Here is a 55,516-nt window from a genome sequence, read left to right on the forward strand (position 1 = left end):
CTTTGGGGGGGGAGTGTTTTTTTTGTTTTCCCCTGGAGGGGTTTGCAGCTCTTCTTCCCCCCCCCCCCCCCCCCCCCCCCCAACGCACGACTCGATCAGTTGTAGGAGCTCACCGAGGCGGCGATGATCACGAAGAAGATCACGTAGATCAGGATGATCAGGACCCACCACGCGGCGCCGGCGATGATGCCGATCTTGCCCCACTTCTTGGCGTCGTCCGCCGCGGCCTGGGCCTGCTGGTACTGGCCCTGGGCCCACAGGTTCTGCACCGAGGTGGCCTTGATCAGCGACGGGATCGCGAACGGCCAGCACAGGAAGATCGAACCGATGCCCCAGCCGATGTTGTTGTTCGGCGGGGCGCCACCGGGCTGCTGCCCGTAGGGGTTCGGCTGGCCGTACGGGTTCTGCTGCCCGTAGGGGTCGGGCTGGCCGTACGGCTGCTGGGGCATCGGCCCCGACGGCGGACCGTATCCGCCCGGCTGCTGACCGTACGGCTGCTGCGGGTTGGGCCCCGAAGGCGGGCCGCCATAGGGATTAGTCACGATTGATCCTTTAATCGTCGAACAAAAAAAGCCAGGTGTCCTTGCCCGTACGCAAAGAGTCCGGCCAGCAACGTACCTGAGACGCACTCAGGTCATGGTGGGTTCCACGGATTCCGCGCCGAAGTTGTGATCAGAACCCCAGCTTGCGCAGCTGCTTGGGGTCGCGCTGCCAGTCCTTGGCGACCTTGACGTGCAGATCCAGGTAGATCTTGGTGCCCAGCAGCGCCTGGATGTGCTTGCGAGCCTGGGTGCCGACGGCGCGCAAGCGCTCCCCGCCGCGGCCGATGACGATCGACTTCTGGCTGGAGCGCTCGACGTAGAGCACCGCGTGCACGTCGATCAGGTCCTTGCGGCCCTCGCGGGGGATCATCTCCTCGATGGTGACGGCCAGCGAGTGCGGCAGTTCGTCGCGCACGCCCTCCAGCGCCGCCTCCCGGATCAGCTCCGCGATGAGCGTCGTCTCCGGTTCGTCGGTGAGCTCGCCGTCCGGGTACAGCTGCGGGCCCTCCGGCATCTGCGCGACCAGCAGATCGGCCAGCACGTCGACCTGGAAGGAATCCACTGCGGACACCGGCACCAGGTCGGCGAAGTCCATCACCTGCTGCAGGTCCAGCAGCTGCTGCGCGACCTGCTCCTTGCTGACCAGGTCGGTCTTGGTGACGATGCCCAGCACCGGGGTGCGACGGGCCACCTTCTTCAGCTGCTCGGCGATGAACCGGTCGCCCGGGCCGACCTTCTGGTCGGCGGGCACGCAGAAGCCGACCACGTCCACTTCGGACCACGTCTCGTAGACCAGGTCGTTGAGCCGCCGCCCGAGCAGGGTGCGCGGCCGGTGCAGGCCGGGGGTGTCGACGATGATCAGCTGCGCGTCGGGGCGGTGCACGATGCCGCGGATGGCGTGCCGGGTGGTCTGCGGCTTGCTGGAGGTGATCGCCACCTTCGAGCCGACCAGACTGTTCGTCAGCGTCGACTTCCCGGCGTTGGGCCGGCCGACGAAGCAGGCGAATCCGGAGCGGTGCACATCTGCGGAGCTGGTCACCGCACCATTGTGACCGGCCCGCCCTGGCCGCAGCACAGAGGGCATCCACCGCCGAGTGCCCCGAGGCCTGGCAGGCACCCCGGGACGCAATTTCAATGGAAATCGAAGGTCCGATTTCCATTGAAATTGCGGAAGTTGTCCACAGTCTCCGGCGTGTCGAGGCACGACACGCCGATGATCCGCAGTTTCAATTGAAACTGCGTCCCGGGGCCGGAGCTCCGACGCCCTGGACCGGTGTCCGAGTGCCTCAGGGTGGCGAGGTTCCAGGGGGCGAAGCCGGGTTACGCCTGGAGAACGCCTGCGACGGCGCCGGTGGCGTCCGCGCGGAGGATCTGCGCAGTGCGAGTGAGGTCGTGGACCGCCGCGACCGAGTCGGCGTCGACGGCGTCGGCGTCGGTGACGACCGCGGCCGCTTCGAGGCCCTCCGCGCCGCTGGCGACGGCTGCCGCCACCGCCGCCTGCAGGGCGGTCAGCCGCAGGGACGGGAGGGCGACCGTGCACGCCGCGTAGGTGCGGCCGTCGGTGTCGCGCACCGCCGCGCCCTCGGCCGCTCCGGTGCGGGCTCGGGACGACCGCGCGAGCGTGACGATCTTGGCGTCCTCCGGGTCGATCTCCTGCGGGGCCACCGCTTCGACGTGCTCAGCCACGGGCGTTGCTTCCCTCCTGGTCGGCACCGCGCAGCGGTGCTTGATCTGCGTTCACCGGGCGGACGAGCAGCGCATTGATGCGAATCCGCCCGCGGTGGTCCTTGCCGCCCTCGGCGCGCAGCCGCAGGCCGGCGATCTCGGTCTCCGCGCCGGGCAGCGGCACGCGACCGAGCCGCTGCGCCAGCAGCCCGCCGACGGTCTCCACGTCGGAGTCGTCGAGCTCCACGCCGAACAGCTCGCCGAGGTCCTCGACCGGCAGCCGCGAGCTGACCCGGACGGTGCCGTCGTCGAGCCGTTCGATCGGGCGGTGCTCCTCCAGGTCCGACTCGTCGGTGATCTCGCCGACGATCTCCTCGATGATGTCCTCGATGGTCAGCAGGCCCGCGGTGCCGCCGTACTCGTCGACGGCGATGGCCAGGTGGCTGCGGGAGAGCTGCATCTCGCCGAGCAGCTCGTCGAGCCGCTTGGTGTCCGGCACGAAGCTGGCCGGGCGCATCAGCTCCGCCACCGTCGGCCCGGTCGGGTCGCGGCCGGCCAGCACGGCGCTGGTCAGGTCCTTGAGGGTCACCACGCCGACGATGTCGTCGATGCTCTCACCGATCACCGGGACGCGGGAGAAGCCGGAGCGCAGGCACAGCGCCACCGCCTGCCGGGCGGACTTGGTCTGCTCGATCCAGATGATCTCGGTGCGCGGCACCATCACCTCGCGGGCGAGGGTGTCGCCGAGCTCGAAGACCGAGTGGATCATCTCCCGCTCGCCCGCGGCCACCACGCCGCGTTCGCCGGCGAGGTCGACCAGCTCGCGCAGCTCCACCTCGGTGGAGAACGGGCCCTCGCGGAAGCCCTTGCCGGGGGTGATCATGTTGCCGATCAGGATCAGCAGCCTGGTCAGCGGGTTGAGCAACCTGGCCAGCACCCGCACCGGCGCGGCCACCTTGAGCCCGATGCCGTACGGGTGCTGCCTGCCGAGGGTGCGCGGGCCGACGCCGACCAGCACGTAGGACGCCACCAGCATGATCAGCCCGGCGATCACGACCGCCCACGCCTCGGAGTCGGCCAGCCGCAGGGCCACCACGGTGACCAGCACCGTCGCGCCCATCTCGCACGCCAGCCGCAGCAACAGCAGCAGGTTGACGTGCCGGGGCCGGTCGGCGAGCAGCTGCGCGAGCTGCTTGCCGCCGCCGCGGCCCTCGCGGACCAGTTCGTCGACGCGGGCCCGGGAGGCCACGGCGATGGCGGATTCGGAGGCCGCGAAGACCCCGGCCGCCAGCACCAGCAGCACCGCGATGATCAAGAACGCAGTGGAACCGGTCAAGTCCACCGCCGGCTCCCCTAGTTGGCGTTGGCCGGGCCGCCCTGCGGCGACTCCGGCTCGTCCAGCCCGACGGCGCCCAGCACCCGGGCGTCCGCGCTGCGCTGCGCCTCAGCCCGCTCGGCCTCGTCGCGGGCCTCGCGGTACTCGGCGAGGATGCGGTTCTGCAGGCCGAACATCTCCCGCTCCTCCTCCGGCTCGGCGTGGTCGTAGCCGAGCAGGTGCAGCACCCCGTGCACGGTGAGCAGGTGCAGCTCGTCCAGCAGGCTGTGCCCGGCCTTGCGGGCCTGGTCCTTGGCGAACGCCGGGCAGAGCACGATGTCGCCCAGCAGCGCCGGGCCGGAGCCCGCGGAGTCGGGGCGGCGGGCCGAGTCGTACTCGTCCATCGGGAACGACATCACGTCGGTGGGACCGGGCAGGTCCATCCACCGCTCGTGCAGGTCTGCCATCACGTCGAGCTCCACCAGCACGATGGACAGCTCGGCGAGCTGGCTGACGCTCATCTTGTCGAGGGCGAACCGGGCGACCGAGACGATGGTCGCCTCGGGCACTGCGACGCCGGATTCGTTGGCGATCTCGATGCTCATGCTCGTCCTCGTCGTTGCCCGTTGCGCCGGCCCGACCGGGCGTGGTCGTCGGCGTCTTCCAGGGCGTGCCAGCGGTCGTACGCGTTGACGATGTCGGTGACCAGCCGGTGCCGCACCACGTCGTGGCTGTCCAGCAGCGCGAAGTGCACGTCGTCGACGTCGCCCAGGATGTTCTGCACGATCTTCAGCCCGCTGCGCTGGCCGCCGGGCAGGTCGATCTGCGTGACGTCCCCGGTGACCACGATCTTGGAGCCGAAGCCCAGCCGGGTCAGGAACATCTTCATCTGCTCGGGCGTGGTGTTCTGCGCCTCGTCCAAGATGATGAACGCGTCGTTGAGGGTGCGGCCGCGCATGTAGGCCAGCGGCGCGATCTCGATCGTGCCTGCCTGCGTCAGCCGCGGCACCGACTCCGGGTCGACCATGTCGTGCAGCGCGTCGTACAACGGCCGCAGGTACGGGTCGATCTTCTCGTAGAGGGTGCCCGGCAGGAACCCGAGCCGCTCGCCGGCCTCGACGGCGGGGCGGGTGAGGATGATCCGGTTGACCTGCTTCGCCTGCAGCGCCTGCACGGCCTTGGCCATCGCCAGGTACGTCTTGCCGGTACCGGCGGGGCCGATGCCGAACACCACGGTGTGGTGGTCGATGGCGTCGACGTAGCGCTTCTGGTTGAGCGTCTTGGGGCGGATCGTCCGGCCGCGCCGGGACACGATGTCCAGGCTGAGCACGTCGGCGGGCGACTCGCCGTGGTCGGCCGAGAGCATCGCGACGCTGCGGCGGACGATGTCCGGCGTGAGTTGGCTGCCCTTGGCGATCAGCGCGATCAGCTCGGCGAACACCCGTTCGGCGAACGCGACCTCCGCGGGATCTCCGGACAGCGTCACCTCGTTGCCCCGGACATGGACATCGGCGGTGAGCAGGTCCTCCACGACCCGAAGGTTCTCGTCCCTGGATCCGACCAGCGTCAGCACGACGTTGTCGGGAACGGTCACCTTCGACTGCGCTGTCGCCTCTTGGGCTGCGGTCTGGGGGTGCTCTCCGGACTGGGCGGCGGCTCCACCCGCTGCAATACCGGCCACGTGTTTTCGGGCCCGCTTTCTGCGCGTTCGCGCGGGTCGTTCGGTCAGTTCTCCCTGGCGTCGATGGTAGTCCACCCGGCAATCAGTTTGCCGCCGTCACCGCAACCTCGACGCGGCGTGGATCAGCCCCTGAGCGGCCCGCCGGTGAGCCCGCCGAGCGGTTCGCCGCCGAGGAGGTGCAGGTGCACGTGGAAGATCGTCTGGCCCGCGTCGGCGTTGGTGTTGAACAGCAGCCGGTAGCCGGATTCCGCGATGCCCTCCTGCTCGGCGATGTCGCGGGCGAAGGTGATCAGCTCGGCCAGCAGCTCCGGGTCGGCGGCGGCGAGCTCGGCGACGTTGCGGTAGCGCTTCTTCGGCACGACGAGCACGTGCGTGGCGGCCTGCGGGTTGATGTCGCGGATCGCGATGACGCGGTCGTTCTCGCGCACGACGTCCGCCGGGATTTCGCGCGCGATGATCCGCAGGAAAAGGGAGTCCATGTCGCTCATGCCCGGAAGATTAGCCGAGCGGTCCAGTGCGGTTCGATCATCGCGGGGCCGGTTCCGGTCGCATCCCGGCACGCTGCGCCGCAACCGGGTCTGGGGGTTGTCCCGTTTGCGGCGCAGCTCTCGCCGGACCGAGGGGGGAGGTGTCCGGCGAGTGCTGGGGTCCGATGCCCCGTGCGGCACCGGTCGCGGCAAAACCTCACCGCGATCTTTCGCACACGAAGCGTATCTCTGCGTCAGCCGTTCGCGCTACGGATAGCCCAAAGTTTTTGATCTTCTTAGCGGTACGTGACCGCCGATCGCGTGGGATGACAATTTTGCGGAAAATTGACCTTCACCCGAGTGAGTGAGAATTTCCTGCTAATTGCGCCCTTCGCAATCAGGACCAGCGGTCGGTGCGAGCGCCGAGGGCGCCGAGGGCGACTGCCGCGGCCGTGGAGGCGCGCAGGACCGTCGGGCCGAGACGGACGACGTGCGCGCCGGCGTCGGCCAGCGCCGCGAGCTCGTCGCCGGTCACGCCGCCTTCCGGGCCGACGATCAGGACGAGTTCGCCGGCCTCGGGCAGCTCGACGGACGCCAGCGGCGCGGTCGCCGACTCGTGCAGCACCAGCGCCGCATCGGCCCCGCGCACCAGCTCCGCGAGCTGCTTGGTGCTCACCGGCTCGTCGACCGGTGGCGTCCACGCCCGCCGCGCCTGCTTCGCCGCCTGCGCGGCCGTGCTGCGCCACCGCGCCAGCGCCTTCGCGCCGCGCGGGCCGTCGTCCCACTTCGCCACGCACCGGGCGGCGCGCCACGGCACCACCGCGTCCACGCCCGCCTCGGTGGCCAGCTCCACCGCGAGCTCCCCGCGATCGCCCTTGACCAGTGCCTGTGCCAGCCGGACCCGCAGACCCGGCTGCGGAACCTGCCAGGTCTCGGACACCGCGAGCTGCAGCGAGTCCTTCGCCGCGGCCAGCACTTCGCAGCGCGCCATGCCGCCCTGCCCGTCGGAGAGCAGCAGCTGCTCACCGGCCCGCAGACGGCGCACGGTGGCCGCGTGCTTGCCCTCCGGGCCGTCCAGCGTGGTCGCGCCGACGGCAGGCAGCCGGTCGACGGAGAACACCGGCAGCGAGGATTCCGACACTTCCGGCCTCAGCTCTCGTCTTCGCGGCGAACCGTGTGCGAAACCACTCGGTCAGCGGTGGCCGAACGAGCGGAAGCGGGAGAACAGCCCGTGCCGGCTGCCGTTGCCGTTGGCGGTCACCGTCGGCTCCGGCTGCTCCTCGCCGCGCAGCGTGGCGAGCTGGCGCAGCAGGTCGGACTGCGCGTCGTCGAGCCGCGTCGGCACCACGACGTCGAGGTGCACGTGCAGGTCGCCGTGCCCGCTGACCTTGCCGTTGGACCGCAGCTTGGGCAGGCCACGGCCGGCGAGCACGTGCTCGGTGCCGGGCTGCGTGCCCGGCTCGACCGTGAGCTCCTCCTGGCCGCCGTCGAGCGTCTCCAGAGTGAGCACGGTGCCCAGCGCGGCCGCCGTCATCGGCAGCTCGACGGTGCAGTGCAGGTCCGCGCCGTCGCGGGTGAACCGCTCGTGCGGCAGTTCCTCGACCTCGACGAACAGGTCACCGGCCGGCCCGCCACCGGGCCCGACCTCGCCCTCGCCGGCCAGCCGCACCCGCATCCCGTCGCCGACCCCGGCCGGGATCTTGACGGTGATGGTGCGCCGCGCGCGGACCCGGCCGTCGCCGCCGCACTGCTGGCACGGGTCGGTGATGACCTCGCCGAATCCGCGGCACACCGGGCACGGCCGGGACGTCATGACCTGTCCCAGGAACGACCGCTGCACGGACTGCACCTCGCCGCGGCCACCGCAGGTGTCGCAGGTCGACGGGGCGCTGCCGACGCGCGAGCCGCCGCCGTCGCAGGAGTCGCAGAGCACCGCCGTGTCCACGGTGATGTCGCGGTTCACGCCGCTGGCGCACTCCTCCAGCGTCAGCTCCAGCCGCAGCAGCGCGTCCGAGCCGGGCTGGACCCTGCTGCGCGGTCCGCGGCCGCCGCCACCGGCGCCGCCGCCGAAGAAGGCATCCATGATGTCGCCCAGCCCGCCGAACCCGGCGAAGGGGTCTCCCATGCCGCCGCCGGCACCGCCGCCGTTGCCCAGCGGATCCCCGCCGAGGTCGACCACCTGCCGCTTCTTGGGGTCGGAAAGCACCTCGTAGGCGGTCGTCACCTCCCGGAACCGCTCCTGCGCGGCCTCGTCGGGGTTGACGTCCGGGTGCAGTTCCCGCGCGAGCTTGCGATACGCCCGCTTGATCTGCTCGGGTGTCGCGTCCCTGGCCACCCCGAGGGTCGCGTAGTAGTCCCTGGCCACCTTCTCAGTACTTCCTCTGCTCGATCAACGAGTTGTCGCCGGTCAGGCGTCGGTGAACAGTCACCGACCGACCAGGATCTCACCCACGTAAGCGGCGACGGCCCGCACGGCCGCCATGGTCCCCGGGTAGTCCATCCGCGTCGGACCGACCACCCCCAGGCCTCCCAGCACCATGCCATCCGAACCGTATCCGGTCGAAATCACCGAGGTCGTCTGCATCTCCTTGGCCTCGTTCTCCATCCCGATGCTGACCCGCACGGTGCCCGAATCGCGGGCCGCGGCGAGCAGCTTGAGCACCACGACCTGCTCTTCGAGCGCCTCCAGGACCTGGCGCAGCGAGTTGGGGAAGTCGGCGACGTTGCGGGTCAGGTTGGGCGTGCCGCCGAGCAGCATCCGCTCCTCGGGGTGCTCGACCAGCGATTCGATGAGCACGCTGCACACCCGGATCAGCGCGTCGCGCAGCTCCGACGGCGCCTGGTCGGGCAACTCGGCCACCGCGGCGGAGGCATCGGCGAGCCGCTTCTCGGCCATCGAGGCGTTGAGCACGTTGCGCAGCCGGGCCACGTCTTCGTCGGTGATCACGTCGCCGAGGTCGACCATCCGCTGGTCGACGCGCCCGGTGTTGGTGATCAGCACGAGCATCAGCCGCGCCGGGGTGATGGTGACGACCTCGACGTGCCGGACGGTCGACCGGGTCAGCGTGGGGTACTGCACCACGGCGACCTGCTGGGTGAGCTGGGCCAGCAGCCGCACGCTGCGGCGCATCACGTCGTCCAGGTCCAGCGCGCCTTCGAGGAACTTGTGGATGGCCCGGCGCTCGGCCTCCGTCAGCGGCTTGACCTCGTGCAGCCGGTCCACGAACAGCCGGTAGCCCTTGTCGGTGGGCACCCGGCCGGCGCTGGTGTGCGGCTGGACGATGAAGCCGTCCTCCTCAAGCGCCGCCATGTCGTTGCGGACCGTGGCGCTGGACACACCAAGGTTGTGGCGGTCGACGAGGGCCTTCGAACCGACCGGTTCCTTGGTCGACACGTAGTCGGCCACGATCGCCCTCAGCACCTCGAACCGGCGTTCATCCGCGTTCACACGCCACCTCCTCCGCACCTCGGCAGCGGCCCGAAGACCGCAGTGCTCATGCTCATGCTCAGCGCCCGGGCGACGCCCGGGTACCACCATCGAGTTTACGGTGTTCGTGCACCGGAGCCGAGACCCGCGGGCGCGCGGCGGTAGCCTGCGGCCACGACGACGGGCGCCGGTTCGATCCGCCGAACGGGCGGTGCACTCCCGCCGCGGCGGCGGTACCCGCAGGTGGACCAATCTCGGTGGGCGCCGGATTCGGCCGTTCGCCAGGAGGTGCCGTGATCTTCAAGGACGTCCGGGAGGGGCAGCCGTACCCCGACCACGGGCTGTCGCTGCGGGACTGGGCGAACGTGCCGCCGCGCCCGGTGCGGATGGAAGAGCTGGTCACCACGACGAAGGTGCTGCACCTGGACCGCCTGCTGAGCCCGGACTCGACGTTCTTCGGCGACCTGTTCCCGCACGTGGTCCGCTGGCACGGCGAGCTCTACCTGGAAGACGGCCTGCACCGGGCGCTGCGATCGGCGCTCCACCAGCGCACGGTCCTGCACGTCCGGGTCTTCGACCTCGACGCCCTCCGCTTGAGCCCGGAATCTCCCCAATTTTAGGCAAAATTGGGAAGATCACCGGCCCGGAAGCCGGCGGGCACCGCGAAAGATCCCCAATTTTAGGCAAAATTGGGGCCTCGGACCGCAGTGGAACCCCGGGTCACCGCGAGAAGCGCCCAATTTTAGGCAAAATTGGGAAGCCGGCTCGCGGTGCTTCGAGTGGGAATGGCACCGGGCGAACCGGATTGCTTACGTGATCAGGCGTTGGACGACTCCGTCGGCGAGGAGGCGGCCTCGGTCCGTCAGGACGCAGCGGCCCGCCGTCAGTTCTTCGCGTTCCAGGAGACCGTCCGCCGCCGCTTGCTTCGCCGCCACCCGGCCCTGCTCGTCCAGCGCTTCCACCGGTAGGCCCGTCGCCAGGCGGAGTTCCAGCATGATCCGCTCGATGCGCTGGTCTTCGACGCCGAGGCGCTCCCGCCCCGCCGCCGGCGAGGCGCCCTCCGCCAGCACCGTCGCGTAGCGGGCCGGGTGCTTGACGTTCCACCAGCGGACGCCGCCGACGTGGCTGTGCGCGCCCGGCCCGGCGCCCCACCAGTCGCCGCCCTGCCAGTAGCCGAGGTTGTGGCGGCAGCGCGCCGCGTCGTCGCGGGCCCAGTTCGACACCTCGTACCAGCCCAGGCCCGCGTCACCGAGGACGCCGTCGATCAGCTCGTAGCGGTCGGCGAGCACGTCGTCGTCGGGCATCGGCAGCTCGCCGCGGCGGACCTTGCGGGCCATCGCGGTGCCGTCCTCCACGATCAGCGCGTACGCCGAGACGTGGTCGACCCCGGTGGACAGCACCGCGTCCAGCGAGGCCCGCAGGTCGTCGTCGGTCTCCCCCGGCGTGCCGTAGATCAGGTCCAGGTTGACGTGCTCGAAGCCGGCCGCGCGCGCCTCGCCGACCGCCGCGACCGCGCGGCCCGGCGTGTGCCGCCGCTCCAGCACCCGCAGCACGTGCTCGGCGGCGGACTGCATGCCCAGCGACACCCGGTTGTAGCCGGCCTCGCGGATTCCGGCGAAGAACTCCGGCGACGTCGATTCCGGGTTGGATTCCGTGGTGACTTCCGCCTCATCGGCGAGCCCGAACGACTCGCGGATCGCGGTCAGCACCTCGCCCAGCCGCTGCGCACCGAGCAGGGATGGCGTGCCGCCGCCGACGAACACCGTCTCCGCCGCGGGCGCCGCCTGGCCGCCCGCCGCGAGCACCCCCGCGCCCAGCTCCAGCTCCGCGCGCAGACCGTCCAGCCAGCTGCCGAAACCCGCCGCTGAGCCCAGTTCGTCGGCGGTGTAGGTGTTGAAGTCGCAGTAGCCGCAGCGGGTGGCGCAGAACGGCACGTGCACGTACACCCCGAACGGCCGCGAGCCCAGTCCGGTCAGGGCCGAGGGCGGGAGCGTTCCGTCGGCCGGGGCGGGTTCGCCGACAGGCAGTTGAGCAGGCACTCCACCACTGTCTCACCATGCGGATGGGGATGGACCGCCCGGTGAGCGCGTGGCACGCTGCCCCTCATGGGTGCGACCTTGCCGAGGCTCTTGCTGGTCACACGCCGCTACGTGGACCTGCGGCGCGTGTCCAGCGCGCTGTGCCGCGCCATGGGTTGATTCCCGCTGCCGCGTTCTGCTTTGTCCAGTCGGCGCCGGGAGCGCCGAGCAGTGAGAACCGTCACCGACGACGGGAATTCCACGCGGCGCTGCCGCGCCCGAATCCCGGAGGTCGGACATGGTCCCCCCGACGGAAGCCCCTGCTCGCCCCGCCCGCAAGCGCAAGACGCGCGGCGAGGGCCAGTGGGCGCTCGGTTACCGCGAGCCGCTCAACCCCAACGAGCGCTCCAAGAAGGACGACAACCCCCTGAACGTCCGGCAGCGCATCGAGACGATCTACGCCCACGGCGGCTTCGACTCGATCGACCCGGCCGACCTGCGGGGTCGTTTCCGCTGGTGGGGGCTGTACACCCAGCGCGCACCGGGCATTCCCGGCGCGCGCACCGGCACGATCGAGCCCGAGGAGCTCGACGACCGCTACTTCATGCTGCGGGTCCGCATCGACGGCGGCGCGCTGACCACCGAGCAGCTGCGCATCATCGGTGAGATCTCGCAGACCTACGCGCGCGACACCGCCGACATCACCGACCGGCAGAACATCCAGCTGCACTGGGTGCGGGTGGAGGACATGCCCACGATCTGGCAGAAGCTGGAGGGCGTCGGGCTGTCCACCACCGAGGCCTGCGGCGACTGCCCCCGCGTCGTGCTGGGCTCGCCGGTGGCGGGCATCGCCGCGGACGAGATCATCGACGCCACCCCGGCGATCGACGAGATCGCCGAGCGGTTCATCGGCGACAAGTCGCTGTCGAACCTGCCGCGGAAGTTCAAGAGCGCGATCAGCGGCTCGCCGCGCTGGGACACCGTGCCCGAGATCAACGACATCTCGCTGGTCGGCGTCGTGCACCCGGAGCACGGGCCCGGCTTCGACCTGTGGGTCGGCGGCGGCCTGTCCACGAACCCGAAGCTGGCCGTGCGGCTGGGAGCCTGGGTGCCGCTGGGCGAGGTCGCCGAGGTGTGGCAGGCCGTGGTGCAGATCTTCCGCGACTACGGCTACCGGCGGCTGCGGCACCGCGCCCGGCTGAAGTTCCTGCTCGCCGACTGGGGCCCGGAGAAGTTCCGGCAGGTGCTGGAGGACGAGTACCTGGGCCGCAAGCTGATCGACGGCCCCGCGCCGGAGACGCCGACCGGGCACCGCGACCACGTCGGCGTGCACCCGCAGGTGGACGGCAACTTCTACGTCGGCGCGAAGTCCGCGGCGGGCCGGGTCAGCGGCTCCACGCTGGTGGAGGTCGCCAAGGCCGCCGAGCGGGTCGGTTCGCGGCGCATCCGCACCACCGTCGAGCAGAACCTGCTCGTCCTCGACGTGCCGCAGTCCGAAGTGGACGGTCTGGTAGCGGACCTGGGCGCGCTGGGCCTGCAGTCCGACCCGTCGCCGTGGCGGCGGAACGTGCTGGCCTGCACTGGGATCGAGTTCTGCAAGCTGGCCATCGTCGAGACCAAGGAGCGGGCGATCGCGCTGGTCGACGAGCTGGAGCGGCGGCTGGCCGACATCCAGGGCGACGTGACCGACCCGGTGACGATCAACCTCAACGGCTGCCCGAACGCCTGCGCCCGAACCCAGGTCGCCGACATCGGACTGAAGGGCCAGATGGTGCCGGACGGCAACGGCAACCAGGTCGAGGGCTTCCAGGTGCACCTCGGCGGCGGCCTCGGCCAGGACGCCGGGTTCGGCCGCAAGATCCGCGGTCACAAGGTCACCTCCGCGGAGCTCGGCGACTACGTGGAACGCCTCGTCCGCAACTACCTGGCGCAACGCGGCACCGGCGAGCGCTTCGCGCAGTGGGTGGCGCGGGCCGAGGAAGACGACCTCAAGTGACCCGGGCGACACCGTTCTACTGCCCGTACTGCGGGGACGAGGACCTCACGCCCGAGGCCGAGCCCGCGGGCGCGTGGCAGTGCGGCTCGTGCCTGCGGGTGTTCACCGTTCGGCTCGTGGGGTTGTCGCTCGGCGACCCGGCTGGAGGAAACGGAGACCGATGACTGCCGACACCACCACGAAAATCGGCGCGCGGCGCAGCGACGAGGAGCTCCGCGCACTGGTCGAGGAGGCCGCGCCGCGGTTGGCCGAGGCCGGTGCGGAAGAAGCGCTGCGCTGGGCCGCCGACACCTTCGGCGACGGCTTGATCGTCGCGTCGAACATGCAGGACGCGGTGCTGGTCGACCTGGCGGCCAAGGCCAAGCCGGGCGTGGACGTGCTGTTCCTGGAGACCGGCTACCACTTCGCCGAGACCATCGGCACCCGCGACGCCGTGGCGCAGATCCACGACGTCAGCATCGTCAACGCCGTTGCCGAGCAGACCGTCGCCGAGCAGGACGCCGCCGAAGGCCCCCGGCTGTTCGAGCGGGACCCGAACCGCTGCTGCTTCCTGCGCAAGGTGGTGCCGCTGCGCAACACCCTGGCCCGCTACGAGGCGTGGGTGACCGGCGTGCGCCGGGTGGAGGCCCCGACGCGGGCGAACACGCCGATCGCGACCTGGGACGAGCGCAACGGCCTGGTCAAGATCAATCCGCTGGCGGCGTGGTCCGACGACGACATGCAGCACTACATCGACGAGCACGGCGTGCTGGTCAACCCGCTGGTGGCGGCCGGCTACCCGTCGATCGGGTGCCAGCCCTGCACCGCCAAGCCCGCCCCGGGCGCCGACCCGCGCAGCGGGCGCTGGGCGGGCAGCGGCAAGACCGAGTGCGGACTGCACGGCTGAGGAACTCCGGAGGAGACATGACGACAGTCGAGTTGCCGAGCGATCCGGCCGAAGCGCCGCCGCAGGTGGACAACCTGGACGCGCTGGAGTCCGAGGCGATCCACATCTTCCGCGAGGTGGCCGGGGAGTTCGACCGGCCGGTGATCCTGTTCTCCGGCGGCAAGGACTCCACGGTGCTGGTGCACCTGGCGCTGAAGGCGTTCTGGCCGGCTCCGGTGCCGTTCCCGCTGCTGCACGTCGACACCGGGCACAACTTCCCGGAGGTGCTGGAGTTCCGCGACGAGCTGGCGGAGCGGCACGACCTGCGGCTGGTGGTGGCGTCGGTGCAGGACTACATCGACGACGGCCGGCTGCAGGAGCGGCCCGACGGCACCCGCAACCCGCTGCAGACCACGCCGCTGCTGGACGGCATCAGCGAGAACCGGTTCGACGCGGTCTTCGGCGGCGGCCGGCGCGACGAGGAGCGGGCGCGCGCCAAGGAGCGCATCTTCAGCCTGCGCAACGCCTTCGGGCAGTGGGACCCGCGCCGCCAGCGCCCCGAGCTGTGGAACCTGTACAACGGCAAGCACCGGCCGGGCGAGCACGTCCGGGTGTTCCCGCTGTCGAACTGGACCGAGCTGGACATCTGGCGCTACATCCAGCGGGAGAAGATCGAGCTGCCGGAGATCTACTACGCGCACCGCCGCGAGGTGTACCTGCGCGACGGCATGTGGCTGACCTCGGGGCCGTGGGGCGGCCCGCGCGAGGGCGAGGTCCCGGCGTCCAAGATGGTGCGCTACCGCACCGTCGGCGACGGCTCCTGCACCGGCGCGGTGGAATCCGAGGCGTACACGGTCGACGACGTGATCGCCGAGGTCGCCGCCAGCCGCCTCACCGAGCGCGGCGCAACCCGAGCCGACGACCGCCTCTCCGAAGCCGCGATGGAAGACCGCAAGCGCGAGGGCTACTTCTGAGCCTGGCGCGGATACGCAAGCGGCGAAGCCGCTTAGCCCACCCTCGCAACTCGCACCGCCGCGAGTTCTGAGAGGTCTTCTCGCGAGGACAGCCCCGATGCCGCGGGACATACATAAGTCGGGGATCCCGGCGTCGAGAAGACCTCTCAGGTTCCGCTACCCGCACCGCCATGCAAGACGAGCCGACCACTCTTAAAAGCCAGGAATGGGTTCTTCAATGACCGAGACGACTATCCGCACTGCTCCGGACAGCGGCACCGAGGTGACCCTGCCGGTGCACAGCGATCTGCTGCGGTTGGCCACCGCCGGCTCCGTCGACGACGGCAAGAGCACCCTGGTCGGGCGGCTGCTGCACGACACCAAGTCGGTGCTGGCCGACCAGCTCGACGCGGTGCACCGGGCCAGCGCCGACCGCGGCCTGGCCACCCCGGACCTGTCGCTGCTGGTGGACGGCCTGCGCGCGGAGCGCGAGCAGGGCATCACGATCGACGTGGCCTACCGCTACTTCGCCACGCCGAAGCGCACCTTCGTGCTCGCCGACACCCCGGGGCACGTGCAGTACACCCGCAACACCGTCACCGGCGCCTCGACCGCGCAGCTGGCCGTGCTGCTGGTGGACGCGCGGAAGGGCGTCATCGAGCAGACCCGGCGGCACGCCGCGGTGCTGGCGCTGCTGGGCGTGCCGCAGCTGGTGCTGGCGATCAACAAGATCGACATGGTGGACTTCGACGAGGCGGTGTTCACCCGCATCGCCGCCGAGTTCACCGAGCACGCCCGGGCCCTGGGGTACCGGGACGACGCCGTGGTGACCATCCCGGTGTCCGCGCTGCTCGGCGACAACGTGGTCGAGCGTTCCGCGAACACCCCCTGGTACAGCGGGCCTTCGCTGCTGGAGCACCTGGAGAGCGTGCCGGTGGCGCCGGACCCGCACGATGCGCCGTTGCGGATGCCGGTGCAGTACGTGATCCGGCCGCGCACCGCCGAACACCCGGACTACCGCGGCTACGCGGGCCAGGTCGCCGCGGGTGTCGTCGCCGAGGGCGACGAGGTGGTCGTGCTGCCGGCCGGGCTGCGCACCCGGGTGTCCAAGGTGGACACTCCGAACGGCGCGAAGCCGCGCGCCGCCGCCGGGCACTCCGTCACGCTGCTGCTGGCCGACGACGTGGACATCTCGCGCGGCGACCTGATCGCCGCCGCGGACGCGCCGCCGCGGGTGACCGACGAGCTCGACGCCACGGTCTGCTGGCTGGCGGAGAAGCCGCTGAACCCGGGCGCCAAGGTGCTGGTCAAGCACGGCACCCGCACGGTGCAGGCCATCGTCACCGAGCTGTCCGCCCGCTTCGACGAGCAGCAGCTGTCGAGTGTGGATGGTCCGGATTCGTTGCAGCTCAACGAGATCGGCCGCGTACAGCTGCGCACCTCGGAGCCGCTGCCGGTGGACGACTACGCCGCGAGCCGGCGAACCGGCTCGTTCCTGGTGATCGACCAGGCCGACGGCACCACGCTGGCCGCCGGACTGATCGGCGTGCCGCTGGCACCGCTGGCCGCCGCGTCGGAATGAGCCGCTCATGACCGCTCCACTGGTGGCCGTCGCGCATGGCAGCCGGGATCCGCGTTCGGCCGCGACGATCCACGCCCTGCTGGACGTCGTGCGCGCCACGCGCCCGGACCTCGACGTGCGCGTGGCGTTCCTGGACCTCTCGGCGCCGCGTGTCGGCGACGTGCTCAGCGCGGTGCACGGCGACGGGCATTCCGCCGCGGTCGTCGTGCCGCTGCTGCTCGGCCGGGCGTTCCACGCCCGCGTCGACGTGCCCGCGGCGGTGGCCGACGTGGAACGGCGCTATCCGCGGTTCCAGGTGCACGTTTCCGACGTGCTGGGGCCGAATCCGAGGCTGGACGAGGCGGCGTGGCGCCGGCTGGTGGACGAGGGCGCCGATCCGGACGATCCGGAGCTGGGCGTGGTCCTGGCGGGTGCGGGCTCGTCGCACGCCGCGGCGAACCGGCTCGTGGCGGACGTCGCCGGGCGCTGGCAGGCGAAGGCCGCCTGGGCGGGCGTCGTCCCGGCCTTCGCGGCGGCCGCCGAACCGGACGTGCCGGCGGCGATCGAGGCCCTGCGCACCCGCGGCGCGCGCCGCTTCGCGGTCGCGTCCTGGTTCCTGGCCCCGGGCCTGCTCCCGGACCGGATCACCGGCCTGGCCCGCGAGCACGCGACCGACCCGCTGATCGCGGCCCCGATGGCGGACGACGAGGGCGTGGCCGACCTGATCCTCCACCGCTACGCCGAAACCCTCAACGCCGCTCCCCTGCAGCTACCTGAGGCCCTGTGACGCCCTGGAGCGATGTCATCCGCTACGCGAGCCACTAAACGGCTCTCATGAGCGTGACTTACGACGACCTCCACCAATTGGTGGAGCGACTGCCCAGCGACAAGCTGGACGACGCGGCCTCGGCGCTGGTGCACCTCGTCACGCAAACCGTAGAGCTCGCGGATGAACCGGTGCGCGATCTGAGCGGATACGCAGGCTCGTTCGCCGCGGAGCCGGATTTCGCCGAGCGAGCTGAGGAAATTCTCCACGAGCGGTTCCGGGGCGTGGAAGCCGCGCGGGAGCAAGCCCACATCCAGACCCTCCGTCTGCTACTCGCGATCGAACGGCTGGAAGCCGGCGGCGGACAAGAGCACGAACTCGTCGAATGAGGCAGGTCCGGGACGACCACGTCTGACAGCAAGCCTGCGATCACGAGTTCCTCAGGCCGATCAACGGCGTGCACGCCGGCCGCGCGACCTCTGAGCAAAAGTCGACAACTGGGTTTGCAGGGGCAACCTGCGGGGCATGATGTGGCCGTGTCATCCAGCTGGGTACACGAAAACCGGCAGCGACCCGGACACCCCCGACAGCCCCGGTCGCTGCCGGTCCCGACTTGGCGGTGCGACGGATGAACCCGCAACCGCACTTCATGGCGCGGGTTCGCGCCGAGTTCGCCCGCAGCGAGCAGGACAAGTCCTGCCACTTCTTCCCGCTGCCCGCCGACGGCCCGCTGCCGCCGATGCTGTACGCCTACTGCGGTTTCGGCATCCTCCCAGGCGAGGCCGAGGCGCTCGACGGCCCGGCGGGCATGCCCTGCCTGCAATGCCTGATGGCCGCCGCGCTCACCGACACCACCTCGTGAGCCGCCCGGCCGCGCGACCAGCGGCGGGAGCGAAAATCAACACCTGACTCTGAGTTGTTCTTCCGAACACTAAGCTTCACCCCATGTGGTCATGAGAGAGTTGCTTGCCAGCGTCTGGACGGGGAACCGGCCGCTCCCTGTGTTCGTCGTACCCGCCAGGCCCGCGCTATCGAGTGACCGCCGGTGGGTGGGGGCGATCAATGCAAGGCTGGACGAGGAGTCGGGGACAACAGCGCGAGATGAACACGCAGCAGCCGAATCGACCGGTCATCACGCCGACCATGCGAGAACAGGCCATGAAGCAGCCGAACACCTGGCTGTACGTGGTCGACCCGATCTTCACCGATCCGAACGCCGAGGTGCCGCCGTGGGGCTTCATCGGCGGCTACCGGGTCGATGAGCAGGGCGAGATCACCGACGACTTCTCCCCCAACCCGAACTACCGGCCCTCGCCGGTCGCGCTGCGGCTGCCCGCACCGACCAACGACGTCGAGCGCGCGCTGCAGCTGACCACCACCGGCTACGCCCAGGGGCACGCGCTGCTGACCGCGATGCTGGACGCCGAGCTGATCCTGTTCGCGCAGCCGCAGGGCAACGGGCTGTTCACGATCGAGCACGAGTCCGGCCGCCGGCAGCTGCAGGTGTTCACCTCCGAGGGGTTCCTGCCGCCGAACTGGACGACCTGGCAGCGGATGACCGGGCGCCAGCTCGCGACGCACACCCTCACCGGCATCGACGTGCAGGTGAACCCGACCAGCCCGGTCAAGGCCCGGCTCCCCGCCGAGGACCTGGCCAAGGCCGCGGCCGCCGTGCCGCCGAAGGCGCCGGGCGTGCCGGTGCACTCCCCCGCCACCGGCACTCCGGTGGTCACGCCGCCGGGAGCCGCGCCGCAGCCGCCCGCGGCACCGGCGCCGCCCGTCGAGCAGGCCCCGAAGCCGGCGGTGGATCCGGCCGAAACCGAGTACGGCCGCCGGTTCATCGGCTCGATGCTGGCCGGCGCGATCGGCGACGCGCTCGGCGCGCCGGTGGAGTTCTACCCGGTGGACCAGATCCGCAGCCGGTTCGGCGCGATGGGCGTCACCGAGTACGACCGCGCCGGTGAGCAGCCGGGCGAGTTCACCGACGACACCCAGATGACGCTGTTCACCCTGGAAGGCCTGATCCGCGGGCACATCGCGACGCGCTCGACCGGCGCGGACAGTCCGCTGTCGGCGATCCAGCTGGCCTACCAGCGCTGGCTGCACACCCAGGGCTACGCGTGGATGCGCGCGGCCGGGCCGTTCACGATGAGCCACCCCAAGCCCAACGGCTGGCTGATCGACCAGCGCGACCTGTTCGTCGTGCGCTCGCCGAACAGCAGCTGCATCACCGCGCTGCGGGAGTTCGCCTCGGTCGGCGCGCCCGGCACCTTCGAACGGCCGATCAACGATTCGCAGGACTGCGGCGGCGTCGTCCGGGCCGCCCCGGTCGCGCTGTGGTCGGACGACCCCGAGCAGGTCTTCGAGCTCGCCGCCGCGACCGCGGCCCTGACCTACTCGCAGCCCAACGGCTACCTGCCCGCCGGCGTGCTGGCCGTCGTGGTGCACCGATTGCTGCACGAGGAGACGCTGGAAGAAGCGGTGCGGCAGGCCCGCGAACTGCTCGTGCAGTACCACGGCCACGAGGACACCGACCGCGCGTTGCAGGCCGCCGAGGAACTCGCCAAGCAGGGCAAGCCGAGCCCGGAGGAGCTCAAGGACACGCTGGGCGGCGGCTGGGCCGGGCACGAGGCACTGGCCATCGCCGTGTGCGCGGCGTTGGCCACCGACACCGTCGCCGCCGCGCTGATGGTGGCCGTCAACCACTCCGGCGACAGCGACTCCACCGCGGCGATCTGCGGGAACATCGTCGGCGCCCGCTACGGTTCGACGGCCCTGCCCGGGGTGTGGCTGCGCGACCTCAAGCAGCGCGAGATCGTCGAGACGCTGGCGAAGGACGCGCTGCAGGAGTTCAGCGCGGCGCCGCCGACCGGCGACGCGTGGGCCTCGCGGTACCCGGCCGCGAAGGACATCTCCGACCTGATCTTCACCTCCGACCTCCCGCTGGTGGGTTCGGAACCGGTCGCCAAACCGGCGGAAGCGGAACCGGCGCCGGTCGCCGACGAAGCACCGGCCGAGACCGCCGAACCCGAAGCCGAGCCGGACGTCTCCGCGGTTTCAACTGAAACCGCGGACCAACCGGAGGCGGAGGCTCCGGCGGAGGACCCCGCACCCGCCGAACCCGAGGTGCCAGCGGTTTCAATTGAAACCGACGACCAGCCGGAGGCCGAGGTCGCCACTGTGGCCGCGGCGGTCGAGGAACCGGTCGAACCTGTCATCGACCCCGCCGAGCTCCGGCCGCACCGCATCCTGGGTTTCCTGCTCGGCGGCGCCGCCGGCGACGCGCTCGGCTACCCGATCGAGGACGACTCGCTGCAGGACATCCGCCGCAAGTACGGCGTGGCGGGGCTGACCGACTTCGTCGACGCCCACCGGCCCGGCGGCTCGATCAGCGACGAGACCCAGATGACGCTGTTCACGCTGGACGGTCTCATCCGGGCCAGCATCCGCCGCCGGCTCTTCGGCGAGAACGAGCCCACCACCCAGGTGCAGCACGCCTACCAGCGCTGGCTGCACACCCAGGGCTTCGACTGGCGGGAGGCCGGCGGGCCGCTGGCCGCGAACCCGCCGGACGGCTGGCTGATCAAGCAGAAGGGCCTGTTCGTCCGCCGCGCGCCCGGCACCACCTGCATTCAGGCGTTGCACGGCTACGCCAACGGCAACAAGCAGGGCTCGTTCACCAACCGCCTCAACGACTCGAAGGGCTGCGGCGGCGTGATGCGCGCCGCCCCGGCCGGGTTGTGGTCCGCCGACGCGGCCGAGGTGTTCCAGGTCGGCGCGATGACCGCGGTGCTGACCCACGGCCACCCCAGCGGCTACCTGCCCGCCGGGGCGCTCGCGGTGATCGTCCAGCAGCTGCTGGCGGGCCGGTCGCTGCCCGAGGCGGTGGACCGCGCGCTCACCGAACTGTCCACGTGGGACGGTCACGAGGAGACCAGCACCGCGCTGCGCCGGGCCATCGAGCTGGCCACCGCGGGCACCCCGACGCCGGAGCAGATCCACGAGGTCCTCGGCGAGGGCTGGTTCGGCGAGCAGGCCCTGGCGATCGCGGTGTGCGCGGCACTGACGCACCCGGAGTCGTTCGCCGACGCCGTGATCCTGGCCGCCAACCACTCCGGCGACAGCGACTCCACCGCGGCGATCTGCGGGAACATCATGGGCGCGGCGCACACGGCGGACGCGATCCCGCAGACCTGGCGCGACAAGCTGGAGCTGCGCGAGGTCATCGAGGCGATGGCCGGCGACGCGATCCAGGAGTTCGGCCCGACCCCGCCGACGGGTGCGGAGTGGCTGGAGCGCTACCCGATCGGCGACGTCGAGCCCGCCGCCGAGCCGGTGGTCGTGGAGACGGCCGAGGCGGTCGAAGAGCCCGTGCCGGCAGCGGAAACGCCGGAGCCCGAACCCGAGCCGGTCGTCGAGGAGCCGGTCGTCGAGGAGCCCGTCCAGGAAGTGCCGGAAGCTCCGGCCGTCGAGCCCCTGGCGGCCGAAATCCCCGTCGTCGAGCCCGCGGCCGAGGTTCCCGCCATCGATGTGCCTGCTGCCGAAGCCCCGGTCGTCGAAGCCGCCGCCGTCGAAGCCCCGGCTGCGGACGTCGCCGTCGCGGAGGCGCCGGTCGATGCCGACGACGAGGCCGACGACGGGCTGTCGGACGAGGAACAGCAGCTGCTCAGCGTGTGGCGCAAGTTCCGCGACAACGGCGAGGGGAGTTCCGCCGACCTCACGCAGAGCCTGCAGAAGCTGCTCGTCGAGGCCTTCGGCGCCGAACGCGCCGCCCAGCTGATCGGCGAGGCCGAGCCCGAAGCCGAGGCCGAGCCCGCCGCCGAAACCCAGGTGGAGCTCAGCCGGAGCGAGCGGCTCGAAGGCTGCGTGCTGGGCTCCGCGGTCGGCGACGCCCTGGGCGCGCCGTGGATGTTCACCGACCTGCGCAAGATCCTGCGCGAGAACCCCGAAGGCGTCCGGGAGCTCACCGAGCTCTTCGGCCGTCGCGGCTCGGCCACGGTGTACACGCAGCAGACCGCGTTCGTGCTGGGCGCGCTGATCCGCTCGCACATCCGCTCGACCCTGCGCGGTATCGCCGCGCACCGGCCGTCGATGGTGCGCCTCGCGCTGCTGCACTGGATGGACACCCAGGGCGCGCAGGTGTCGAACGAGTCGCCCGGCGGGTCGCTCGCCGAGACCGAAGTCCTTCGCGCACAACGGTTCCCGGACGAGGCGACGCTGACGGCGTTGGCCCGCTTCGCCGACCGACGCGACGTCCCCACCCCGGCCAGCCCGCCGAACGCCGCCCGGACGGCGGCCGCCACGGTGCGCGGGGCGGTGGTCGGCTTCGACGCCGCCGACGTGCCGCACGCCATCTCGCTGGGCGCGGAGATCGCCGTGATCACCCACGGCCACCCGGACGGCTTCCTGCCCGCGGGCGCGCTGGCCGGCCTGGTGTGCGCGCTGAACAGCGGCCAGACGCTCGTCGACGCCGTGCACGTGGTGCTGGCCGAGCTGGACCAGGTGGAAGGCGCCGAGAACACCGCGCAGGGATTGCGCGCGGCGGTCCAGATCGCCGGCGGCGGACCGGCCTCGCCCACGAGCTTCGACGAGCTGGGCCTGGGCTGGAACGCACCGGAGGCCCTGGCCATCGCGGTCGCGGCGGCGCTGTCGCACCCTAACTCCATCTCCGACGCGGTGTCGCTGGCCGCCACCCACGCCGGGAACACCGCGGCCACCGCAGCCATCTGCGGCAGCCTGCTCGGCGCCGCCCGCGGCGCCGCGGAGATCCCCGCGGACTGGGTCGGCGAGCTGGAGCTGCGGGAGGTCCTCGCCCAGCTGGTCGCCGACGAGCACCGCGCCCGGACGGAGATCTTCACCGACGCGCCGGCGCCCGACTGGGCCGGGCGCTACATCGGATAATCCATAGTGGACGAACTAGGTCTCGACGAGACGGAACGAGCGCTGCTGGCGGCGTGGCGGGAGGCGCGCGCGGCCAGCCGCCGCGACCCGGTGGAGCAGCGGCTGCTGGACACCTGGCGGCAGTGGCGGCGACAGCCCGCCACCACGCCGCTGTGGGTGACTGCCCTGCAACACCGGCTCGCCGCGGAAACCCCGCCTGCACCCGCCACCGGCCTGGCCGATCGGAACGGCGCGCTGCCCGAGGCGCCGGGCCGGTTGCTCGGCATGCTGCTGGGCGGCGCGGTCGGCGAATTCGTCGCGCTCGGGCGGGTCGGCGAGCGCACCACCGCCGTGCTCTTCGCCCTGGAGGGCCTGATCCGCGCGCACACCAACGCGCGGTCGACGGGCGACGGCGACCCGGTCGGCTCCGCCCTCGCCGGGCTCCAGCGCTGGCTGCACACCCGGGGCGTGCCGTGGCGCGACTGCGGAGCCGACACCGCCCAGCCCAACGGCTGGCTGGTCACCGAGCCCGCGCTGCGCGGCACCGGCAGCGACGACCCGGCGATGCTCACCGCGCTCGCCCGGGTCGCCGCCGGGCACGCCGCCGGTTCCCGGCAGCAGCCGATCAACTCCTCGGACACGGCATCCGCCGTGCCGCTCGGCGCGCTCGCCGCGCTGTGGTCGGGCGATCCCGGCACGGTGTTCGCGCTCGGCGGCGATCTCGCCGCGCTCACCCACGGCCATCCCAACGGCCACAGCCCGGCCAGCGTGCTCGGCGTGACGATGCTGTGGCTGCTGCGCGGGAACTCGTTGCAAACCTCGCTGCGGCAAGGGCTTTCCGGCTGGCAGACGGGACGCACGGCGTTGACCCGGGCCCTGCGGCTCGGCCGGCTCAGCCCTGCCGGATTCCGGCCCGGGCAGGCCCACCTCGACGCGATGTCCACCGGGCGCAGCGGCCTGGACGCGCTGGCGATCGCCGCCCGGGTCGCCACGGCCTGCGAGGACGACTTCGCCGGCGCCGTCGAATCGGCGAGCCTGCACAGCGCCGACGCGGCCGCGCTGTGCGGGCAGCTGCTCGGCGCGCTGCACGGCCCGACGGCGATTCCCCCACGATGGCGGGAGGAACTGCCGATCACCGAGCTCGTCGAGCGGATCTCCGAGGACGCGGCAACGGAGTTCGGCCCGTACCCGGACGAGTCCGACCGGTGGCAGCGCCGCTACCCGACCACCGAATCCGCCGAACCCCAGGCACCGTCCACAACGGACTACCGCACCGGGCTGACCGCGGTGCCCCGGCTGGCCGCGTCCCGCGACCGGTTCCTCGGAGCGGTGCTCGGCTGCGCGATCGGCGAGGCGCTCGGCATGCCCATCGCCGCGGACAGCTGGGACGAGATCCGGGCCCGGCACGGCGCGAACGGCCTCACCGACTACATCCCGGCCGGCCACCCCTCGGGACGGCTCGGCAGCGACACGCAGCTCCTGCTGTTCTCGCTGGAGGGCACGATCCGGGCCAACGTCGCGCGCCGCACCACCGGCACCGAGGACCCGGCCCGGCACATCCAGCACGCCTACCAGCGGTGGCTGCACACCCAGCACCTGAGCTGGCCGCGCGCGGCAGGCGAGTTCCTGGGCGGCACCCCGGAGCCGGACGGCTGGCTGGTGCGCCAGCGGGCGCTGTTCCAGACCCGCAATCCGGGCCGCACCATGATGCGCACGCTCATCGCGTTCGCCAAGGGCCAGCAGCGGATGGGCTCCCCGGACCACCCGGTCAGCGACTCGCAGGGCAGCAGCGCGATCATGCGGGCGGTGCCTGCGGCGCTGTGGAGCAACGACCCGGCGGAGGTCTTCCACGTCGGCATGCGAACCGCGGCGCTCACCCACGGCCACCCGGCCGCCTGGCTGAGCGCGGGCGCGCTGGCGTTCCTGGTGTCGCGGCTGATGAACGGCGAGCCGCTGGCCACAGCGGTCGATGCGGCGCTGGAGCAGCTCACCCCGCACACCGGGCACGAGGACGTCAGCCGCCGCATCTCCGCAGCGGTCCGGCTGGCCCGCAGCGGCCGCGTGCCGCCAGGTGATCTCGAACGCGCCCTGGGTGTCGGCTCGACCGCGGCCGAAGCGCTGGGCATCGGGCTGTACGCGGCGCTGGCCTGCGACGGGGACTTCGACGCGGCGCTGCCGGTGGCGGTGAACCACTCGGGCAACAGCGCGACGACGGGAGCGGTCTGCGGCAGCCTGATCGGCGCGGCGTCCGGCGCGGAGCGGATCCCGGAGCGCTGGACGGTGGAGCTGGAGCTCTACGAGGTGATCGAGCGCCTCGCCCACGACGCTGTCCTGGAGTTCGGCCCCCGGCCCCCCGAATGGGCCGACCGCTACCCCCCGACCTGACAGGACCACATCGTTACCGCACCGCCGCAGTGCGCCGAAGGCTCCCAATTTTAGGCAAAATCGGAAACGCACCCGCCCAGGCCCCGGTTTTAGGCAAAATCGGGAATCCCACGGTGCCGCGCCTCGGTGTGGGACTGGGATCACTGGCCCACCGGCGCTAACGACGGTTAACGTGCCTGTCATGGATGAGCTTGTGCACCTCGCCGTGGCCGACGGCATCGCGACGATCACGCTGGACTCGCCCCACAACCGCAATGCGCTGTCCGCGCAGCTGCGGCGCGAACTGCGGGACCACCTGAGCGCGGCGATCGCCGACGACGCGGTGCGCGTGATCGTCCTGGACCACACCGGCAAGGTGTTCTGCGCCGGGATGGACCTCAAGGAGTCGCGCTCGGCGGACTCCGAGAAGCAGGGCGTCAACGAGTTCCCGGCGATCCTGGAGCAGATCTGGACCAGCCCGAAGCCGGTGGTCGCCAAGCTCGCCGGCCCGGCCCGCGCGGGCGGCGTCGGCATCGCGGCGGCCTGCGACATCGCGGTCGCGGCGGACACGGCGACCTTCGCGTTCTCCGAGGTGCGGATCGGTGTCGTGCCCGCGGTGATCTCGGTGACGGTCCTGCCGCGCCTCGACGCCCGCCAGGCGCACGAGCTGTTCCTGACCGGCGAGACCTTCGACGCCCGCCGCGCCGCCGAGATCGGGCTGCTCAACTCCGCCGTCGCCGCCGACGAGCTGGACGCGGAGGTCAAGCGCTACACCGACATGCTCGCCCTGGGCGCCCCGGGCGCGATGGCGGCCACGAAGGAGATGCTCATCGGCCGGCGCCCGTCGAGCATGGGCGAGGCGTTCGCCCAGATGCTGGAGCTGTCGGCGAAGCACTTCGCGGGCGAGGAAGGTCAGGAGGGCATGCGGGCCTTCGCGGAGAAGCGCAAGCCCGCCTGGGTGCCCGACGCCCTGAAGTGACGCTCAGGCGCCTTCGCCGCCGATCCGCTCCCGCCACGGTCCCTTGGCCAGCAGCCAGTGCGGAACGAGCTTGACCGGGAACGGGAAATCGGTGGCGAAGACGTCCTCGCCGATGACCTCCTGCACCTCTCGGTACTCGCCGTCATCCAGCCGGAACTCGAGAATCCCTGGCTTCTCGTCGTCCGGAGTGACGATCCAGTACGCCTGGATACCGAATTCGGCGTACTCGCGACGCTTGATGTGATGGTCGCGAAGGATGCTCTCCGGAGAAACGACCTCGATTGCGAGCAACGGCGGACAGGTGAGGTACGGCTTCTCAAAATCGGTCTCGTTGAGCACGACAATGTCCGGGATGCGGTGGTGCGTCCGATCCGCGTTGAAGTTGATACCCGCACCTCGCATCACGATGAACTCGGCCGGGGCAAGTTCGAAACCGAGGTACTGGCAGAGCCTCGCCTCAGTTAGGGAGTGCGCACTCACTGGCGCAGGAGACACGTCAAGCCTCCCGTCGACCAGCTCGTAGCGGCGCCCGTCGTCGGGTAGCCGCTCCAAGTCGTCGACGGTCATCGGCGCATGCTGCTCGTCCGCCCGCATGTTCACGACAGTCATACTGCCTCCCGTTCTGCACGGGAGCCAGTATTGCGAGGCGCGTCTGGTCACCAATGGGCGATCAGGACCTGGTCAGCACCGCCGTGAACTCGCGGCCGCAGATCGGGTGCTCGGAGGCGTCGCGGAGCACCGCGTTGATCCGGCCGAACGCCTTCGGGTCGTGCTCCGCGAGCGCCTGGAAGCCCGACCAGACCAGCACGTGCTCGCCCTCCGGCAGCCAGGACAGGTCCGTCAGGCAGTCGTAGAGGGCGTCCAGGTTGCGGCCCGTCCACTCCGGGAAGTTCAGCACCGCGGCGATCCCGTCCAGGGTGGTCCGCTTGCTGATCAGATCGGAGCCGTCCAGCACGTGCGCGACCGCGCCCCGCTGCTCGGCTTCCTGCACGGCTTCGCGCGCAGTGACGTCGGCGGACGGCTGCTCCACCTCGCTCACCGTCGGCTCCTTCCGCACCCTGCTGGCCCACTTCGTCGCAAACATCGCACTCAACCCGCGGCGTCGACAACCACAAATGACTCGTAATGATCGCTCGTGTAGTAAAGCTCGGAATGGCTGCCGGTGACCAGTCGTCGGGCACCGCGATCTTGGGAACCCGGCGTCGGCACGGTGTACTCGTGGTAGTAACCCGACTGCTGCTCCGGCAGGACGCCTTCGCGGTTGCCGAACACCGAGCCGTCCTTGCCCGGGTAGGGGAACGGGCCGCCCTTGATGATCAGCTGCCAGGTCTGCCCGGCCTCCGGCGGCAGCGTGGACAGCGCCTTGACCGGCAGGCCGGACTCGGCACCGGGCACGGCCCGCTGCTGCGTCGCCGCGCCGGGACCGACGTCCATGTAGTCCCGGACGAACCAGCCGATGACGACCAGGGCGATCAGCCCGACCAACGCCACCGAGATGCGCTTGCGCGACGTCACGCCGCCGTCCCCTTCCGCCCGGCCTCGCCGTCCCGGCGGCCGACCGGGGGTTCCGCGTCGCGAACCCTCGTCAGCTTCGCGCCGAGGCGGTCGATGCCGCGGTCGATCACACGTGCGAGCACCCAGCACAGCGGCAGCAGCACCGCCAACACCAGGGTCACCTGCAGGGGGTAGACGAGCTGCACGAGCCACAGCTCGACGCCGTCGTACCACTCGACCAGCCACTCCAACACAGAGCGTCAGGGTACGCCCGGTCCGATGAAGCCGTGCGCCACCCCGGGCCCCGCCCGCGACTACCCCGCGTGCGCGCCTCCCGCGGCGCAGCACGATTTCGCGAGGAATCGACCCCCACCTGGGTAAACGGTAATTCCTCGCGAAACCGGCATCGGGTCGTCAGCGCTGCCCGGAGTGCTCCCGGACGGACTTGATGATCGCGCCGAAGTCCAGGTCGCCGCCGCCCTCCTCGTTGAACCGCTGGTAGAGCTCGGTCGCCAGGCGGCCGATCGCGGCGTCGGTGCCGCTCTGCTCCGCCGCCGAGGCCGCCAGCCTGAGGTCCTTGAGCATCAGCGCCGCGGCGAAGCCGGGCTCGTAGTCGTGGTTGGCCCGGCTGGTCTCCACCAGGTCCGGCACCGGGCAGTTGGTGGTCAGCGCCCAGCACTGCCCGGTGGAGATGGACGCCACGTCGTAGAGCGCCTGGTGCGACAGCCCCAGCCGCTCCCCCAGCACGAACGCCTCGCTCACCGCGATCATGGACGCGCCGAGGATGAGGTTGTTGCACATCTTGGTGACCTGGCCGTTGCCCGGTCCGCCGCAGTGGATGACCTTGCGCGCCATCGGTTCCAGCAGCGGTTCGGCGCGGTGGAAGTCCTCCTCCGAGCCGCCCACCATGAACGTCAGGGTGCCCGCCTCGGCGCCGGCGGTGCCGCCGGAGACCGGGGCGTCGATCGAGCCGAAGCCCGCCTCGGCGGCCCGCTCGTGCGCCTGGCGGGCGTCCGCGACGTCGACGGTGGAGGAGTCGATGAGCAGGGTGCCGGGCTTCGCCGCGGCGAGCACGTCGTCGTAGCAGGCCAGCACGTGCTTGCCGCTGGGCAGCATGGTGATCACCGCGTCGGCACCGGCGGCGGCGTCGGCCGCCGATGCGACGGTGGTCACGCCGTGCCGGTCGGCGACCTCCAGCGCCGCCGGGATCAGGTCGAACCCCTGCACCGAGTGGCCGGCCTTGACGAGGTTCGCCGACATCGGGCCGCCCATGTGGCCCAGCCCGATGAATCCGATGACAGCCATTGTCATTTTCCCCTTCTGCGCTGGAACTTCCGTCAAGGCCGCCGCGGATCAGCCGAACAGCTCCGGCTCGCCCGCGACCGGTTCGAAGAACTTCTCCATCCGAGATTCGTCCACATCGGACAGCTGCGCCGGCGACCACTGCGGGTTGCGGTCCTTGTCCACCAGCGTCGCGCGCACGCCCTCGACGAAGTCGCCGATGCGCACGCACGCCATGGCCAGCCGGTACTCCTGGACGAGGGCCTCCTCCAGCGAGCCGTAGTCGCTGCGCAGGGCCTTCAGGGTGATCTTGAGCGAGGTCGGCGACTTCTGCCCGATCGCCTCGGCGGTCTCGCGGGCCGCTTCCTCCGGCCGCTCGCGCAGGCGCCGCAGGATCTCCTCGACGCCGTCCGCCGAGTACGCGGCGTCGATCCACTCGCGCTGCGCGGCCAGCGGGGCCTCGGGCGCGGATTCGGAGAACTTCTGCAGCACCTCGTCCACCTCGCCGGTGGCCAGCGCCTCGACGAGTTCCGGCAGGTTCGCGCTGTTGACGTAGTAGTCGGCGACCCCGCAGTAGATCGCGTCCGCGCCGCCGACCGGCGCACCGGTCAGCGCCAGGTGCGTGCCGAGCTCGCCGGGGGCCCGGGAGAGCAGGTAGGTGCCGCCGACGTCGGGGATGAAGCCGATGCCGACCTCGGGCATGCCGACCTTGGAGCGCTCGGTGACCACCCGGTGCGAGCCGTGCGCGGAGATGCCGACGCCGCCACCCATGCAGATGCCGTCCATGATCCCGATGACCGGCTTCGGATAACCCGCCAGGGCCGAGTTGAGCTGGTACTCCTCGGTCCAGAACGCGGCGGGCAACGACTCGTCGCCGGCCTTCGCCGCGTCGTGCAGGGCGCGGACGTCGCCGCCCGCGCACAGCCCGCGCTCACCGGCCCCGTCGATCAGGATCGCCCGGATGTGCTCGGCGGTGCGCCACTGCTCCACCGCCTGCGCCATCGCCCGGACCATCCCCAGCGTCAGCGAGTTGAGCGCCTTGGGGCGGTTGAGCGTGATCCGGCCGAGCGAGCCCTGTTCGCGAACCAGGATCTCGGGCTCCGTCATAGTGCGACTCCTGTCTTCGTGTGCACGGACCGGCTTGCGTTCCGGTGCCCCAGCGGAACCTCAGCGCCCGCCTCGACACCCTCCTGCCGCAATTTCCATTGAAATCGAACCTTCGATTTCAATGGAAATCGCGGACCACATGACGTCGGGGCGGTGCTCGCGAGGCGCCGGACTTGCGTCGAGCACTGCGAACCTCCCAGTCCGTGCTGGTGCGCTGCCCACCCGAGGCCGCCGGCGGTCAGGCCGCCAGCAGTCCCCTGGAGATGATCAGCCGCATGATTTCGTTGGTACCTTCCAGGATCTGATGCACCCGCAGGTCGCGGACGATCTTCTCCAGGCCGTACTCGGCAAGGTAGCCGTAACCACCGTGGATCTGAAGTGCCTCGTTGGCCACCGCGAACCCCGCGTCGGTGGCCAGCCGCTTGGCCATCGCGCACAACCGGGTGGCCGCCGGGTCCTTGACGTCCAGCGCCCACGCCGCCCGCCACAGCAGCAGCCGCGCGGCCTCCAGCTCGGTGGCCATGTCGGCGAGCTTGAACTGCAGCACCTGGAACTCGCTGAGCTTGGCGCCGAAGGCGCTGCGTTCCCGCACGTAGGCGAGGCTCTTGTCGAGCGCGGCCTGCGCGCCGCCGAGCGAGCACGCGGCGATGCTGAGCCGGCCGCCGTCCAGGCCGGTCATGGCGATCCGGAAGCCGATGCCCTCGTCGCCGAGCCGCTGGGCGGCGGGCACCCGGACGCCGTCGAAGATCACCTGCCGGGTCGGCTGGGCGTTCCAGCCCATCTTCTTCTCGTTGGCGCCGAAGGACAGGCCCTCGGCGTCGCCCTCGACGATGAAGGTGGAGATGCCCTTCGCACCGGGCTCGCCGGTGCGGGCCATCACCACGTAGACGTCCGAGGTCCCGCCGCCGGAGATGAACTGCTTGACCCCGGTCAGCAGGTAGCCCCCATCATCGCGGACCGCACGGGTCTCCAGCGCCGCCGCGTCCGAGCCCGCGCCGGGCTCGGTGAGGCAGTAGCTGGCCAGGCGTTCCATCGAGCACAGTCCCGGCAGCCAGCGGGCGCGCTGCTCGGCGTTGCCGAAGCGGTCGATCATGCCCGCGCACATGTTGTGGATGGAGATGTAGGCGGCGATCGACGGGTCGCCGGCGGCGAGCGCCTCGAAGATCAGCACCGAGTCGAACCGGCTCAGGCCGCTGCCGCCGACCGACTCGTCGACGTAGATGCCGCCGATGCCGAGCTGCCCGGCGGCGCGCAGCGCCTCGACCGGGAAGTGCTTGGTCTGGTCCCATTCGACCGCGTGCGGGGCGAGTTGTTCGGTGGCGAACTCCCGCGCGGTCTGCTGGATCGCGCGCTGGTCCTCGGTGAGCTCGAACGGCGACACCGGGCCGGCCACGGCTGCAACGGACACGTCCACTCCCTTCCCGTGAGCGATTTCGCGCCTCCCGGCGCAGGTGCGGCGGCGGTTTCGCACGAGATCGCCGCCGCACCCGCCCGGTTCAGTGCATCGTCGGAATGGTGAAGCTGGCGCCTTCCTTGAGGCCGGAGGGCCAGCGCGAGGTGACCGTCTTGGTCTTGGTGTAGAACCGGATCGAGTCCGGCCCGTGCTGGTTGAGGTCGCCGAATCCGGACCGCTTCCAGCCGCCGAAGGTGTGGTAGGCGATCGGCACCGGGATCGGCACGTTGACGCCGACCATGCCGGTGTTGACGCGGGAGACGAACTCGCGCGCCGCGTCGCCGTCGCGGGTGAAGATCGCCACGCCGTTGCCGTACTCGTTCTCGCTGGGCAGCCGGACCGCCTCGTCGTAGTCGGCGGCGCGGACCACCGACAGCACCGGCCCGAAGATCTCCTCCTGGTAGATCCGCATGTCCGGGGTGACGTGGTCGAACAGCGAGGCGCCCAGGAAGAAGCCGTCCTCGTGCCCGGCGAGCCTGAAGTCCCGGCCGTCGACCAGCAGCTTCGCGCCTTCCTCGACGCCGACGTCGATCAGGTCGCGGACCCGCTGCCAGGCCTGCTTGGTCACCAGCGGGCCGAAGTCGGCGGCCTCGTCGAAGCTGGTGCCGATCGTCAGCCGGTGCACCCGCTCGACGAGTTTCTCGATCAACGCGTCGGCGGTGGCCTCGCCGACCGGCACGGCGACCGAGATCGCCATGCAGCGCTCCCCGGCGGAGCCGTAGCCGGCGCCGATCAGGGCGTCGGCGGCCTGGTCGAGGTCGGCATCGGGCATCACGATCAGGTGATTCTTGGCGCCGCCGAAGCACTGCGCGCGCTTCCCGTGGGCCGCGGCGGTCGAGTAGATGTACTCGGCGATCGCCGACGAGCCGACGAACCCGACGGCCTCGATGCGCGGCTCGGTCAGGATCGCGTCCACCGCGGTCTTGTCGCCGTTGACCACGTTGAAGATCCCCGGCGGCAGCCCGGCCTCGATGAACAGCTCGGCCAGCCGCAGCGGCACCGAGGGGTCGCGTTCGGAGGGCTTGAGCACGAAGGCGTTGCCGCAGGCGATGGCGGGCGCGGCCTTCCACAGCGGGATCATCGCGGGGAAGTTGAACGGCGTGATGCCGGCGACCACGCCCAGCGGTTGCCGCAGCGAGTACACGTCGATGCCGGTGCCGACGCTCTCGCTGTACTCGCCCTTGAGCAGGTTCGGGATGCCGACGGCGAACTCGACGACCTCCAGGCCGCGCTGGATGTCGCCCTTGGCGTCGGGGACGGTCTTGCCGTGCTCGGAGGCGAGCAGCCGGGCCAGCGAGTCCATCTCGTCGTTGACCAGCTGAAGGAACCGCATCAGCACCCGCGCCCGCTTCTGCGGGTTCATCGCGGCCCACGCCGGCTGCGCCTCGGCGGCGTTGTCGACCGCCGCCGCGACCTCCTCCGCCGATGCCAGCGGCACCCTGGCCTGCACCTGCCCGGTGTTGGGATCGAACACGTCACCGAAGGACCCGGACGTCCCCGCTACGCGCTTGCCGCCGATGAAGTGCTCCAGCTCGTTGGTCATGTCGCAACGCACCTTCCGCCGAACCGGTCGGTAATTACTAGGAAACCAAACCTTTGGTACTCCAATCTTTCCCAGAAACGCGGCCAATGCAACAGGGTGCGCTGCGTCACAGGCCCGATCGGGTAGCGGTGAAGACCTGACGAGCCGGAGGAGGGCGCGGACGACTTCCCACGCCGACCGCCGGCGGATGCCGACGAGATCGAGCGCACCCGGACCGGCCGCCGCTCACGCCCGGAGCGACCCGCGATGCTCGGGCGGCGAGCCCAGAGGCGGCTTCGAGCCGCCCAGCACTACGCCGGGCCTACCGCATGGATCACCTGCCGGGCGATCTCCGCAGGAAGCGGGGCGCCGTTGCCGTCGTCCACTCAGGACGATCAGGATTCGAAGTGCTTCTCCAGGATGCCTTCGAGGTCGGTGCTGAGCGGGATCTCGTCAGCCGCCGAGACCCAGGCGTACGCATCGTGCTCGGTCAGCCGCACGCCTTCGGCCGTGGCGACGGTGACCGACCAGGTGTGCTGGCGGTTGTACGTGCCGCTGCGCGTGATGTAGTCGAACGCGCCCAGGTAGCCGGTGATCTCGGCGATGCGGAGGCCCGTCTCCTCGTCCACCTCGCGGTGCAGCGCCGTGTTCAGGTCTTCGCCGGGATCGACCTTGCCGCCGGGGAATTCCCATTCGCCGCCGCGAGAATCCGTCTCCCTGCGGCGCACCAGCAGGACCTGCCCACCGGCATCGATGACGGCCGCGACGATCTGCTGCTGCACACCGTCGGCGGCGTCTCGGCGGGCCAGATCGGCCACTTCGGCCAGGTGCATGCGGACCGTCCTCCTGGGCTTTTCGCCACCGTACCGGGCCGCCCCGACGCCCCGCACGTCCCTACGCGGTCGAAACCAGCAATGCGGACATCCGCCGGACCACTTCCAGCGCCGCAGGGTCGAGCGAGTAGCAGATCTGGGTGCCGTCCCGGCGGGTTCGCACCAGCCCGGCCTCGCGCAACGTGCGCAGGTGACCGGAGATCGTCGGCTGGCTCACCCCGAAGTACTCGGTGAAGTCGCAGGCGCAGATCTCGCCCTCGCGGCGCAGCCGGTCGAGCACGCCGAGCCGGATGGGGTGCCCCATCGCCCGGAACAGGCCGGCGGTGTGTGCCAGATCATCATCGCCCACCCGGCCATTGTATCGCCACTCTCCTATATAAAGAGAATCGGCAATTACCTATATAGGAGGATGGCGATGACGTCCGGTGTGAACGAACTGGTCCTGGAGGTGGCGGACCTCGACGCCGCCGAGCGCTTCTACACCGAAGTGCTCGGATTTCCGGTCATCGAACGCTGGGAAGGCGGGCACTGGCGCAACCGCGAAGCGGTGTGGGTCCTGGCCGGCGGCACCAGGATCGGCCTGTGGAAGCCGGCTCTGGGCATAGCCCGCGCCCGGGGCGGCGTGCACGTCCACTACGCCCTGTCCGTGAGCGACGACGAATACGACGCGCTCGTCGAGCGGGTTCGCGCGCGCGGCGCGCAGGTCGACGAGGTGGAGTTCGGCCCGGGCAATGCACGCTCGGCGTACGTGGCCGACCCGGACCACAACGTCGTCGAGTTCTGGACCTGGGATGTGAAGCAGGGCAGCCCCGGTGCGCCGAGCGCGATCAGCGAGGGCGTCTTCGGGGTCTAGCGGGTCTGCGAGCCCTTCGGGTTGCCGCCGCAGCCCGAAGGAATCGCGGTCCGCCCGGTGGCTGAACAGCGCACCGCGCAACGGCTTTCGGCCCAGGAACAACGACTCCGCGGCGGAGAAGCTCCTGCGTCATCGGGCGTGGGCGAGCTGTCCACAAAGAACAACCGGTCTCCGTCGAAAGCGCGTTCAGCCCCTGGCGTGCCGCTCGCGGCGCGCTGAGCAGGCCGGACGGGCTTACCCTGCAACGCATGCCCCCCGAGTCGCCGGACGTCTGGGCTATGGCCGACCTGGCCACGCCGTTCGCAGTCCGCACGGCGGCCACCCTCCGGGTGCCCGACGCGGTCAAGGACGGCCCGCTCCCCATCGCCGAGATCGCGCACCGCTGCCGGGCCGAAGCCGATCCGCTCGGGCGCGTCCTGAGATTCCTGGTGCACCGCGGCGTGTTCACCGAACCCGAGCCCGACGTATTCGGCCCCAACGACGCCTCGCAGGCGCTGCGCAGCGACCTGGCCGACGGCCCCCAGCCCTGGCTGGACCTGGACGGCGCCGTCGGCCGCGCCGACCTCGCGTTCGTCGAACTCATCGAGCAAGTCCGCGGCCGCCACCCCGCCTATCCGGCCGCGTTCGGCCGGTCCTTCTGGGAAGACCTGGCGCACAACCCGCAACTGTCGGACTCGTTCGACGCCCTCATGGAGACCAAGACCTACGGGATCGCCCCGCTGATCGCCGTCGCGCACGACTGGAGCGCCTACGGCCGGATCGCCGACGTCGGCGGCGGCAAGGGCGTGCTGCTCGCCGAGATCCTCCGGACCAACCCGAAGGCACGCGGCATCCTGGTCGACCTGCCGGGCCCGGCCCGCAGCGCCGCGGACTACCTGCGCGAACAGGGCGTCGGCGACCGCTCGGAGGTGGTCACCGCGAGCTTCTTCGACCCGCTGCCCATCCAGGCCGACGCCGTGGTGGTCTGCGACGTCCTCGGCGACTGGGACGACGAGGACGCCACCCGGATCCTGGCGCACTGCAAGCAGGCGGTCGCCCCGGGCGGTCGACTGCTGATCGTCGAACTGCTGCCGGACCGGGAGCGGATGGCGCTGTTCACCGAGATGGACCTGCGGATGATGGTCTACGTCGGCGGCCGGATGCGCGATCTCGACCGGACCCAGCAGGTCGCGGAGGCCGCCGGGCTCGCCGTCGACGACTTCACGCCGCTGGACAACGGCTACGCCATCGTCGAATGCCGCCCCGAGCGGTAGCGCTGCACCCTCGCGGCGATCGACTCCCGCCACTTCTCCGGCAGGTCGGCGAGACCACCGGCGACGTGTTCGGCCAGGTCTCCGCGGTCCTGCATCTTCAGGGCGAACACCTCGGACACCCGCACCCCGTGCTCCGGCCGGGAGAGCACCTCGACCGAATCGCCTGCGGTGATCTCGCCCGGCTCCTCCACCGCCAGGTACGCGCCGGTCCGGCCGTGCTCGCTGAACCGCTTGACCAGGCCCTTGACATCCCAGAACCCGGCGAACACCCGGCACGGCGTGCGCGGCCCCGTCACCCGCAGCACGGCCCCACCGATCCGCCACCTCTCGCCGATCACCGCGGAACTGCTGTCGCACCCCACCAGCGTGAGGTTCTCGCCGGCATTGCCGGGGACCAGCTCGCGCCCCAGCTCCCGCGACCAGTACCGGAGCTCCTCGCTGTCGAACGCGTAGGCCGCCTGGTACCAGGCCCCGTGGTACTTCACATCGCACACCGTGTCGCCGTGCACGCCGGCCTGCTCGAACCGCACCGGTCCACCGGCCGGGCGCTTGTCGATACCGCTGCGCCCCACGCGCCCGGTCCAATCCCCGGTCTGCACCACCGCGAGGTTCACCGACTGCACAATCCCCATGGCCCCAACCTACGCGGACGGCCACCAGGGCAACCGAGCGAGTATCCGCTGGAAATCGACCCTGCCCGGTGGCCGCAACCCCGAGGGCACGGCGCCCGGAGCCGACAGTCCGCCCGGCGAGCGGCGCCGCAACTCCCCCGCTCACACCACCGAACCACTTGCGCGCGGCTTCCTCGGGCCCTCCCCTTTGCTGCCGCGCGGCAGTGTTCGGTTGATCGCGCCCGGTTGCCGGGCGGCCGCGATCAGCGCCGTGGTCACAGCCGGGTGCTGGCCTGCTGCAGTGCCCGGCGGGCCTCCTCGGTCAGGCGGCGCACCAGTTCCGCCGCGGGCAGCGGGCGCGTTTGCGCGTAGGTTTGGCCCGCCCACAACGACATCAGCTCCGCGTCGCCGGCCTTGCCCGCGGCGCCTCGCATCGGCTTCGTCAGGTTGTTCAGCTGCGGGTACGCCGCCGGGGCGTCACCGTTGCCGGCCAGGAACCGGTTCACCAGCCCCCGCGCCGGGCGGCCGCTGAACGCGCGCGTCAGCGCGGTTTCCCGTTGCCCCGCCGCGATTTCGGCCCGCTGCGTCGGCTGCGTACCCGCCTCGTCGCACACCAGGAACGCAGTGCCCAGCTGCGCCGCCACCGCTCCCGCGGCCAGCACCGCCGCGACATCCGCCCCGTGCACCAGGCCACCCGCCGCGATGATCGGCAGGTCGACCTCGGCCCGGATCAGCCGGATCGCCGCCAGCAGGCCGAACAGCTGCCCGCCGCCCGGTAGCGCCGGATCGTCGGCGAACACCGCGCGATGTCCGCCAGCCTCCATGCCCTGCACGCACAGCAGGTCCACTCCCGCGTCCGCGGCAGCGCGCGCCTCCTGCGGCGTCGTCACCGTGACCACGACCTCGGAGCCCACTTCGTGCAGACGTTCCACAATGGACCGGTCGGGCAGCCCGAAGGTGAACGACACGACCGGGATGCGCTCGGCGATCACCACCTCCACCTTGGCCGGGTAGTTGTCGTCGTCCCAGCTCGGCGGGCCCGCCTGGGCCCCGTGCCGGGCGGCTGCCGCCGCCACCCGCGCCGGGTAGTCGGCGAGATCGAGATCCCGACGCTCGCCCGGGACGAAGAGGTTCACCCCGAACGGCTCCGACGTGAGCCCGCGCAACGCCGCGATCTGAGCGGTCAGCGCATCCGCCGACAGGTACCCCGCAGCCAGGAAACCGAGGCCGCCCTCGGCGCTCACGGCCGCGGCCAGTTCCGGCGTGGAGGCGCCACCCGCCATCGGCGCGGCGATCAGGGGAATTCGTCGCTCTGCGATCATGTTTCGACGGTAATCCCGCCCTCGACACGAGCGCATCAGAGCATCGCGCACGCCACAGCGCCGACCGCGCCGGGCCGCAGTCCAAAGCCGCGGGCTCGACCTTGCGTGATCCGGCACTCTTTCAACGGCATTTCTCCTTTCGTTTGGGCATAACGGAGTTGAGGAGCTGATCGGAAAGGCACCCCCCCATGCGAACCACCACGCGCGACGGCCTCGCGCTCCGCGCCGCCAGCAGTACAGACACCCCGGCGCTGGCCGAATTGCTCAGCGCGTCATACCGCGACGAGCCCCGGATGGCAGCGCTGCTGCCTCTCGAAGCACAGCGAGAAACGAAGCTCCGAGCACTGTTCTCCCTTCTGCTGAACCAAGATCACCTCGATCACGGCACCGAGATCGCCGAACTGGACGAGCACCCGCACGCCGTCGCGGTGTGGGACCGGCCGGGCAGCCAAGCCGCGCCGCTCGGCCGACGCCTCATGCACCTCCCGGCGCTGCTGTCGGTGTTCCGCTGGCGGCTTCCCGAGACCGCCAGGGCGATCCAGACGTTCAACGCCACCGACAGCCACCGGCCCGACGAACCGCACTGGCACCTGGCCGCCATCGGCACCACACCGGACGCCCGCGGTCGCGGCCTCGGCAGCGCCCTGCTGAAATCCGGGCTGGCGCGTGCCGACGCCCACGACACCCCGGTCTACCTGGAAGCCACGGCGCACGCCGCCGTGGACCGCTTCGAGCGGTTCGGGTTCCGCGTGATCCACGAATACCCGGTCGCCGGCGGCCTCACCGTTTACGGCATGTGGCGCCCGGTGGCCCGCTGACCTGCGAAGACCGTTCCATCAGGGCCGCAACCCGGCGACCAGGTCGACCGGGGCGAACCGGACCGCGAATGGTCGCTCCGGCTCGAACAGCTCGTCGCCGACCACCCGCGCCACCCGCTGGTAGTCACTGCCGCCGACCAGCTCCCAGGCAGTCACCGACGGCACCTCGAGATCCGGATCGACCAGCCAGAAGTGCTGGGTGCCCAGCCTGGCATGGGCGGCCTTGCGCAGGCTGATGTCGTTCAACCGGCTGCTCGGCGATGCGACCTCCACCGCCAGCACCGGTGCGGCCCGCAGGTTCCGCATCGTCAGATCGGCGTAGCGCGCGACCAGGACGTCCGGCCGCAACTCGGTCCACAGGTCCTGGCGCACCGCGAACGGCGCGGACAGCACCCGGTATTCGGGCGGACTAGCCCGGTGCAGCTGGACGAACAGCGCCCCGAGCGCAGCCTGGTGCGGCCAGCCCGGCACCGCGCCCACCAGCAGCTCGCCGTCGACGAGTTCGTACCGGCGACCGTCCTCCGGGAAAGCCTCCAGGTCCTGGACCGTGAACCGCCGCCCGCCAAGATCGATAGACATCACGTGCTCCCTCCGCTCGTGCGCCCCGAGGTTTCGGGGTCTCGCATATAAAGAGGAGCGAAGGGCCCGTACGGATACAGCTGAAGCCGATGATCACTGGATCGGGTTGTGGCCGGTCATCAACCGATCTCGCCCGAGCAAGCTCTCGCCGTGCAGTGGGCGATAACCCGATGCCCGGGCATCGGGTTATCGCCCACTCGCAGGCGCGGCCCCGTCAGGGACGCAACCCGGCAACCAGGTCGGCCGGGGAGAACTTGACCTCGAACGGCCGCAACGGGTGGAAGACCTCGTCGCCGACCACGTGCTCGGCCTGCTGGTAGTCGTCGCCGTCGAGCTCCCACGCGGTTAGCGTCGGCGTCTCCGAATCCGGGTCGACCAGCCAGAAGTGCGGAGTCCCCAGCCGGGCGTAGGCGGCCTTCTTCAGATTCGCGTCCTTCAGCCGGCTGCTCGGTGACATGACCTCCACCGCCAGCACCGGTGCGGCGGGCAGGTTCTTCATGGTCAGGTCGCCGTAGCGGGCGACCAGGACATCGGGCTGCAGCTCGTTGAAGATGTCGTGCCGCACCGCGAACGGCGCCGCCAGCACCCGGTATTCCGGCGTGCACGCCTGCCGCAGCCGGACGGCCAGTTCGAGAGCCGCTTCCTGGTGCGCCCAACCAGGTGCCGGGCTCACGATGAGCTCCCCGTCGATGAGCTCATACCGGCGGCCGTCATCGGGCATCTCCTCCAGGTCGTGGACCGTGAAGGGACGTCCGCCTGCATCGATCGGCATGACAGTCATGGTCCCTCCTCTCTGTCGTCGTGTCCAAGGAACCGCCCCACTGTGTTCAGGGCATCTGACAAAAAGAGGAGCGAAGGGCCCGTACGGATACAGCTGGCGCCGATGATCACTGGATCGGGCAAGAAAAAAGTGGGCGGGAACCCGACGCCTGGGTTCCCGCCCACTCGCACCATCGCGATTTCCGACACCCCGCCACAGGGCCGCTGGTGCGTCTAGGGCGTGGTCGGCGCGCTGCCCGCGCGCCGACCACGGATTCAATTGGTCAGCCGGATCAGTGGAACTGGGCGGTCTCGGTCGAACCGGCCAGCGCGGTGGTCGAGGAGTCCGGGCTCACCGCGGTGCTGATCAGGTCGAAGTAGCCGGTGCCCGCCTCGCGCTGGTGACGGGTGGCGGTGTAGCCGCGGGACTCCGAGGCGAACTCGCGCTCCTGCAGGTCCACATAGGACGTCATTCCGTCCGCCGCGTAGCCCTTGGCCAGGTCGAACATGCTGTAGTTCAGCGCGTGGAAGCCGGCCAGCGTGATGAACTGGAACTTGTAGCCCATGTGGCCGAGTTCGCGCTGGAACTTGGCGATGGTGCTGTCGTCCAGGTTCTTCCTCCAGTTGAACGACGGCGAGCAGTTGTAGGCCAGCATCTGCTCCGGGTACTTGTCCTTGACGGCCTCGGCGAACCGACGGGCGACCTCGAGGTCCGGGGTGGAGGTCTCCATCCAGATCAGGTCCGAGTGCGGCGCGTAGGCCAGGGCGCGGGTGATGCACGGCTCGATGCCGTTGCGCACCTTGTAGAAGCCCTCCGGGGTGCGCTCCCCGGTGACGTACTGCTGGTCGCGCTCGTCGATGTCGCTGGTCAGCAGCGTCGCGGCCTGCGCGTCGGTGCGGGCGATGACAAGGCTGGGGACGCCGGCGACGTCGGCCGCCAGGCGCGCGGCGTTGAGCGTCTTGACGTGCTGGCCGGTGGGGATGAGCACCTTGCCGCCGAGGTGGCCGCACTTCTTCTCGGAGGCCAGCTGGTCCTCCCAGTGCACGCCCGCGGCGCCGGCCGCGATCATGCCCTTCATCAGCTCGTAGGCGTTGAGCACGCCGCCGAAACCGGCCTCCGCGTCGGCGACGATCGGCGCCAGCCAGTGGATGTCCTCGCTCTCACCGCCTGCGCCCTGCGGGTCCAGGGCCTCGGACCAGTTGATCTGGTCGGCGCGCTTGAGGGCGTTGTTGATCCGCCGCACGACCGACGGGACGGAGTTGGCCGGGTACAGGCTCTGGTCCGGGTAGGTCTCGCCGGCCAGGTTGGCGTCCGCGGCGACCTGCCAGCCGGACAGGTAGATGGCCTGCAGACCGGCGCGGACCTGCTGGACCGCCTGGTTGCCGGTCAGCGCGCCGAGCGAGTTGACGTAGTCGGTCTCGTTCAGCAGCTTCCACAGCCGCTCGCTGCCCTGCCGGGCGAGGGTGTGCTCCTCGCGCACGGAACCGCGGAGGCGGATGACCGTTTCGGCCGAGTGCGTGCGCTCGATGCCCTTCCACCGCGGGTTGGTGTCCCAGTCGCGCTGGAGTTCTTCGGTCGCCTGCTTCGCCTGCTCGCGGATGCTCATGATGTTCCCCTTCCGGGATTGCCCTGCGGCTTGTTGATCCCAGTCTTGGCCCTGATCCAGCGAAACACGACCAGAATTCCGAGGTAATTTTTGAGTTTTTTCTGCTAACATCAACGCCATGACGGAGTTCGCCACTGAAGAAGACCGCAATTTTTCAACAGAACACGACCTTCTGGTCTTCGGTCAGCGGCTGCGGCACTTGCGGCGCGCAGCCGGGCTCACCCTCGTCGAGCTGGGCGAGCGGGTCGGGCGCGCGCCCTCGCAGCTGTCGCTGCTGGAGAACGGCCACCGCGAGCCGAAGCTGTCGCTGCTGCGCTCGCTGGCCGATGCGCTGGGCACCTCCGTCGACGAGCTGCTGTCGAAGAAGCCGCCGAACCGGCGCGCCGAGCTGGAGATCGCCGTGGAGAAGGCCCAGCTCGACCCGCTCTATCAGCGGCTCGGCGTACCTCCGCTGAAGGTCGGCAAGCGCGTCCCCACCGAAGCGCTGGAACACGTCCTCGCGCTGTACGAAGAGCTCAAGCGCCGCGAGACGAAGCAGGTCGCCACGCCCGAAGAAGCCCGCAAGGCCAACGCCGAGCTGCGTGGCATGATGCGCGAGCACGGCAACTACTTCCCCGAGATCGAGAAGACCGCCGCCGGCATCCTCGACAAGGTCGGCTACCACGGCGGCCCGCTGTCGGAGGGGATGATCCAGTCGATCGCCACGCACCTCGGCTACGGGCTGCGGTTCGTCACCGACCTGCCCCGCTCGGTGCGCTCGGTGACCGACCTGAAGAACCGGCGGATCTTCCTGCGCCGCGAATCGCTGGGCATGCACAGCCCGCGGACGATCCTGCTGCAGACCCTCGGCCACCTCAGCCTCGGCCACCGGCAGCCCCGCGACTTCGCCGACTTCCTGCGGCAGCGCGTGGAGGCGAACTACTTCGCCGCCGCGGTCCTGGTCCCGGAGCAGACGGCGGTGCCGTTCCTGCAGGACGCGAAGGCCGAGCGCGACCTCGCCGTGGAAGACCTGCGCGACGTGTTCTCGGTGTCCTACGAGATGGCCGCGCACCGGTTCACCAACCTCGCCACCCAGTACCTGGACCTCGTCTGCCACTTCGTGCGCAACGACGAGACCGGCATCATCTACAAGGCGTACGAGAACGACGGGCTGGTCTTCCCCAGCGACCCGACCGGCGCCATCGAGGGGCAGCGGATGTGCCGGTACTGGGCGGGGCGGCAGGTCTTCGCCTCCTCGGACCGCTACTCGACCTACTACCAGTACACCGACAAGCCCGGTGCCACGCACTGGTGCGTCGCGCACGTCGACCCCAACCGCGGGCGGGACTTCGCGATCACCCTCGGCGTGCCCTACACGGAGTCGCGGTGGTTCCGGGGCCGGGACACCAACAACCACTCCAAGTCGAAGTGCCCGAACGGCGAATGCTGCCAGCGCCCGCCGTCGGATCTCGCGAGCCGGTGGGAAGGCATGGTGTGGCCGTCGGCGCGGGCGCACTCGCACGTGCTCGCCGCGCTGCCGTCGGACACCTTCCCCGGCGTGGACGAGGCCGACGTGTACGCGTTCGTGGAGGCGCACCAAGGCTGATCGTCAGTCCGATGCGGACAGTCCGTTCCACGGTGCCGCGCGGCGACGACGACTCGACCGCGCGGCACCGGGCACACGATCCGAAGGAGGAGCATGGGCTCCCGGCCACAGTTCTCGATCGCCCTGATCCCTGGTGACGGCATCGGCCCCGAACTCGTCGAAAGCGCCGTCGAGGTGCTCCGGGCCGCCTCCGCCGACCTGCACTTCACCACCGAAGACGGCGGCGCCGGAAACTTCCGCCGCACCGGAACGGCCTTGAGCCCGGAGGTGCTGCACCGGATCCGCAACACCTACGACGGTGTCCTCAAGGGCCCGGTCGGGCTGCCCGATGTCCGCCATCCCGACGGCACCGAGGCCGGAATCCTCGGCGGAATCCTGCGCGGCGGGCTCGACACCTACGCCAACGTCCGCCCGATCACCCTGCTCCCCGGTGCTGCGACCCCGCTGCGCAGCGCCGATTCGGGCATCGACTACGTCATCGTGCGCGAGAACACCGAGGGGCTCTACCTCTCGCGCGGGCGCGGCGTCGGCAACGACCGCGCCGTCACCGACCAGCTGCTCATGACCCGGGAAGGCACCGAACGCGTCGTCCGCTTCGCATTCGAGCTCGCGCGCCGGAGAGATGGCGCGCCCGCCGACCGCGTCCGCCGCGTGACCTGCGTGGACAAGAGCAACGTGCTGCGCAGCTTCGCCTTCTTCCGGGCGATCTTCGACGAGATCGCCGACGAATACCCCGACATCGAGCGGGACTACCGCTACGCCGACGCCGCCGGGCACGACCTCGTCGCCGATCCCGGGCACTTCGACGTGCTCGTCATGGAGAACTTCCTCGGCGACATCCTCAGCGACGTCGGAGCAGCGACCGTCGGCGGGCTCGGCATGTGCCCGTCCGGCAACATCGGCGACCACGCCGCCTACTTCGAGCCCATCCACGGCAGCGCCCCCGCGATCGCCGGGCAGGACAAGGCGAACCCGACCTCGCAGATCCTCGCGGCCGCTCTCATGCTGGAACACCTGGGCGACCGGTCGACCGCGGCGCGCATCAAGGACGCCGTCGCCGGGGCATACCGCCAGGGCGGCGTCCGGCTGCTCCCCAACTGCTGCCCCGAGGGCGGGACCGAAGCCGCCACCCGGGCCGTCATCGACGCCCTCGACGACTGAGCCACCGCGGCCTCCACGTGCCCGGCAGCGGGGCCGTGGGTGAACGTGGTCATTCCTGGGCGAGCTGGTCGAGGTACTGGCCGACCAGGTGCAGGCCGGAACGCAGGGTCTGGGTGTCGTCGGCGAAGCCGATCCGTGCGGTGTGCTCGATGTCGAACGCGGCACCGGGGGTGAACATGACGCCGGTGTGCTCCAGCAGGCGGGTGCAGAACTCGTAGGAGCCGATGGGTGCGTGGTAGCGCAGCAGTGCGGTGGTGCCCGAGGCGGGTTTGACGTAACCGACGTCGTCGCGGCTGCTGACCCACTCGTCGAGGATGGCGAGATTGGTGCGGGTGATGTGGCGGGAGCGGGCCAGGATCGCTTCCTTGTTCTCCAGGGCGACGCCGGCCAGGAGGTCGTCGAGGCGTCCGACGCTGATCGTGGTGTAGTCCCGGTGGGTGGCGACCGCGCGCAGCAGCCCGGTGGGGCCGACGATCCAGCCCAGGCGCAGTCCCGCCAGGGAGAAGGTCTTCGACATGCTTCCGGTGGAGATGCCGCGCTCGTACAGGTCGGCGATCGAGGCGGTGAACCCGTTGCCGTCTTGGTCGACGCCTCGGTAGACCTCGTCGCACAGCACCCACGCTCCGGCGCGCTCGGCGATCTTGGCGATGCGACCCAAGCCGGTTTCGTCGATGAGGGCGCCGGTGGGGTTGTTGGGGTTGTTGACGGCGATGAGTTTGGTGTCCGAGGTGACCAGGCTGTCGAGCTCGTCCAGATCGGGCAGCCAGCCGTTCTCCTCGCGCAGCGGCAGGTGGTCGACCCGGGCGCCGTAGCTGCCGGGGATGGAGTAGTGCTGCTGGTAGGTCGGGACCACGGCCACGACGTGGTCGCCCGGGTCGACGAGGGTGGCGTGCACGAGCGCGTTCGCGCCGATCGCCCCGTGGGTGATCAGGACGTTTTCCGGGCGCTGGGCCGCGTACAGGCCCGCGACGAGGCGGCGCAGGCGCGGGCTGCCTGGGATCGGCCCGTAGGTGAGCGGGGTGGCGTCCAGTTCGGCCAGCACTTCCTCGCGTCGGCCGGACAGGTCCAGCAGCTCACCGGTGGTGAGCGAGCGGACGCAGGTCTCGGCCAGGTTGTAGCGGCAGGTCTCCTCGTATTCGTTCATCCACTGCTCGACTGCGAACTCGCGGATCTTCACCGGGACCGCCCCTTCGTCGTGTTGCCAACTCGCACAATGGGCAACATATTGCTCATCTGGAGCTCAAGCAAGCCGCGTGTGCACTATGCTGCTCATCGTGAGCAGTGAGGTCGATGCCGGCAGCAATGCGGCGCCCCAGTTCGTCACACGCATCGGTGGGCGAATCCGGGAGCTGCGCAAACAGCGCGGCTGGACCGTGCAGCAGCTCGCCGAGGCCAGCGCGGTCAGCCGGCGAATGCTCACCCAGATCGAACTCGGCCAGGCCAACCCCAGCCTCGCCACCGTCGACCGCGTCGCACGTGCCCTGGACACCGATTTCTCCGCCCTGGCCCTGCCCGATGGCGACGCGGCAGGCACGGAGACCGAGGGAACCCTCGTGTGGCAAGCCCCGGGAGGCAGCGCCGCGCTCCTGCTCGGCGCGACCCGCGACCCGCGGGCCGAACTCTGGCGCTGGACCCTCGCTCCCGGGGAACGCTACGACGCCGAGCCCGACCGGCCCGGCGCGCAGGAGATCCACCACGTCCTCGCCGGCCGCCTGACCCTCGCGCTGGAAACCGGACCCCGGACGCTGGGGCCCGGGCAGAGCGCCGTCATCGCCAGCGACCAGCAGTACGCCTACCTCAACGAGGAGGCCGAACCCGCCGTCTTCATGCGGGTCGTCACCGGCGCCTGATCGAAAGGGCCCCGGAATCGATGCCGCAGCGCCCCGCATTCGACAAACCGTTGCAAGACCTGAGCTCTCGCGCGGTCGCGAGTCGCACCGCAGTTGCGGGACACGGCCTGATATCCCGCTGCACGCACCCGCGGCGGAGCCCGGCGTGGCCTGGGTACGGGTGCACCTGCACGCCAACACCCACGAGATCGAGGAACTGCTCGACGCGGAATCCCTGCTAGCCGATGGCGTCATCGAGGGCTACGCGATCGAGGAATGCGAAGCTCCAATGTGGACGGAATTCAACCGCCGAGCACGCCTCGCAGGTATGCCTGCACCACCCGCGAAAGCTCCTCGATGCTGGCCGCGCTGCCGGGCTCCGGGGCATCCAGCGACCGGCCGCCGATGACACGGTCGAACACCAGCCCCTCGCACAGGCCGACCAGACCGGCGGCGGCGAACTCCGGATCGGATGCCCCCAAGGCGATCAGCAGCTCGACGGCCAGCGGACGGGAGAACGCCGCCCGCGCGAGCGGCTCGTGCAGCTCCGCGGCCGCAGCCACCTCGGCTACGAGCGCATACCGGGCGATCGTGTCGCTTCGGCGGGGCCCGAGCATCCGGTCCAGCTGGACCGCGATCCCGTCGGCCGCGCCGCGAACATCCGGCGCCCGATCTGAACGCGGCCCCGCGATCGCGTCGAAATCCGCCCTCGCCCGCGCTGCCAACCGCGCCACCGCGGCCTCCAGCAGCGCCCGCCTCGTCCGCATGTAGTACGACGTCGATCCTCGCGGCAGCTCCAGCCGGGAGTCGACGGCCAGGTGCGTCAACGCGCGAACACCCTGCTCCGCGACGATCTCGATCACCGCATCCGCGATGCGCGTTCGGCGGTCCTGCTCACACATCGCCCAACCTCCCCGACACCACCGGTACTCTACATCCATAGAGCCTCTACGTTTGCAGAGTCACGGGGAGGGAAGTTGATCCACCGAGCGGGATCACCCGGAACACTGCGTGCGCGCTTCGACCTGGCGGCCGGGCAGCAAGGCTTCGAACTCGACGACGCGCAACGACCGGTCGCCGACAAGCTCGCCACGCTCGGCGCCGAACTGCGGAAGCACTTCCACCGGCCGCGCGGGCTCTACCTGCACGGGCCGGTGGGGCGCGGCAAGAGCTTCCTGATGAACGCGTTCTTCGCCGCAGCACCCGCCCGCGGCAAACTGCGCGTGCACTTCCACGACTTCTTCGACCGGCTGCACCGCACCGCCGCCCGGCACCACGCGTCGAGCGGATCGATCGCGGTGGACGCGGCGGTGGCCGAGCTGCTCGACGGATGCCGGCTGGTGTGCTTCGACGAGTTCCACGTGCACGATCCCGGCGACGCGGGGCTGATCACCCACCTGCTGCGCGCCCTGCACGCACGCCGCGTCACGCTCGTGACGACGTCGAACTACCCGCCGGACGGGCTGCTGCCCAACCCGCTGTTCCACCACCTGTTCCTGCCCGCCATCGAGCTCATCGAGGCACACCAGGAAGTCATCGCGCTCGCGGGCCCCACCGACTACCGGACCACCAACCGGCAAGGGCGCTTCGCCGAAGGCACCTGGCAATGGCCGGGCAGCGAATTCCCGCCGCCGGGCGGCGAGGAGCAGAGCACGCTGCTCATCAACGGCCGGAACCTCCGCGCACTGGCGGTGCGGAACCGGCTGGTGTGGTTCGACTTCCACGAGCTCTGCGCGACGCCCACCTCGACGCGCGACTACCTCGCCCTCGCCGAGCGGTTCGGCACCTGGGTGATCAGCGGCGTGCCCAGGCTCGCCGACTGCGAACCGGACGCCCGCCAGCGCTTCGCCAACGTCGTGGACGTGTTGTGCGACAAGGACATCACCACGCACGTGCTGGCCGATCACAGCATCGCCGGAACGCTGACGGACGGCACCGACGTCGCACGCACCGCCAGCCGACTCTCCCTGCTCAGGCCGATTCCGTTCAGCGAAGCGGCAAGCGACGCCGCCGTTCCCGCGAGGTCGTAGCCAGCCCTCGGATCACGCGCGGATCTGCTTCCTGGCGTCGTAGTCCCGGCGGGCCCGCTCGACCTCGTCCAGGTTGACCGACCATTCCGCGAGCGCGGCGAAAAGCGGCGCCAGGCTGCGCCCGAGGTCGCTGATCTCGTACTCCACCCGCGGCGGGACCTCGGCGTAGTAGCTGCGCACGACGAGACCGTCCCGCTCCAGGGCGCGGAGCCGCTGGGTCAGCACCTTGGGAGTGATCGAGGTGATCCGGCGTTGCAGTTCCACGAACCGCTGGCGGCCGTACTCGTGGAGCGCCCACAGGATCGGCGTGGTCCACCGGCTGAAGACGATGTCGACCACCGGCGCGATCGGGCAGGCGTTCTCCGGAGCGACCTCTCCGCCACCGCGCCGGCGTGTGTCCTCCCGCACATTTCCCCCTCTCGCCCAATACTTTCCTCTAGGTACCTACTAGCCCACCGATAGTAGCTTCGCCGAGTCAACGCAGGAACTCGGAAACGGAGCACGAAATGATCGTGGTGACCGGAGCGACCGGGAACGTCGGGCGACCGCTGGTGCAATCCCTCGTCGCGGCGGGCGAAGAAGTGACGGCGGTGTCCCGGCGGATCTCCGCCCAGGACGTGCCGGCGGGCGTGCGGCACCTGCAGGCCGACCTGGCGGACCCTGCGAAATTCAAAGCCGCCGTCGATGGGGCCACTGCCCTTTTCCTGCTGACCTCGGGCGATTTCGCCGGAGCCGGCGGCAGCCTCGACACCGTCCTGGAAGTCGCGCGGGCCGGCGGCGTTCGGCGGGTCGTCCTGCTGTCCTCGCAGGGCGTCAGCACCGGGCACCACCCGCCGGTGTTCGAGGACGCGGTCGAGCGGTCGGGCCTGGAATGGACCTTGCTGCGGCCGGGGAACTTCGCCTCCAACGCCTTCCAGTGGGCCGAAACGGTCCGCGCGCGGCGAGCGATCGCCGCGCCGTTCGGCGATGTCGGACTGCCCGCCGTCCACCCGGCCGACATCGCCGAGGTCGCCGCCATCGCACTGCGCGACGCCCGCCACGCCGGCCACTCATACGCCCTGACCGGGCCCGCGCCGATCACTCCCCGGCAGCAGGCCGCGGCGATCGGCGAGGCGTTGGGCGAGCAGGTGCGGTTCGTCGAGCAGACCCGGGCGGAAGCCAAAGCCCGGATGATCCGCTCCATGCCCGAACCGGTCGTCGACAGCACCCTCGACATCCTGGGCACGCCCGGCGCCCTGCAGCAGGTCAGCCCCGACGTCGAACGGCTCCTCGCCCGACCTGCCCGCACCTTCGCCGAGTGGGCGGCGAACAACATCGCGGCCTTCGAGTGACCGCGACCAACACGATCTGAACCGCCACGGAGACAACACCTTGCCTGTCGCACGCGTTCTCGACTCGACCATGTTCTACCGGGAGACCGGCACCGGCGTGCCGATCGTCTTCCTGCACGGCAACCCCACCTCGTCATACCTGTGGCGGCGAATCCTGCCGGCCGTGGGCGATCCCGGCCGGCGGCTGGCGCCGGACCTGATCGGCATGGGCGACTCGGGCAAGCCCGGCATCGACTACACCTTCGACGACCACGCCCGCTACCTGGACGCGTGGTTCGATGCGCTGGACCTCGACGCCGTCGTCCTAATCGGACACGATTGGGGCGGCGCGCTGGCATTCGACTGGGCCGCGCGCCATCCCGGCCGGGTCCGGGGCGTCGTGTTCACCGAGACGATCGTGAAACCGATGTCCTGGCAGGAGTTCCCGGCGGCGGGCCGTGAGCTCTTCCGCTCGTTCAAGACCCCGGGCGCCGGCGAGGAGATGGTTCTGGATGGCGACCTCTTCGACGGACTGCAGGGCACCGTCGCCACCCGGCTCGACGCCGAGACCCTCGATGCCTACCGCAAGCCCTACGCCACCCGCGACAGCCGCCTGCCGCTGCTGCGCTGGACGCGCGCGATGCCGCTGGGCGGGGAGCCGGCCGACGTCACCGCCAGGGTCCGCGACTACGACGAGTGGCTGGCGACCAGCACCGACGTGCCCAAGTTGATGCTCACCTTCGAACCCGGACCGGGAACGATGATGACCCCGCAGCTCATCGACTGGTGCGCGGCGAACATCGCCAACCTCGACATCGCCCACCGCGAACTCGTCGCCGGTCACCACACCCCGGAAGACCACCCCGAAGCGATCGCCACCGCAGTCGCGTCCTGGCTGGACGAACACGACCTGCGGACGGCATAGCAGGCGCCCCGGTGACGGCACTCCGATCGCCGGCACCGGGGGCCCGCGCGCTACTTCTTGCCCTTGGCCTTGTCGTCCTTGGCCTCGTCGGTGGACAGCGCCGCCACGAAGGCTTCCTGCGGGACCTCGACGCGGCCGATGGTCTTCATCCGCTTCTTGCCTTCCTTCTGCTTCTCCAGCAGCTTGCGCTTCCGGCTGATGTCACCGCCGTAGCACTTGGCGAGCACGTCCTTGCGGATCGCGCGGATCGTCTCGCGGGCGATGATCCGCGACCCGATCGCCGCCTGGATCGGCACCTCGAACTGCTGCCGCGGGATCAGCTCGCGCAGCTTCGATGCCATCTTCGTGCCGTAGGCGTAGGCGGCGTCGCGGTGCACGATCGCGCTGAACGCGTCCACCGGCTCGCCCTGCAGCAGGATGTCGACCTTCACCAGGTTCGACGCCTGCATGCCCGACTCCTCGTAGTCCATCGAGGCATAACCGCGGGTCCGCGACTTCAGCTGGTCGAAGAAGTCGAACACGATCTCCGCGAGCGGCAGCGAGTAGCGCAGCTCGACCCGGCTCTCCGACAGGTAGTCCATCCCGGACAGCTGCCCGCGCCGGCTCTGGCACAGCTCCATGATCGTGCCCACGAACTCCGACGGCGCGATGATCGTGCACTTGGCGACCGGCTCCATGACGTCCTTGATCTTGCCCTCGGGCCAGTCGGACGGGTTGGTCACCACCAGTTCCGCCCCGTCCTCCATCTCCACGTGGTAGACCACGTTCGGGGCCGTGGAGATCAGGTTCAGGTTGAACTCGCGCTCCAGCCGGTCCCGGGTGATCTCCAGGTGCAGCAGACCGAGGAAACCGCAGCGGAACCCGAAGCCCAGCGCCCCGGAGGTCTCCGGCTCGTAGGTCAGGGCGGCGTCGTTGAGCTGCAGCTTGTCCAGCGCCTCGCGCAGCAGCGGGTAGTCCGTGCCGTCCACCGGGTAGAGCCCCGAGTACACCATCGGCTTCGGCTCGCGGTAGCCGCTGAGCGGCTTCTCCGCGCCCTTGCGCTCGGCGGTGATCGTGTCACCGACCTTGGACTGGCGGACGTCCTTCACCCCGGTGATCAGGTAGCCGACCTCGCCGACGCCGAGGCCTCTCGACGGCTTCGGCTCCGGCGAGATGATGCCGACTTCCAGCAGCTCGTGGGTCGCGCCGGTGGACATCATCCGGATCCGCTGCCGCGGGGTGATCTTGCCGTCGACCACCCGGATGTAGGTCACCACGCCGCGGTAGGTGTCGTAGACCGAGTCGAAGATCATCGCGCGCGGCGGCGCGTCGGAGACGCCCTGGGGCGCCGGGATCTGCCGCACCACCTCGTCGAGCACCGACCCGACGCCCTCACCGGTCTTGGCCGACACCCGCAGCACGTCCTCCGGCTCGCAGCCGATGATGTGCGCCAGCTCGGCGGCGTACTTGTCGGGCTCGGCGGCCGGCAGGTCGATCTTGTTGAGCACGGGGATGATCTGCAGGTCGTGCTCCATCGCGAGGTACAGGTTCGCCAGCGTCTGCGCCTCGATGCCCTGCGCGGCGTCGACCAGCAGCACCGCGCCCTCGCAGGCCGCCAGCGACCGACTGACCTCGTAGGTGAAGTCGACGTGACCGGGGGTGTCGATCATGTGCAGCACGTGGTCGACGCCGTCGGAGGTCCACGGCAGGCGCACGTTCTGCGCCTTGATCGTGATGCCGCGCTCCCGCTCGATGTCCATCCGGTCGAGGTACTGCGCCCGGTACGCGCGCTCCTCCAGCACACCGGTCAGCTGCAGCATGCGGTCGGCCAGCGTCGACTTGCCGTGGTCGATGTGCGCAATGATGCAGAAGTTCCGGATTCGCTCCGGGGGCGTGAACGTGGTGTCGGCGAAACTGCTCACTCAGTGTTCCTCGCGGATGTCGACTGGTGCGGGGTTCACCCCATCGTCCCATGACACGCCTGGTACTCGGCGTCCAACTCCGGGTCATCCCCGATGCGAGCACCGGCTTCGGGCTGCTGAGCTGGTCCTATGGGTCATTTCGCCGGTTTCGCCCTGGATCGTGCGTTCGGTCACCCGCGCGGTCTGCTGGGCGCCGCGGGCGGCGCGCTGATGGCGCGCGGCAACGCCGCGGCCGAGCACCAGGTGGTGCGGTTGGCCAAGCTGACCGGCGCGGAAGATGTCCTGGTGATCGGGCCCGGACCCGGCGTGGGACTGCGGGCGGCAGGCGAGCGGGCGGCGCGGGTGGTCGCGGTCGAGCCGTCGGCACCCATGCGGCAGGCATCCTGCCGCCGGTGCGCGGAGCTGCCCAACGTCGCCGTCGAGGACGGCACCGCCGAAGCGACCGGGCAGCCGGACGCCGCGTTCGACGTGGTGCTGAGCGTGAACAACGTCCAGCTGTGGCCGGATCGCGCCGCAGCGCTCGCCGAGCTGCACCGCGTGCTCCGGCCCGGCGGCGTCCTGCTGCTGTCGACCCACGAGCGCTGGCTGCCCGGCGGCCGGGCCGGTCTCCACTCCGACGTCCAGGCGGCGGGCTTCGCCGACGTTCAGACCTGGGCCTGGCAACCGGACCGCGGCACCACCCAGGCCCAAACCCGGGCCATCCGGCCGGAATAGGGGCGCCGACGGGTGCCGGCGATCACTCCGGGGCAGGGTCGCGGACGTCGGTCCGGATCGGGTGGTCGGCCGGGATTTCGACCAGCACGATGCGCATCCCGTCCGGATCGGCCACCCAGCCCTCGTCGAGGCCCCACGGCTGCCGCGCCGGCTCCGCCAGGACCGTCACGCCACGGCCCCGGAGCCGCTCGAACTCCGCCCGCACGTCCCGCACCTGCAACCAGAGCACCTGATCCGGGCTCGGCCCCGGCCCGCCCGCGCCGGAGATCTCCAGAAAACCCTGTCCCAGGAAGAAAACCGTGCCACCGGGGAACTCCCGCGAGACGGCCAGCCCGAGCACATCACGGTAGAACCGCAACGACCGCTGCCAATCCCGCGGCCGGAGGATCAATCGACTGTTCAAGACCTCCATGCCCTGTTTCTACCCGTGCGGACCGGCGGCCGCCGAGCAACCGAGGTCATCACCGGCTTCGCGGCGTCAGGCGATGCCGAGGAGCACCACCCCGGCCAGGACCACCACGGCACCCGTCATCCGGCGGGTCGGCCGGGCTTCGCCCAGCAGCCGCCAGGCCAGCAGGCCCGCCAGGACGATGCTCAGCTCCCGGGCCGGGGCCACCAGGCTCACCGGGGCGAGCTGCATCGCGAACAGGACGAGGATGTACGCCAGCGGCGACAGCAACGCCACCGCCAGGATCTCGCGGCGGTGCTCCCGCCACGTGCGTGCGATCCGGGTTCGCCGGGTCGCCGCGTACGGGCTGAGCATCACCGAGCGGGCGAGGTTGCTCGTCCAGTCGAACACCAGAGGAGACAGCGCCAGGCCCGTCACCGCGTGCGCGTCCCACACCGTGTAGATCGCGATCAGCGAGCCGGTCAGCAGGCCGAAACCCACGCCCGCCAGGCTCGCGCCGGAACGCGGCACCCCGTCGGACAGGCCGATCACGAAAACCCCGGCGACCACCAGCAGCCCGCCGAGCACCCCGAGCCAGCCCGGGCGCTCCCCCAGCACCAACACCGCGATGATCATCGCCAGCATCGGGCCCGTGCCGCGGGCCAGCGGGTACACCACCGACATGTCGCCGACCGCGTAGCCGCGCTGCAGCAGCAGGAAGTACGCCAGGTGCACGACCGCGCTGACCAGCACGCCCAGCAGCCAGTCGCCCAGCACGGGCATCCCGGTCCAGAACAGCGATGCCGCCGCCACCGGCAGGTACAGCACGGCGCTGCACGTCGCGGTCAGCCACACGAACCCGGCACCGGCCGACCCGGCGCGCTTGGCGAAGAAGTTCCACCCCGCGTGCGCGAACGCGGCGGTGACGACGAGAAGAACGGCGGCCAGGCCCATGGGAACCCTCTCCGTGCCACGCGGGCGCGCGGCATCCGGGTTCCTCCAGGCTTTTGTCCCGTCAGATGTGCGACCGCACTCCTTCCGCGGTCGCCGGTGCCGCTCGGACCGGTCCCCCGCGCTCCTAGTTGTGGTGACCTGCAGCGGAGCGGGAGCGGAACCCTAGGCACAACCAGGCGTTGATGTTACTCCGTCCGGTTCCCGCGTCTACACGCCCGCGGCGAGCTTCCAGCCGAGGCTGATGACGAGCCCGACGACCACCGTCAGGAAAACCCGTCGCACGAAACCGGATCCGCGCTTCGCGGCGACCATCGCGCCGAGGATGCTGCCCGCCATGTTGCTCGCGGCCATCACCAGTGCCAAGCCCCACAGCACCTTGCCCGCCGGGATGAAGAACGCGAGCGCGCCGATGTTCGTGGCGACGTTGACGACCTTCGCCGTCGCCGATGCCGTGACGAACGCGAAACCGACCAGGCCGACGAGCAGGAACACCAGGAACGAGCCGGTGCCGGGCCCCGCGATGCCGTCCCAGAAGCCGATCAGGGCGCCGCCGGCGAGCATCACGAGCAGCTGCGCGCGCCGCTCGAAGCGCGGCGCATCGGACGAACCCAGCTCGGGCTTGCGCCAGGTGTAGATGCCGACGACGGCCAACGCGACCAGCACGATGACGTTGAGGACCTGCGACGGAAGCGCATCGGCCAGGACGGCTCCGCCCAGCGACCCGAGCAGGGCGACGATCGCCATCGAC

At 70.7% G+C, this 55,516-nt stretch carries 56 protein-coding genes (1 of these 56 only partly in view); 23 read left to right on the forward strand and 33 right to left on the reverse strand.

Features of this window, described 5'->3' with window-relative positions; genetic code table 11:
• Nucleotides 1-95: 95 nt before the first annotated feature.
• The 10 genes from AC07EQ_RS13640 to hrcA form a co-directional block, all read right to left on the reverse strand.
• Nucleotides 96-542, reverse strand: coding sequence for a CD225/dispanin family protein (locus tag AC07EQ_RS13640; protein ID WP_132489310.1), 447 nt, complete (start codon nucleotides 540-542; stop codon nucleotides 96-98).
• Nucleotides 543-672: 130 nt separating this feature from the next.
• A complete protein-coding gene (gene era / locus AC07EQ_RS13645) occupies nucleotides 673-1,626 on the reverse strand; it encodes a GTPase Era (RefSeq protein WP_478388292.1) in 954 nt (317 codons plus the stop codon).
• 236 nt (nucleotides 1,627-1,862) lie between these two features.
• Entirely contained in the window at nucleotides 1,863-2,228 is a 366-nt protein-coding gene (locus AC07EQ_RS13650) for a cytidine deaminase (RefSeq protein WP_478388293.1), read from the reverse strand.
• A complete protein-coding gene (locus AC07EQ_RS13655) occupies nucleotides 2,221-3,543 on the reverse strand; it encodes a hemolysin family protein (protein WP_478388495.1) in 1,323 nt (440 codons plus the stop codon). The genes AC07EQ_RS13650 and AC07EQ_RS13655 overlap by 8 nt, the downstream gene beginning before the upstream one ends.
• 17 nt (nucleotides 3,544-3,560) lie before the next feature.
• A complete protein-coding gene (gene ybeY / locus AC07EQ_RS13660; protein WP_132489305.1) occupies nucleotides 3,561-4,127 on the reverse strand; it encodes an rRNA maturation RNase YbeY in 567 nt (188 codons plus the stop codon).
• Entirely contained in the window at nucleotides 4,124-5,203 is a 1,080-nt protein-coding gene (locus AC07EQ_RS13665; protein WP_358579803.1) for a PhoH family protein, read from the reverse strand. Before AC07EQ_RS13665 ends, ybeY begins: the two co-directional genes overlap by 4 nt.
• A 122-nt stretch (nucleotides 5,204-5,325) precedes the next feature.
• Complete coding sequence (locus tag AC07EQ_RS13670; protein ID WP_478388294.1) at nucleotides 5,326-5,691, reverse strand: histidine triad nucleotide-binding protein; 366 nt, start codon at nucleotides 5,689-5,691, stop codon at nucleotides 5,326-5,328.
• 376 nt (nucleotides 5,692-6,067) lie between these two features.
• Entirely contained in the window at nucleotides 6,068-6,811 is a 744-nt protein-coding gene (locus tag AC07EQ_RS13675) for a 16S rRNA (uracil(1498)-N(3))-methyltransferase (RefSeq protein WP_478388295.1), read from the reverse strand.
• A gap of 51 nt (nucleotides 6,812-6,862) precedes the next feature.
• A complete protein-coding gene (gene dnaJ, locus AC07EQ_RS13680) occupies nucleotides 6,863-8,035 on the reverse strand; it encodes a molecular chaperone DnaJ (RefSeq protein WP_478388296.1) in 1,173 nt (390 codons plus the stop codon).
• 60 nt (nucleotides 8,036-8,095) lie between these two features.
• Nucleotides 8,096-9,118 (reverse strand): heat-inducible transcriptional repressor HrcA, encoded by a 1,023-nt coding sequence (gene hrcA, locus AC07EQ_RS13685; RefSeq protein ID WP_478388297.1) that lies wholly within the window; start codon nucleotides 9,116-9,118, stop codon nucleotides 8,096-8,098.
• Between the two features lie 272 nt (nucleotides 9,119-9,390).
• On the opposite strand from hrcA, the gene AC07EQ_RS13690 reads away from it, so the two are divergent.
• Entirely contained in the window at nucleotides 9,391-9,717 is a 327-nt protein-coding gene (locus AC07EQ_RS13690; protein ID WP_478388298.1) for a type II toxin-antitoxin system VapB family antitoxin, read from the forward strand.
• 189 nt (nucleotides 9,718-9,906) lie between these two features.
• On the opposite strand, the gene hemW is transcribed toward AC07EQ_RS13690, so the two are convergent.
• Nucleotides 9,907-11,136 carry a radical SAM family heme chaperone HemW gene (gene hemW, locus AC07EQ_RS13695; protein ID WP_478388299.1) on the reverse strand — a complete coding sequence of 410 codons (1,230 nt, stop codon included), beginning with the start codon at nucleotides 11,134-11,136 and terminating at the stop codon, nucleotides 9,907-9,909.
• Between the two features lie 66 nt (nucleotides 11,137-11,202).
• On the opposite strand from hemW, the gene AC07EQ_RS13700 reads away from it, so the two are divergent.
• From AC07EQ_RS13700 to AC07EQ_RS13755, 12 genes are all read left to right on the forward strand, one after another.
• The gene (locus AC07EQ_RS13700) at nucleotides 11,203-11,295 is read left to right on the forward strand and encodes a putative leader peptide (protein ID WP_328592488.1); all 93 of its coding nucleotides are present in this window, start codon (nucleotides 11,203-11,205) and stop codon (nucleotides 11,293-11,295) included.
• Nucleotides 11,296-11,413: 118 nt separating this feature from the next.
• Nucleotides 11,414-13,111, forward strand: a complete 1,698-nt coding sequence (locus tag AC07EQ_RS13705) for a nitrite/sulfite reductase (RefSeq protein WP_478388300.1) — start codon at nucleotides 11,414-11,416, stop codon at nucleotides 13,109-13,111.
• On the forward strand, nucleotides 13,108-13,275 hold the full coding sequence (locus AC07EQ_RS13710) for a hypothetical protein (RefSeq protein ID WP_478388301.1): 168 nt from the start codon (nucleotides 13,108-13,110) through the stop codon (nucleotides 13,273-13,275). Before AC07EQ_RS13705 ends, AC07EQ_RS13710 begins: the two co-directional genes overlap by 4 nt.
• Nucleotides 13,272-13,997, forward strand: coding sequence for a phosphoadenylyl-sulfate reductase (locus AC07EQ_RS13715; protein WP_478388302.1), 726 nt, complete (start codon nucleotides 13,272-13,274; stop codon nucleotides 13,995-13,997). The genes AC07EQ_RS13710 and AC07EQ_RS13715 overlap by 4 nt, the downstream gene beginning before the upstream one ends.
• Nucleotides 13,998-14,014: 17 nt before the next feature.
• Nucleotides 14,015-14,950, forward strand: coding sequence for a sulfate adenylyltransferase subunit CysD (gene cysD / locus AC07EQ_RS13720; protein ID WP_478388303.1), 936 nt, complete (start codon nucleotides 14,015-14,017; stop codon nucleotides 14,948-14,950).
• A gap of 217 nt (nucleotides 14,951-15,167) precedes the next feature.
• Entirely contained in the window at nucleotides 15,168-16,511 is a 1,344-nt protein-coding gene (locus AC07EQ_RS13725; RefSeq protein WP_478388304.1) for a sulfate adenylyltransferase subunit 1, read from the forward strand.
• Between the two features lie 7 nt (nucleotides 16,512-16,518).
• Nucleotides 16,519-17,277: a sirohydrochlorin chelatase gene (locus AC07EQ_RS13730; protein ID WP_478388305.1), complete on the forward strand. Its 759-nt coding sequence runs from the start codon at nucleotides 16,519-16,521 to the stop codon at nucleotides 17,275-17,277.
• 53 nt (nucleotides 17,278-17,330) lie between these two features.
• Entirely contained in the window at nucleotides 17,331-17,645 is a 315-nt protein-coding gene (locus tag AC07EQ_RS13735) for a hypothetical protein (protein ID WP_478388306.1), read from the forward strand.
• 239 nt (nucleotides 17,646-17,884) lie between these two features.
• Nucleotides 17,885-18,118: a hypothetical protein gene (locus tag AC07EQ_RS13740; RefSeq protein ID WP_478388307.1), complete on the forward strand. Its 234-nt coding sequence runs from the start codon at nucleotides 17,885-17,887 to the stop codon at nucleotides 18,116-18,118.
• Nucleotides 18,119-18,357: 239 nt separating this feature from the next.
• A complete protein-coding gene (locus AC07EQ_RS13745) occupies nucleotides 18,358-23,157 on the forward strand; it encodes a type VII secretion system-associated protein (RefSeq protein ID WP_478388308.1) in 4,800 nt (1,599 codons plus the stop codon).
• A gap of 6 nt (nucleotides 23,158-23,163) precedes the next feature.
• Entirely contained in the window at nucleotides 23,164-25,521 is a 2,358-nt protein-coding gene (locus AC07EQ_RS13750; protein ID WP_478388309.1) for an ADP-ribosylglycohydrolase family protein, read from the forward strand.
• 181 nt (nucleotides 25,522-25,702) lie between these two features.
• Nucleotides 25,703-26,479 carry an enoyl-CoA hydratase-related protein gene (locus AC07EQ_RS13755; protein ID WP_478388310.1) on the forward strand — a complete coding sequence of 259 codons (777 nt, stop codon included), beginning with the start codon at nucleotides 25,703-25,705 and terminating at the stop codon, nucleotides 26,477-26,479.
• A gap of 3 nt (nucleotides 26,480-26,482) precedes the next feature.
• On the opposite strand, the gene AC07EQ_RS13760 is transcribed toward AC07EQ_RS13755, so the two are convergent.
• The 10 genes from AC07EQ_RS13760 to AC07EQ_RS13805 form a co-directional block, all read right to left on the reverse strand.
• Complete coding sequence (locus AC07EQ_RS13760; protein ID WP_478388311.1) at nucleotides 26,483-27,088, reverse strand: Uma2 family endonuclease; 606 nt, start codon at nucleotides 27,086-27,088, stop codon at nucleotides 26,483-26,485.
• Between the two features lie 61 nt (nucleotides 27,089-27,149).
• Nucleotides 27,150-27,518, reverse strand: a complete 369-nt coding sequence (locus tag AC07EQ_RS13765; protein WP_397526436.1) for a barstar family protein — start codon at nucleotides 27,516-27,518, stop codon at nucleotides 27,150-27,152.
• A gap of 50 nt (nucleotides 27,519-27,568) precedes the next feature.
• The gene (locus AC07EQ_RS13770; protein WP_478388312.1) at nucleotides 27,569-27,994 is read right to left on the reverse strand and encodes a guanyl-specific ribonuclease; all 426 of its coding nucleotides are present in this window, start codon (nucleotides 27,992-27,994) and stop codon (nucleotides 27,569-27,571) included.
• On the reverse strand, nucleotides 27,991-28,227 hold the full coding sequence (locus AC07EQ_RS13775; RefSeq protein WP_358306283.1) for a hypothetical protein: 237 nt from the start codon (nucleotides 28,225-28,227) through the stop codon (nucleotides 27,991-27,993). The genes AC07EQ_RS13770 and AC07EQ_RS13775 overlap by 4 nt, the downstream gene beginning before the upstream one ends.
• Before the next feature lie 160 nt (nucleotides 28,228-28,387).
• Nucleotides 28,388-29,278 (reverse strand): 3-hydroxyisobutyrate dehydrogenase, encoded by an 891-nt coding sequence (mmsB, locus tag AC07EQ_RS13780; RefSeq protein WP_478388313.1) that lies wholly within the window; start codon nucleotides 29,276-29,278, stop codon nucleotides 28,388-28,390.
• A gap of 48 nt (nucleotides 29,279-29,326) precedes the next feature.
• Nucleotides 29,327-30,361, reverse strand: coding sequence for an enoyl-CoA hydratase/isomerase family protein (locus tag AC07EQ_RS13785; RefSeq protein WP_478388314.1), 1,035 nt, complete (start codon nucleotides 30,359-30,361; stop codon nucleotides 29,327-29,329).
• 238 nt (nucleotides 30,362-30,599) lie between these two features.
• Nucleotides 30,600-31,769, reverse strand: a complete 1,170-nt coding sequence (locus AC07EQ_RS13790) for an acyl-CoA dehydrogenase family protein (protein WP_478388315.1) — start codon at nucleotides 31,767-31,769, stop codon at nucleotides 30,600-30,602.
• 88 nt (nucleotides 31,770-31,857) lie between these two features.
• Entirely contained in the window at nucleotides 31,858-33,357 is a 1,500-nt protein-coding gene (locus AC07EQ_RS13795; protein WP_478388316.1) for a CoA-acylating methylmalonate-semialdehyde dehydrogenase, read from the reverse strand.
• Nucleotides 33,358-33,731: 374 nt separating this feature from the next.
• On the reverse strand, nucleotides 33,732-34,169 hold the full coding sequence (locus AC07EQ_RS13800) for an NUDIX domain-containing protein (RefSeq protein WP_478388317.1): 438 nt from the start codon (nucleotides 34,167-34,169) through the stop codon (nucleotides 33,732-33,734).
• A gap of 61 nt (nucleotides 34,170-34,230) precedes the next feature.
• Nucleotides 34,231-34,518 (reverse strand): ArsR/SmtB family transcription factor, encoded by a 288-nt coding sequence (locus AC07EQ_RS13805; RefSeq protein WP_478388318.1) that lies wholly within the window; start codon nucleotides 34,516-34,518, stop codon nucleotides 34,231-34,233.
• Nucleotides 34,519-34,584: 66 nt separating this feature from the next.
• Between AC07EQ_RS13805 and AC07EQ_RS13810 the strand changes: the two genes are divergently transcribed.
• Together AC07EQ_RS13810 and AC07EQ_RS13815 are read left to right on the forward strand one after the other, a co-directional pair.
• A complete protein-coding gene (locus AC07EQ_RS13810) occupies nucleotides 34,585-35,022 on the forward strand; it encodes a VOC family protein (protein ID WP_478388319.1) in 438 nt (145 codons plus the stop codon).
• Between the two features lie 248 nt (nucleotides 35,023-35,270).
• The gene (locus AC07EQ_RS13815) at nucleotides 35,271-36,275 is read left to right on the forward strand and encodes a methyltransferase (RefSeq protein WP_478388320.1); all 1,005 of its coding nucleotides are present in this window, start codon (nucleotides 35,271-35,273) and stop codon (nucleotides 36,273-36,275) included.
• Here AC07EQ_RS13815 and AC07EQ_RS13820 read toward each other — a convergent pair.
• Nucleotides 36,242-36,907: an MOSC domain-containing protein gene (locus AC07EQ_RS13820; RefSeq protein ID WP_478388321.1), complete on the reverse strand. Its 666-nt coding sequence runs from the start codon at nucleotides 36,905-36,907 to the stop codon at nucleotides 36,242-36,244. The genes AC07EQ_RS13815 and AC07EQ_RS13820 overlap by 34 nt on opposite strands.
• A gap of 254 nt (nucleotides 36,908-37,161) precedes the next feature.
• Nucleotides 37,162-38,208, reverse strand: coding sequence for an NAD(P)H-dependent flavin oxidoreductase (locus tag AC07EQ_RS13825; protein ID WP_478388322.1), 1,047 nt, complete (start codon nucleotides 38,206-38,208; stop codon nucleotides 37,162-37,164).
• A gap of 188 nt (nucleotides 38,209-38,396) precedes the next feature.
• Here AC07EQ_RS13825 and AC07EQ_RS13830 point away from each other — a divergent pair, with 188 nt between their 5' ends.
• Nucleotides 38,397-39,026, forward strand: a complete 630-nt coding sequence (locus AC07EQ_RS13830; RefSeq protein ID WP_478388323.1) for a GNAT family N-acetyltransferase — start codon at nucleotides 38,397-38,399, stop codon at nucleotides 39,024-39,026.
• 18 nt (nucleotides 39,027-39,044) lie between these two features.
• Here AC07EQ_RS13830 and AC07EQ_RS13835 read toward each other — a convergent pair whose 3' ends face one another.
• The 3 genes from AC07EQ_RS13835 to aceA all read right to left on the reverse strand — a co-directional run bounded on the left by AC07EQ_RS13835 (nucleotide 39,045) and on the right by aceA (nucleotide 41,971).
• Nucleotides 39,045-39,605: a Uma2 family endonuclease gene (locus tag AC07EQ_RS13835; protein ID WP_478388324.1), complete on the reverse strand. Its 561-nt coding sequence runs from the start codon at nucleotides 39,603-39,605 to the stop codon at nucleotides 39,045-39,047.
• Between the two features lie 214 nt (nucleotides 39,606-39,819).
• Nucleotides 39,820-40,386 carry a Uma2 family endonuclease gene (locus AC07EQ_RS13840; protein ID WP_478388325.1) on the reverse strand — a complete coding sequence of 189 codons (567 nt, stop codon included), beginning with the start codon at nucleotides 40,384-40,386 and terminating at the stop codon, nucleotides 39,820-39,822.
• Between the two features lie 271 nt (nucleotides 40,387-40,657).
• Nucleotides 40,658-41,971: an isocitrate lyase gene (aceA, locus tag AC07EQ_RS13845; protein WP_132489097.1), complete on the reverse strand. Its 1,314-nt coding sequence runs from the start codon at nucleotides 41,969-41,971 to the stop codon at nucleotides 40,658-40,660.
• A 118-nt stretch (nucleotides 41,972-42,089) separates the two neighbouring features.
• On the opposite strand from aceA, the gene AC07EQ_RS13850 reads away from it, so the two are divergent.
• Nucleotides 42,090-43,556 (forward strand): helix-turn-helix domain-containing protein, encoded by a 1,467-nt coding sequence (locus AC07EQ_RS13850; RefSeq protein ID WP_478388326.1) that lies wholly within the window; start codon nucleotides 42,090-42,092, stop codon nucleotides 43,554-43,556.
• Nucleotides 43,557-43,649: 93 nt separating this feature from the next.
• A complete protein-coding gene (locus AC07EQ_RS13855) occupies nucleotides 43,650-44,717 on the forward strand; it encodes an isocitrate/isopropylmalate dehydrogenase family protein (protein ID WP_478388327.1) in 1,068 nt (355 codons plus the stop codon).
• Nucleotides 44,718-44,766: 49 nt separating this feature from the next.
• Here AC07EQ_RS13855 and AC07EQ_RS13860 read toward each other — a convergent pair whose 3' ends face one another.
• Nucleotides 44,767-45,894 (reverse strand): aminotransferase, encoded by a 1,128-nt coding sequence (locus AC07EQ_RS13860; RefSeq protein WP_478388328.1) that lies wholly within the window; start codon nucleotides 45,892-45,894, stop codon nucleotides 44,767-44,769.
• A 97-nt stretch (nucleotides 45,895-45,991) separates the two neighbouring features.
• Here AC07EQ_RS13860 and AC07EQ_RS13865 point away from each other — a divergent pair, with 97 nt between their 5' ends.
• The gene (locus AC07EQ_RS13865) at nucleotides 45,992-46,567 is read left to right on the forward strand and encodes a helix-turn-helix domain-containing protein (protein WP_478388329.1); all 576 of its coding nucleotides are present in this window, start codon (nucleotides 45,992-45,994) and stop codon (nucleotides 46,565-46,567) included.
• Nucleotides 46,568-46,848: 281 nt separating this feature from the next.
• On the opposite strand, the gene AC07EQ_RS13870 is transcribed toward AC07EQ_RS13865, so the two are convergent.
• Complete coding sequence (locus AC07EQ_RS13870; protein WP_478388330.1) at nucleotides 46,849-47,448, reverse strand: TetR/AcrR family transcriptional regulator; 600 nt, start codon at nucleotides 47,446-47,448, stop codon at nucleotides 46,849-46,851.
• A gap of 75 nt (nucleotides 47,449-47,523) precedes the next feature.
• Between AC07EQ_RS13870 and zapE the strand changes: the two genes are divergently transcribed.
• Entirely contained in the window at nucleotides 47,524-48,576 is a 1,053-nt protein-coding gene (gene zapE / locus AC07EQ_RS13875) for a cell division protein ZapE (RefSeq protein WP_478388331.1), read from the forward strand.
• 12 nt (nucleotides 48,577-48,588) lie between these two features.
• Here zapE and AC07EQ_RS13880 read toward each other — a convergent pair whose 3' ends face one another.
• Nucleotides 48,589-48,984: a winged helix-turn-helix transcriptional regulator gene (locus tag AC07EQ_RS13880; RefSeq protein WP_478388332.1), complete on the reverse strand. Its 396-nt coding sequence runs from the start codon at nucleotides 48,982-48,984 to the stop codon at nucleotides 48,589-48,591.
• Nucleotides 48,985-49,082: 98 nt separating this feature from the next.
• Between AC07EQ_RS13880 and AC07EQ_RS13885 the strand changes: the two genes are divergently transcribed.
• Both AC07EQ_RS13885 and AC07EQ_RS13890 read left to right on the forward strand, forming a co-directional pair.
• Nucleotides 49,083-49,907, forward strand: a complete 825-nt coding sequence (locus tag AC07EQ_RS13885) for an NAD(P)H-binding protein (protein ID WP_478388333.1) — start codon at nucleotides 49,083-49,085, stop codon at nucleotides 49,905-49,907.
• Nucleotides 49,908-49,947: 40 nt separating this feature from the next.
• Nucleotides 49,948-50,811 (forward strand): haloalkane dehalogenase, encoded by an 864-nt coding sequence (locus AC07EQ_RS13890; RefSeq protein ID WP_478388334.1) that lies wholly within the window; start codon nucleotides 49,948-49,950, stop codon nucleotides 50,809-50,811.
• 50 nt (nucleotides 50,812-50,861) lie between these two features.
• Here AC07EQ_RS13890 and lepA read toward each other — a convergent pair whose 3' ends face one another.
• Nucleotides 50,862-52,712, reverse strand: a complete 1,851-nt coding sequence (gene lepA / locus AC07EQ_RS13895; RefSeq protein WP_478388335.1) for a translation elongation factor 4 — start codon at nucleotides 52,710-52,712, stop codon at nucleotides 50,862-50,864.
• Nucleotides 52,713-52,841: 129 nt separating this feature from the next.
• Between lepA and AC07EQ_RS13900 the strand changes: the two genes are divergently transcribed.
• Nucleotides 52,842-53,426 carry a class I SAM-dependent methyltransferase gene (locus AC07EQ_RS13900; protein WP_478388336.1) on the forward strand — a complete coding sequence of 195 codons (585 nt, stop codon included), beginning with the start codon at nucleotides 52,842-52,844 and terminating at the stop codon, nucleotides 53,424-53,426.
• Between the two features lie 22 nt (nucleotides 53,427-53,448).
• Here the strand turns inward: AC07EQ_RS13900 and AC07EQ_RS13905 are convergent, their stop codons facing one another.
• From AC07EQ_RS13905 to AC07EQ_RS13915, 3 genes are all read right to left on the reverse strand, one after another.
• A complete protein-coding gene (locus tag AC07EQ_RS13905; protein WP_478388337.1) occupies nucleotides 53,449-53,838 on the reverse strand; it encodes a VOC family protein in 390 nt (129 codons plus the stop codon).
• A 66-nt stretch (nucleotides 53,839-53,904) separates the two neighbouring features.
• Complete coding sequence (locus AC07EQ_RS13910) at nucleotides 53,905-54,768, reverse strand: EamA family transporter (RefSeq protein ID WP_478388338.1); 864 nt, start codon at nucleotides 54,766-54,768, stop codon at nucleotides 53,905-53,907.
• A gap of 207 nt (nucleotides 54,769-54,975) precedes the next feature.
• On the reverse strand, nucleotides 54,976-55,516 hold the 3' portion of the coding sequence (locus AC07EQ_RS13915) for a TSUP family transporter (protein WP_478388339.1). 266 nt of this gene lie beyond the right edge of the window; 541 of the gene's 807 nt are visible here — the last part of the coding sequence; its start codon lies beyond the right edge, outside the window; its stop codon occupies nucleotides 54,976-54,978.

It is taken from the genome of Saccharopolyspora sp. NPDC045839 (assembly GCF_056431645.1).

What these genes read in the sequence shown, in the direction of transcription:
- era (WP_478388292.1), bottom strand. Translation starts at nt 1,626, where the DNA reads ATGCCCTCTGTGCTGCGGCCAGGGCGGGCCGGTCACAATGGTGCGGTG.
- ybeY (WP_132489305.1), bottom strand. Translation starts at nt 4,127, where the DNA reads ATGAGCATCGAGATCGCCAACGAATCCGGCGTCGCAGTGCCCGAGGCG.
- AC07EQ_RS13670 (WP_478388294.1), bottom strand. Translation starts at nt 5,691, where the DNA reads ATGAGCGACATGGACTCCCTTTTCCTGCGGATCATCGCGCGCGAAATC.
- AC07EQ_RS13700 (WP_328592488.1), top strand. Translation starts at nt 11,203, where the DNA reads ATGGGTGCGACCTTGCCGAGGCTCTTGCTGGTCACACGCCGCTACGTG.
- AC07EQ_RS13705 (WP_478388300.1), top strand. Translation starts at nt 11,414, where the DNA reads ATGGTCCCCCCGACGGAAGCCCCTGCTCGCCCCGCCCGCAAGCGCAAG.
- AC07EQ_RS13715 (WP_478388302.1), top strand. Translation starts at nt 13,272, where the DNA reads ATGACTGCCGACACCACCACGAAAATCGGCGCGCGGCGCAGCGACGAG.
- cysD (WP_478388303.1), top strand. Translation starts at nt 14,015, where the DNA reads ATGACGACAGTCGAGTTGCCGAGCGATCCGGCCGAAGCGCCGCCGCAG.
- AC07EQ_RS13725 (WP_478388304.1), top strand. Translation starts at nt 15,168, where the DNA reads ATGACCGAGACGACTATCCGCACTGCTCCGGACAGCGGCACCGAGGTG.
- AC07EQ_RS13730 (WP_478388305.1), top strand. Translation starts at nt 16,519, where the DNA reads ATGACCGCTCCACTGGTGGCCGTCGCGCATGGCAGCCGGGATCCGCGT.
- AC07EQ_RS13740 (WP_478388307.1), top strand. Translation starts at nt 17,885, where the DNA reads ATGAACCCGCAACCGCACTTCATGGCGCGGGTTCGCGCCGAGTTCGCC.
- AC07EQ_RS13745 (WP_478388308.1), top strand. Translation starts at nt 18,358, where the DNA reads ATGAACACGCAGCAGCCGAATCGACCGGTCATCACGCCGACCATGCGA.
- AC07EQ_RS13755 (WP_478388310.1), top strand. Translation starts at nt 25,703, where the DNA reads ATGGATGAGCTTGTGCACCTCGCCGTGGCCGACGGCATCGCGACGATC.
- AC07EQ_RS13760 (WP_478388311.1), bottom strand. Translation starts at nt 27,088, where the DNA reads ATGACTGTCGTGAACATGCGGGCGGACGAGCAGCATGCGCCGATGACC.
- mmsB (WP_478388313.1), bottom strand. Translation starts at nt 29,278, where the DNA reads ATGGCTGTCATCGGATTCATCGGGCTGGGCCACATGGGCGGCCCGATG.
- AC07EQ_RS13785 (WP_478388314.1), bottom strand. Translation starts at nt 30,361, where the DNA reads ATGACGGAGCCCGAGATCCTGGTTCGCGAACAGGGCTCGCTCGGCCGG.
- AC07EQ_RS13795 (WP_478388316.1), bottom strand. Translation starts at nt 33,357, where the DNA reads ATGACCAACGAGCTGGAGCACTTCATCGGCGGCAAGCGCGTAGCGGGG.
- AC07EQ_RS13800 (WP_478388317.1), bottom strand. Translation starts at nt 34,169, where the DNA reads ATGCACCTGGCCGAAGTGGCCGATCTGGCCCGCCGAGACGCCGCCGAC.
- AC07EQ_RS13810 (WP_478388319.1), top strand. Translation starts at nt 34,585, where the DNA reads ATGACGTCCGGTGTGAACGAACTGGTCCTGGAGGTGGCGGACCTCGAC.
- AC07EQ_RS13815 (WP_478388320.1), top strand. Translation starts at nt 35,271, where the DNA reads ATGCCCCCCGAGTCGCCGGACGTCTGGGCTATGGCCGACCTGGCCACG.
- AC07EQ_RS13820 (WP_478388321.1), bottom strand. Translation starts at nt 36,907, where the DNA reads ATGGGGATTGTGCAGTCGGTGAACCTCGCGGTGGTGCAGACCGGGGAT.
- AC07EQ_RS13825 (WP_478388322.1), bottom strand. Translation starts at nt 38,208, where the DNA reads ATGATCGCAGAGCGACGAATTCCCCTGATCGCCGCGCCGATGGCGGGT.
- AC07EQ_RS13830 (WP_478388323.1), top strand. Translation starts at nt 38,397, where the DNA reads ATGCGAACCACCACGCGCGACGGCCTCGCGCTCCGCGCCGCCAGCAGT.
- AC07EQ_RS13835 (WP_478388324.1), bottom strand. Translation starts at nt 39,605, where the DNA reads ATGTCTATCGATCTTGGCGGGCGGCGGTTCACGGTCCAGGACCTGGAG.
- AC07EQ_RS13840 (WP_478388325.1), bottom strand. Translation starts at nt 40,386, where the DNA reads ATGACTGTCATGCCGATCGATGCAGGCGGACGTCCCTTCACGGTCCAC.
- aceA (WP_132489097.1), bottom strand. Translation starts at nt 41,971, where the DNA reads ATGAGCATCCGCGAGCAGGCGAAGCAGGCGACCGAAGAACTCCAGCGC.
- AC07EQ_RS13850 (WP_478388326.1), top strand. Translation starts at nt 42,090, where the DNA reads ATGACGGAGTTCGCCACTGAAGAAGACCGCAATTTTTCAACAGAACAC.
- AC07EQ_RS13855 (WP_478388327.1), top strand. Translation starts at nt 43,650, where the DNA reads ATGGGCTCCCGGCCACAGTTCTCGATCGCCCTGATCCCTGGTGACGGC.
- AC07EQ_RS13870 (WP_478388330.1), bottom strand. Translation starts at nt 47,448, where the DNA reads ATGTGTGAGCAGGACCGCCGAACGCGCATCGCGGATGCGGTGATCGAG.
- AC07EQ_RS13885 (WP_478388333.1), top strand. Translation starts at nt 49,083, where the DNA reads ATGATCGTGGTGACCGGAGCGACCGGGAACGTCGGGCGACCGCTGGTG.
- AC07EQ_RS13900 (WP_478388336.1), top strand. Translation starts at nt 52,842, where the DNA reads ATGGGTCATTTCGCCGGTTTCGCCCTGGATCGTGCGTTCGGTCACCCG.
- AC07EQ_RS13905 (WP_478388337.1), bottom strand. Translation starts at nt 53,838, where the DNA reads ATGGAGGTCTTGAACAGTCGATTGATCCTCCGGCCGCGGGATTGGCAG.
- AC07EQ_RS13910 (WP_478388338.1), bottom strand. Translation starts at nt 54,768, where the DNA reads ATGGGCCTGGCCGCCGTTCTTCTCGTCGTCACCGCCGCGTTCGCGCAC.